The organism is Pseudarthrobacter sp. CC12 (assembly GCF_039907755.1).
GTDB lineage: Bacteria > Actinomycetota > Actinomycetes > Actinomycetales > Micrococcaceae > Arthrobacter > Arthrobacter niigatensis.
In genome coordinates, this window is record NZ_JARDJH010000002.1 from 229,410 (window position 1) to 287,080 (window position 57,671).

General features: G+C 67.2%; 52 protein-coding genes (2 of these 52 cut by a window edge). 12 read left to right on the forward strand and 40 right to left on the reverse strand.

The annotated features are described in order from the left end of the window. A protein-coding gene (locus tag PV772_RS02670; RefSeq protein WP_347885267.1) for a type II toxin-antitoxin system PemK/MazF family toxin crosses the window boundary here: on the forward strand, positions 1 to 290 show its 3' portion. 262 nt of this gene lie to the left of the window's left edge; only the last 290 of its 552 coding nucleotides appear in the window; its start codon lies off the left edge, out of view; the stop codon is at positions 288 to 290. Positions 291 to 460: 170 nt separating this feature from the next. Beyond that, positions 461 to 721 carry a 30S ribosomal protein S20 gene (gene rpsT, locus PV772_RS02675; RefSeq protein WP_018761400.1) on the forward strand — a complete coding sequence of 87 codons (261 nt, stop codon included), beginning with the start codon at positions 461 to 463 and terminating at the stop codon, positions 719 to 721. A 155-nt stretch (positions 722 to 876) separates the two neighbouring features. Here the strand turns inward: rpsT and holA are convergent, their stop codons facing one another. The 7 genes from holA to leuS all read right to left on the reverse strand — a co-directional run bounded on the left by holA (position 877) and on the right by leuS (position 9,082). Continuing rightward, positions 877 to 1,893: a DNA polymerase III subunit delta gene (gene holA / locus PV772_RS02680; protein WP_347885268.1), complete on the reverse strand. Its 1,017-nt coding sequence runs from the start codon at positions 1,891 to 1,893 to the stop codon at positions 877 to 879. Beyond that, positions 1,827 to 3,638, reverse strand: a complete 1,812-nt coding sequence (locus PV772_RS02685) for a ComEC/Rec2 family competence protein (RefSeq protein ID WP_347885269.1) — start codon at positions 3,636 to 3,638, stop codon at positions 1,827 to 1,829. The genes holA and PV772_RS02685 overlap by 67 nt, the downstream gene beginning before the upstream one ends. A 311-nt stretch (positions 3,639 to 3,949) precedes the next feature. Then, positions 3,950 to 4,816 (reverse strand): helix-hairpin-helix domain-containing protein, encoded by an 867-nt coding sequence (locus tag PV772_RS02690; protein ID WP_347885270.1) that lies wholly within the window; start codon positions 4,814 to 4,816, stop codon positions 3,950 to 3,952. Between the two features lie 165 nt (positions 4,817 to 4,981). Continuing rightward, positions 4,982 to 5,149, reverse strand: a complete 168-nt coding sequence (locus PV772_RS02695) for a hypothetical protein (protein ID WP_347885271.1) — start codon at positions 5,147 to 5,149, stop codon at positions 4,982 to 4,984. Positions 5,150 to 5,170: 21 nt separating this feature from the next. Beyond that, on the reverse strand, positions 5,171 to 5,371 hold the full coding sequence (locus tag PV772_RS02700; RefSeq protein ID WP_347885272.1) for a hypothetical protein: 201 nt from the start codon (positions 5,369 to 5,371) through the stop codon (positions 5,171 to 5,173). A 96-nt stretch (positions 5,372 to 5,467) separates the two neighbouring features. After that, positions 5,468 to 6,469 (reverse strand): DegV family protein, encoded by a 1,002-nt coding sequence (locus tag PV772_RS02705; protein WP_347885273.1) that lies wholly within the window; start codon positions 6,467 to 6,469, stop codon positions 5,468 to 5,470. A gap of 87 nt (positions 6,470 to 6,556) precedes the next feature. Then, the gene (leuS, locus tag PV772_RS02710) at positions 6,557 to 9,082 is read right to left on the reverse strand and encodes a leucine--tRNA ligase (RefSeq protein WP_347885274.1); all 2,526 of its coding nucleotides are present in this window, start codon (positions 9,080 to 9,082) and stop codon (positions 6,557 to 6,559) included. Positions 9,083 to 9,370: 288 nt separating this feature from the next. Between leuS and PV772_RS02715 the strand changes: the two genes are divergently transcribed. Beyond that, positions 9,371 to 10,882, forward strand: coding sequence for an FAD-dependent oxidoreductase (locus PV772_RS02715; protein WP_347885275.1), 1,512 nt, complete (start codon positions 9,371 to 9,373; stop codon positions 10,880 to 10,882). A gap of 86 nt (positions 10,883 to 10,968) precedes the next feature. Here the strand turns inward: PV772_RS02715 and glpK are convergent, their stop codons facing one another. From glpK to PV772_RS02730, 3 genes are all read right to left on the reverse strand, one after another. After that, the gene (glpK, locus tag PV772_RS02720) at positions 10,969 to 12,483 is read right to left on the reverse strand and encodes a glycerol kinase GlpK (protein WP_141160369.1); all 1,515 of its coding nucleotides are present in this window, start codon (positions 12,481 to 12,483) and stop codon (positions 10,969 to 10,971) included. Positions 12,484 to 12,525: 42 nt separating this feature from the next. Continuing rightward, a complete protein-coding gene (locus PV772_RS02725; RefSeq protein ID WP_141160368.1) occupies positions 12,526 to 13,275 on the reverse strand; it encodes an MIP/aquaporin family protein in 750 nt (249 codons plus the stop codon). Between the two features lie 91 nt (positions 13,276 to 13,366). Next, positions 13,367 to 15,181: a glycerol-3-phosphate dehydrogenase/oxidase gene (locus tag PV772_RS02730; protein WP_347885276.1), complete on the reverse strand. Its 1,815-nt coding sequence runs from the start codon at positions 15,179 to 15,181 to the stop codon at positions 13,367 to 13,369. Positions 15,182 to 15,306: 125 nt separating this feature from the next. Here PV772_RS02730 and PV772_RS02735 point away from each other — a divergent pair, with 125 nt between their 5' ends. From PV772_RS02735 to PV772_RS02750, 4 genes are read left to right on the forward strand one after another with little or no spacing between them, the layout of a single operon-like run. Continuing rightward, positions 15,307 to 16,272: a sugar-binding domain-containing protein gene (locus tag PV772_RS02735; RefSeq protein ID WP_141160366.1), complete on the forward strand. Its 966-nt coding sequence runs from the start codon at positions 15,307 to 15,309 to the stop codon at positions 16,270 to 16,272. 19 nt (positions 16,273 to 16,291) lie between these two features. Continuing rightward, positions 16,292 to 17,161: an aldo/keto reductase gene (locus PV772_RS02740; protein WP_141181639.1), complete on the forward strand. Its 870-nt coding sequence runs from the start codon at positions 16,292 to 16,294 to the stop codon at positions 17,159 to 17,161. 8 nt (positions 17,162 to 17,169) lie between these two features. Continuing rightward, entirely contained in the window at positions 17,170 to 18,099 is a 930-nt protein-coding gene (locus PV772_RS02745) for an alpha/beta hydrolase (RefSeq protein ID WP_347885277.1), read from the forward strand. Then, entirely contained in the window at positions 18,096 to 19,175 is a 1,080-nt protein-coding gene (locus tag PV772_RS02750; RefSeq protein ID WP_307356445.1) for a glycosyltransferase family 1 protein, read from the forward strand. Before PV772_RS02745 ends, PV772_RS02750 begins: the two co-directional genes overlap by 4 nt. A 24-nt stretch (positions 19,176 to 19,199) precedes the next feature. On the opposite strand, the gene PV772_RS02755 is transcribed toward PV772_RS02750, so the two are convergent. From PV772_RS02755 to pyrR, 13 genes are all read right to left on the reverse strand, one after another. Next, the gene (locus PV772_RS02755) at positions 19,200 to 21,335 is read right to left on the reverse strand and encodes a primosomal protein N' (RefSeq protein ID WP_347885278.1); all 2,136 of its coding nucleotides are present in this window, start codon (positions 21,333 to 21,335) and stop codon (positions 19,200 to 19,202) included. 111 nt (positions 21,336 to 21,446) lie between these two features. Further along, entirely contained in the window at positions 21,447 to 22,682 is a 1,236-nt protein-coding gene (gene metK, locus PV772_RS02760; protein ID WP_141160360.1) for a methionine adenosyltransferase, read from the reverse strand. Positions 22,683 to 22,766: 84 nt separating this feature from the next. Next, positions 22,767 to 24,005: a bifunctional phosphopantothenoylcysteine decarboxylase/phosphopantothenate--cysteine ligase CoaBC gene (gene coaBC, locus PV772_RS02765; protein ID WP_141181643.1), complete on the reverse strand. Its 1,239-nt coding sequence runs from the start codon at positions 24,003 to 24,005 to the stop codon at positions 22,767 to 22,769. A gap of 33 nt (positions 24,006 to 24,038) precedes the next feature. Beyond that, entirely contained in the window at positions 24,039 to 24,299 is a 261-nt protein-coding gene (rpoZ, locus tag PV772_RS02770) for a DNA-directed RNA polymerase subunit omega (RefSeq protein ID WP_026264487.1), read from the reverse strand. Positions 24,300 to 24,315: 16 nt separating this feature from the next. Beyond that, a complete protein-coding gene (gene gmk, locus PV772_RS02775; protein WP_141160358.1) occupies positions 24,316 to 24,909 on the reverse strand; it encodes a guanylate kinase in 594 nt (197 codons plus the stop codon). 47 nt (positions 24,910 to 24,956) lie between these two features. Continuing rightward, the gene (gene mihF, locus PV772_RS02780; protein ID WP_210411227.1) at positions 24,957 to 25,274 is read right to left on the reverse strand and encodes an integration host factor, actinobacterial type; all 318 of its coding nucleotides are present in this window, start codon (positions 25,272 to 25,274) and stop codon (positions 24,957 to 24,959) included. A gap of 111 nt (positions 25,275 to 25,385) precedes the next feature. Further along, a complete protein-coding gene (pyrF, locus tag PV772_RS02785) occupies positions 25,386 to 26,264 on the reverse strand; it encodes an orotidine-5'-phosphate decarboxylase (RefSeq protein ID WP_347885279.1) in 879 nt (292 codons plus the stop codon). Then, positions 26,257 to 29,571: a carbamoyl-phosphate synthase large subunit gene (carB, locus tag PV772_RS02790; RefSeq protein ID WP_141160355.1), complete on the reverse strand. Its 3,315-nt coding sequence runs from the start codon at positions 29,569 to 29,571 to the stop codon at positions 26,257 to 26,259. The genes pyrF and carB overlap by 8 nt, the downstream gene beginning before the upstream one ends. Continuing rightward, a complete protein-coding gene (gene carA, locus PV772_RS02795; RefSeq protein WP_347885280.1) occupies positions 29,571 to 30,758 on the reverse strand; it encodes a glutamine-hydrolyzing carbamoyl-phosphate synthase small subunit in 1,188 nt (395 codons plus the stop codon). Before carA ends, carB begins: the two co-directional genes overlap by 1 nt. A gap of 19 nt (positions 30,759 to 30,777) precedes the next feature. Continuing rightward, positions 30,778 to 31,296 (reverse strand): hypothetical protein, encoded by a 519-nt coding sequence (locus tag PV772_RS02800; protein ID WP_141181646.1) that lies wholly within the window; start codon positions 31,294 to 31,296, stop codon positions 30,778 to 30,780. After that, the gene (locus PV772_RS02805; protein ID WP_347885281.1) at positions 31,296 to 32,636 is read right to left on the reverse strand and encodes a dihydroorotase; all 1,341 of its coding nucleotides are present in this window, start codon (positions 32,634 to 32,636) and stop codon (positions 31,296 to 31,298) included. The genes PV772_RS02800 and PV772_RS02805 overlap by 1 nt, the downstream gene beginning before the upstream one ends. Next, positions 32,636 to 33,661 carry an aspartate carbamoyltransferase catalytic subunit gene (locus PV772_RS02810; protein WP_347885282.1) on the reverse strand — a complete coding sequence of 342 codons (1,026 nt, stop codon included), beginning with the start codon at positions 33,659 to 33,661 and terminating at the stop codon, positions 32,636 to 32,638. The genes PV772_RS02805 and PV772_RS02810 overlap by 1 nt, the downstream gene beginning before the upstream one ends. Further along, the gene (gene pyrR / locus PV772_RS02815) at positions 33,658 to 34,245 is read right to left on the reverse strand and encodes a bifunctional pyr operon transcriptional regulator/uracil phosphoribosyltransferase PyrR (RefSeq protein WP_141160350.1); all 588 of its coding nucleotides are present in this window, start codon (positions 34,243 to 34,245) and stop codon (positions 33,658 to 33,660) included. Before pyrR ends, PV772_RS02810 begins: the two co-directional genes overlap by 4 nt. A gap of 178 nt (positions 34,246 to 34,423) precedes the next feature. On the opposite strand from pyrR, the gene PV772_RS02820 reads away from it, so the two are divergent. After that, on the forward strand, positions 34,424 to 35,686 hold the full coding sequence (locus PV772_RS02820) for a PrsW family intramembrane metalloprotease (RefSeq protein WP_347885283.1): 1,263 nt from the start codon (positions 34,424 to 34,426) through the stop codon (positions 35,684 to 35,686). A 71-nt stretch (positions 35,687 to 35,757) separates the two neighbouring features. Here the strand turns inward: PV772_RS02820 and nusB are convergent, their stop codons facing one another. The 14 genes from nusB to PV772_RS02890 form a co-directional block, all read right to left on the reverse strand. Beyond that, positions 35,758 to 36,168 (reverse strand): transcription antitermination factor NusB, encoded by a 411-nt coding sequence (gene nusB, locus PV772_RS02825; protein WP_347885284.1) that lies wholly within the window; start codon positions 36,166 to 36,168, stop codon positions 35,758 to 35,760. Beyond that, positions 36,168 to 36,731 carry an elongation factor P gene (efp, locus tag PV772_RS02830; protein WP_141160347.1) on the reverse strand — a complete coding sequence of 188 codons (564 nt, stop codon included), beginning with the start codon at positions 36,729 to 36,731 and terminating at the stop codon, positions 36,168 to 36,170. Before efp ends, nusB begins: the two co-directional genes overlap by 1 nt. A gap of 171 nt (positions 36,732 to 36,902) precedes the next feature. Continuing rightward, positions 36,903 to 37,421 carry a tetratricopeptide repeat protein gene (locus PV772_RS02835; protein ID WP_141160346.1) on the reverse strand — a complete coding sequence of 173 codons (519 nt, stop codon included), beginning with the start codon at positions 37,419 to 37,421 and terminating at the stop codon, positions 36,903 to 36,905. Next, positions 37,421 to 38,512, reverse strand: a complete 1,092-nt coding sequence (gene aroB, locus PV772_RS02840) for a 3-dehydroquinate synthase (protein WP_347885285.1) — start codon at positions 38,510 to 38,512, stop codon at positions 37,421 to 37,423. The genes PV772_RS02835 and aroB overlap by 1 nt, the downstream gene beginning before the upstream one ends. Beyond that, positions 38,509 to 39,018 (reverse strand): shikimate kinase, encoded by a 510-nt coding sequence (locus tag PV772_RS02845; RefSeq protein WP_246839679.1) that lies wholly within the window; start codon positions 39,016 to 39,018, stop codon positions 38,509 to 38,511. Before PV772_RS02845 ends, aroB begins: the two co-directional genes overlap by 4 nt. Positions 39,019 to 39,077: 59 nt before the next feature. After that, positions 39,078 to 40,277 carry a chorismate synthase gene (gene aroC / locus PV772_RS02850; protein ID WP_347885303.1) on the reverse strand — a complete coding sequence of 400 codons (1,200 nt, stop codon included), beginning with the start codon at positions 40,275 to 40,277 and terminating at the stop codon, positions 39,078 to 39,080. A 23-nt stretch (positions 40,278 to 40,300) separates the two neighbouring features. Then, the gene (locus tag PV772_RS02855) at positions 40,301 to 41,161 is read right to left on the reverse strand and encodes a shikimate dehydrogenase (RefSeq protein WP_141160343.1); all 861 of its coding nucleotides are present in this window, start codon (positions 41,159 to 41,161) and stop codon (positions 40,301 to 40,303) included. After that, positions 41,158 to 42,816 carry an endolytic transglycosylase MltG gene (mltG, locus tag PV772_RS02860; RefSeq protein WP_347885286.1) on the reverse strand — a complete coding sequence of 553 codons (1,659 nt, stop codon included), beginning with the start codon at positions 42,814 to 42,816 and terminating at the stop codon, positions 41,158 to 41,160. Before mltG ends, PV772_RS02855 begins: the two co-directional genes overlap by 4 nt. Then, positions 42,813 to 43,412: a Holliday junction resolvase RuvX gene (gene ruvX, locus PV772_RS02865; protein ID WP_141160341.1), complete on the reverse strand. Its 600-nt coding sequence runs from the start codon at positions 43,410 to 43,412 to the stop codon at positions 42,813 to 42,815. Before ruvX ends, mltG begins: the two co-directional genes overlap by 4 nt. 7 nt (positions 43,413 to 43,419) lie before the next feature. Then, positions 43,420 to 46,098, reverse strand: a complete 2,679-nt coding sequence (gene alaS / locus PV772_RS02870; RefSeq protein ID WP_347885287.1) for an alanine--tRNA ligase — start codon at positions 46,096 to 46,098, stop codon at positions 43,420 to 43,422. A gap of 125 nt (positions 46,099 to 46,223) precedes the next feature. After that, positions 46,224 to 46,454, reverse strand: a complete 231-nt coding sequence (locus PV772_RS02875) for a DUF6167 family protein (protein WP_246839678.1) — start codon at positions 46,452 to 46,454, stop codon at positions 46,224 to 46,226. Between the two features lie 17 nt (positions 46,455 to 46,471). After that, the gene (locus PV772_RS02880; protein WP_141160339.1) at positions 46,472 to 46,846 is read right to left on the reverse strand and encodes a DUF948 domain-containing protein; all 375 of its coding nucleotides are present in this window, start codon (positions 46,844 to 46,846) and stop codon (positions 46,472 to 46,474) included. Between the two features lie 146 nt (positions 46,847 to 46,992). Then, complete coding sequence (rpsD, locus tag PV772_RS02885) at positions 46,993 to 47,619, reverse strand: 30S ribosomal protein S4 (RefSeq protein WP_009357431.1); 627 nt, start codon at positions 47,617 to 47,619, stop codon at positions 46,993 to 46,995. A 169-nt stretch (positions 47,620 to 47,788) separates the two neighbouring features. Continuing rightward, a complete protein-coding gene (locus tag PV772_RS02890; protein ID WP_347885288.1) occupies positions 47,789 to 49,243 on the reverse strand; it encodes a replication-associated recombination protein A in 1,455 nt (484 codons plus the stop codon). Between the two features lie 63 nt (positions 49,244 to 49,306). On the opposite strand from PV772_RS02890, the gene PV772_RS02895 reads away from it, so the two are divergent. Then, positions 49,307 to 49,972 (forward strand): acVLRF1 family peptidyl-tRNA hydrolase, encoded by a 666-nt coding sequence (locus tag PV772_RS02895; protein ID WP_141160337.1) that lies wholly within the window; start codon positions 49,307 to 49,309, stop codon positions 49,970 to 49,972. A 17-nt stretch (positions 49,973 to 49,989) separates the two neighbouring features. On the opposite strand, the gene PV772_RS02900 is transcribed toward PV772_RS02895, so the two are convergent. Further along, the gene (locus tag PV772_RS02900) at positions 49,990 to 50,754 is read right to left on the reverse strand and encodes a GNAT family N-acetyltransferase (protein ID WP_347885304.1); all 765 of its coding nucleotides are present in this window, start codon (positions 50,752 to 50,754) and stop codon (positions 49,990 to 49,992) included. A 138-nt stretch (positions 50,755 to 50,892) separates the two neighbouring features. Next, entirely contained in the window at positions 50,893 to 52,689 is a 1,797-nt protein-coding gene (aspS, locus tag PV772_RS02905; protein WP_347885289.1) for an aspartate--tRNA ligase, read from the reverse strand. A gap of 97 nt (positions 52,690 to 52,786) precedes the next feature. Between aspS and PV772_RS02910 the strand changes: the two genes are divergently transcribed. Then, positions 52,787 to 54,049 carry an APC family permease gene (locus PV772_RS02910; protein WP_347885290.1) on the forward strand — a complete coding sequence of 421 codons (1,263 nt, stop codon included), beginning with the start codon at positions 52,787 to 52,789 and terminating at the stop codon, positions 54,047 to 54,049. A gap of 8 nt (positions 54,050 to 54,057) precedes the next feature. Here PV772_RS02910 and hisS read toward each other — a convergent pair whose 3' ends face one another. Next, a complete protein-coding gene (hisS, locus tag PV772_RS02915) occupies positions 54,058 to 55,428 on the reverse strand; it encodes a histidine--tRNA ligase (RefSeq protein WP_141160334.1) in 1,371 nt (456 codons plus the stop codon). A 228-nt stretch (positions 55,429 to 55,656) separates the two neighbouring features. Here hisS and PV772_RS02920 point away from each other — a divergent pair, with 228 nt between their 5' ends. Further along, positions 55,657 to 56,475 (forward strand): peptidylprolyl isomerase, encoded by an 819-nt coding sequence (locus PV772_RS02920; protein WP_141160333.1) that lies wholly within the window; start codon positions 55,657 to 55,659, stop codon positions 56,473 to 56,475. Between the two features lie 64 nt (positions 56,476 to 56,539). Beyond that, positions 56,540 to 57,671 carry the 5' portion of a DUF349 domain-containing protein gene (locus PV772_RS02925; RefSeq protein ID WP_347885291.1) on the forward strand. It continues 458 nt past the right edge of the window, so the window shows 1,132 of its 1,590 coding nt (coding positions 1–1,132); its start codon is at positions 56,540 to 56,542; the stop codon falls past the right edge of the window.

Sequence of the window (57,671 nt, forward strand, 5' to 3'; positions counted from 1 at the left end):
ATCACGGTAAGGGGAAGGACCGGCCGGTGCTGCTGGTGGGCCACAATGGCCCGTTTCTTTTGGGGCTGATGCTGACCAGCAAGGATAGGGTTCCCGCCGGTTCGTCGTCCATGGAGTATGTGGATTTGGGCGCCGGCGGCTGGGACAAGCAAGGCAGGCCCAGCGAAGTACGGCTGGACCGTATCCTGCAGATCCGCGCGGAATCCATCCGGCGCGAGGGTGCGGTGCTGGACAGGGCCCGCTTTGAAAAGGTTGCGTCCGGCCTCCGGCGGCGACACGGCTGGGAGTGACCGTCCGGAAATGGCCAGAGCGGCCGCTGACCTGCTAGTCTTTATTGCTGTGTGTCCGTGCAGGTCGACGGTCACTGATGGTTGGCCGCCATAGGTATCCCCACGCCGCTCAGTCAAGGCCAGCCTGAAAGCCCTCTAGACCATTTCCGCATTACAAAGAGAGTTCACACGTGGCGAATATCAAGTCCCAGAAGAAGCGCATCCTGACCAACGAGAAGGCCCGCCTGCGCAACAACGCAGTCAAGTCTGAGCTGAAGACGGCCATCCGCGCCGTCAACACTGCTGTTGAGTCCGCTGACAAGGAAGCTGCTACTACTGCGCTCGTTTCTGCCAGCCGTAAGCTGGACAAGGCTGTCAGCAAGGGTGTTCTGCACAAGAACAACGCAGCGAACCGCAAGTCGGCGATCTCCAAGAAGGTCAACGCACTCTAAGGTTTCCAGTTCCCACGAACTGATGGTGTGGCCGGTACCCGAGGGTACCGGCCACACGCTTTTAAGCTGTCCCGCCTGACCGCGGCAGCACGCCGTCGGACGTCGCCGGGACATCGCGGGGCGGGACGCCTAAGAAGGGTTAGGCGCGTCAGGCGCTATCTTCCCTGGACGGACATGGCAATTACCGTGACGGCATGCTCGACGGCGTAGACGGGGTCCCGGGACAAACCCTTGACCTGCGCGTCCGCCTCAGCCGTGGCCTGGATGGACCGCACCAGGCCCTCGGGGGTCCAGCGCCGGACGTCCCGCTGCGCCTGCTCCACCAGCCAGGGCTGCATGCCCAACTCCGCCGCTATCTGCGCAGACGAGCCGGAGGCGCCAGCCACCCGCGCGACCGTCCGCAACTTCGAGGCAAGTGCGGCCACCAGCGGAACCGGGTCGGCGCCGGTGGCCAGGGCGTGCCGCAGTGTGGAGAGGGCAACGGGGGCGTTTCCTGCCATGGCTGCGTCCGCCACCTTGAAGGCAGTAGCTTCGACCCGGCCGCCGTAATACTTGTCCACGGTGTCGGTGGTGACCGTGCTGCCGGCATCGGCGATCAACTGGGCGCACGCGGCAGCAAGTTCTGACAGGTCCGCCCCCACGGCATTCACCAGCGCCTGCACGGCGTCCTGGTTGATGCGGCGTCCGGCTGCCTTGAACTCCGCGGCAACGAACTGGACCTTGTCCGTGTCCTTCTTCAGCGGTTGGCAGTCAACCACCGGCCAGCCGGCCTTCCTGACGGCGTCAAGGAGCTTTTTCCCGCGGATACCGCCGGCATGGCGAAGAACGACGACAGCGTCCTCCTCCGGATGCTGAAGATACTGGAGCGCGTCGGCGAGGAAGGCGTCATTCATGCCCTCCACGGCTTCCACCTCGATCAGCTTGCTTTCGCCGAACAGCGACGGGCTCACCTGCATGCTGAGGGTCCCGGGCTCATACCCGGCCGCATTGATGCGGCTGACTTCCACGTCCGGTGCTGCCGCCCTGACCTGGGCGCGGATCGTGTCCATGGCCCTGATGCCCAGGTACTCTTCGGGCCCGCTCACCAGGACGATCCGGGCCGGGGCTATTTCCCGCCAGGAAGCTGTGTTCGATGCCGGGGAGCGGGATGCTCGCTTTTGCGCAGCGGCCATCGAATGTTCCTTCCGGAGGTTTTATTGCAATAACCAAGCCTGCCACGTCTGTGCCCGCGGTCCAAGCTGCCCGGGTCCCGGAGACCGGTCAGCCGCCGCCCGGCACCGTCCAGCAACACTACGGTTGCGGCGTGAGCCTTCCGGATCAGCCGCACAACCCTGCGGGGCCGGGCCACCGCCCAGAGCGCAGCCAGCGACAGGACTGACAGCAGCACCATGGACAGCATGCCGGGCACCCCTTCCGGCCATGGCAGCGCCGAGCCCGGCAACTGGGCAGCGAGCCTGGCCGTGGCGGCAACGCCGGCACTGAAGGTTCCGGCCACGGCTATCAACGCCGTGGCGGCCCAGGGCAGCACCACCACCAGGGGCACCGCGGCAGTTCCCAACAGGGTGACCGGAGCCACCAAGGGCGACGCGACGACATTTGCCGCCAGCGAATAGGTTGAAAACTGGGGCTGCAGGAGCACGATGACGGGTCCGCACAGCAGCTGGGCGGATAAGGGGACCGCTAGTGCCGCGGCTGCCCACCGTGGGACTGCCGCGGGAATCCAGCCGATGATCCGCCGGCCCAGGATGATGATGCCGAGCGTGGCCAGTACGGAGAGGAGGAACCCGAAACTCGAGCCCAGCGCCGGGTCGGCCAGCAGGAGCCCCATAACGGCGAGGCAAAGAAAACTCAGCCCGCGTCCTGACCGTCCACCGGCCAGGGAGGCCACCCCGATGGCCCCCATCAGGGCTGCCCGCAGGACACTGGCATCGGGCCCAACCAGGACGACGAAAAGGGCCAGGCCCCCAAGGGCAGCGGCCGCAGCCAGTACTCGCGGCAGCCGGAGCCGGCGGCAGAGGAGCAGCAGTGCCCCAAGCACCAGGCTGCAGTTTGCCCCGCTGACAGCGGTAAGGTGGGTCATGCCCACGGCCTTCATGGCGTTGTTCAATCCCTCGTCCAGTGCACTGGTGTCCCCGGTAACCATTCCCGGAAGGAGTCCGCTGGCATCGGGCGGCAGGAAGGCCGCGGCGGCGACGAAACGCTCCCGAAGTTTCCTGGCGGACCCTTCCAGCAGTGATCCGCCCACCGCGGGGCCGGGCGGGGTGGACGCTGCCAGGTTTCCGGCTTCCGGACCTCCGGGGTCCGCCGCCCGCAGCTTGCCCGCTGCACGCAGCGTCTGCCCCGGCACAACGCCGCCCCATCCCTGCCCGCCCATCACCACCAACCGGGCGCGGGTCCGCACATGGATTCCTCCCGTCGTCACTTCCTGTGTCCACACCGGCACGGACCAACGTCCGTCCGACCCGCCAGGACCGGCGACAGCCCGGGGAGTTCCTGCTACCTCGACGACGGCGACAGCGGACTTTCCGGCTGCGACCGCCTCGGCAAGCGGTCCGGTGAACCGCTGGCTGGAGGCTGTGGCAGAGTGGGCCGCGGCCGCGCCCGCCAGCAGCAGGGCCACGCCCGCAGCGGCCGGGAAGCTTCGAACCCGCGGGCGGGACACGGGATTACGGCCCCCACCGACGGCGTTGGAGATCCGACGCGCCCCGCCGCCCCTGGCCGCCCGGGCGAGCACGAGGCCGCCGACTGCAGCCAGGGTGCAGCACAATACGGCAAGCTCGGCGGGCGGGAGCCACAGCCCTGCCAGCGATGCCGCCCACACCAGGGCCGCCGGGAGGGCGAGCCGGAGGTCGATGCGGCGGCGAGGTTGCCCGGAACCTGCTTCCTTTTCCGCCTCGGCCCCGCTGGGATCGCCCATCTGCTTGCGTACGTGGGCCGCGCCCTGCGCCAGGAGCCCTTGCAGTACCTTGCGGTGCCGTCCGGGCAGGCCACGTGACTTCAGGCGTCCCCGAGTTGATGGCGGCCGCACTCCCCCGGAATGGGAATGTGGTGTGGCAGCCTGCACTGTACCTGCGGGGGTCCCGCCCTGCTGTCCGGGTCCGGCGCCCTGAACGGCAGATTCAACGAACCGGCTCCAAGGACTTCCAGGCCCTTCTCCGCCGGTGGCCGCGCCCCGCCCCGTCTGCCCGGCCCCTCCCGTCCTGCCCGTGGTCGCAGACATAGAGCGCCCTAGACCGTTACCAGGGGCAACAGGGCTTCAAGCATCTTCGGCCCGACGCCATCCACCGCATCCAGTTCTTCGATGCTCTTGAAAGGTCCGTGGTCCTTCCGCCAGTCCACAATCCGCTGGGCGAGCACCGGCCCGACTTTTGGCAGCGTGTCCAGCTCCGCAGCGTCCGCTGTGTTGAGGTTGACCTTCCCGCCGTGTGCCCCGGATTGCCCGCCGGCAGGACCGGCGCTGCCTGGACCAGGATCCTCCGCACCCGCACCATCCGGTCCTGCCGGCAGTGGCTCCCCTCGCTGCGGCACGTAGATCTTCTGCCCGTCCTCCACTACGAGGGCAAGGTTGAGCCGGTTCACGTCGGCGTCCTGGGCGGCGCCGCCGGCGGCAGCAATGGCGTCATCAACCCGGCTGCCCTGCTGGAGCCTAATGACGCCGGGCGTTGCCACGGACCCTGCAACATGCACCACCACAAGTCCGCCGGCAGGATCCGCAGGTGGCGTACGGTCGGGATCAGCTCCAGCCTCTCCTGCACGTCTGCCGTCAGAACTGGCGCCGCTGAGCGGCAGGACTTCCGGGGATGCCGAACCTGCCTGCCACCAGAACCAGGCTCCACCCGCCACCGCCAAGGCACCCAGCAGCAGGGCAACCCGCAGTCCTATCCGCCACCGGAGAGACGGCGCTTCGGCTGAACCGGCCTGGGTATTGCTGCCGGTTTCGGTTCCGGCTGCCCCGCCGGCGCCGCGGTACTCGAAGCCACCGGGGCCGCCTCCATCCTCCAGGAGCCCGGCGGGGGCCTCTCCCAGTGCCGCCTGCAACCGGTCCCTCGCATGCCTTGCCTGCTGACGTGCTGCTCCAGCATCCCGGCGTGACATGGGTCCCACCCTAGGAACCCGCCCTCCAACAACGCGATGAGCCAACGGCCCTATGTGGAAAAGGTGTGCCGGCGGGTGCACCCAGTCGCCCTTTGCGGCTGGACGTGCCGTCTCCCGCGGGACGAACCTGGCACCTGCAGCCATGCCGTGTGGGGCGGCGCCCGGCTAGGTGCGCTGCCGGTGGCCCCGCGCCCAGACCACTTCGGCGACGCCGCCCAGGGCAAGCGGGAACGCCACCACGGCTGCCAGGTGGCGCAGCAGGCTTTGGGGATAGGACCACGCCGCCCAGCCCACGAGGACTCCGGGCAGCCCCACACAGACCGTTACCCACACGGGGTTTCCACGCACATGGGATCACACCGCAGCCGCAAGGGAGAGCGCGCACCCGGCGTCGACGTAGAGGCCGCCGGTCCTGGCGGCTTCAAACATGGCCGGTTCCGGTGACCAGACGAAGAACAGGGTCCGCTCCAAGCCGATGCCGATCAGGATCATCGACGCCAGGACAAGCAGGATCCAGCCAGTGGTTCCAGCCCAGCGGCGGCTTGCTTCAGACACGACCCTCCCCCTCCGGGGCTCCTACTGGTCCACTGCCGGCATTTTGTCCCCGCATCCTAACCCGGACCCGGGCGTCTGCGGCATCAGCCGGACGCCTTACAGCGACGAGTGCGCGCCGTCGTTGGGCACGCTGGCCGACCTGCCGACAATCACCGCAAGGACCCCGAGGCCGGCGTGCGCTGCCAGGACCGCGGGAAGGGAGCTGATCTGCGCGGGCAGACAACCGGGAAGCGCCGCTTCAAGCCTGGCAGCCAGGCCTGCAGCCTCCTCCTGGTTGCCGAAGTGGTGCACGGCGAGGACGACGGAATCGTCCGGCTGCGGTGCAGCGGCGGCCACGACGATTTCCTCGAGGCGTGCCACGGCCCTGGCCGCTGAGCGCACCTTTTCCAGCGGGACGATCCTTCCGCCGTCGACTGCCAGGATCGGTTTGATGGCGAGCATGGTGCCCAGCAGCGACGCCGCTGCCCCGACGCGTCCGCCGCGTCGCAACTGCTCAAGGCTGGGCACGTAGAAGAAGACATGGGTGTTTTCCGCCTGGGCCGCTGCAGCCGCGGCCACCTCAGACCGGCCTGCACCGGCTGAGGCGGCTTCAACGGCAGCCTGCACCGCCAGTCCCTGCGCCATGCCCACGGTGCGGGTGTCCACCACATCCACGGGAATACCCACCCTGCCGGCGGCCAGCCGCGCCGCGTCAGCCGTGCCGGAAAGTTCGCCCGAGATATGCACCGAGACAATTCCATCGAAGCCCCGAAGTTCCGCGGCCCGGTAGGCCTGCTCGAACTGTCCCGGCGAAGGCCGTGACGTTTTGACCGGAGTCCCGGCAGCCAGGGCAACGGCAATGGTCTCGAGGATGTCGTCTTCGCCCTCGCCGTAGATTTCGGCGCCCACCATGACGGGCATCGGAGTCACGGTGAGGATCCCATCCGGGGGAAGTCCGCTGACATAGGCCGCCGGCAGGGCAGCGGCTGAGTCGGTGACGACGGCGGTCCGCACCACAGCGCCTGGGCCCGGACGCCTGGACCCCGGCCGGACGGCCGGACGCAGGCCCGACAGCCGAGCACGGACCCACGGCCAGGCTGCGGCATTACTGTCGGGCAAGGTGCCTCCTGGAATCGGCGTCCGGCTCAACCGGCACCGGCCGCCGGAAAGCTTCCGACGGCCGGTAAATCACTGCGGGTACAGCAACTAGGCCGGAACGATGTTCACCAGCTTAGGGGCACGGACGATCACTGTCCGGATGCCCCGGCCGTCCATGGCCCGCTGGACGTTCTCCGACGCCAGGGCCAGCTCGCGCAGCTGGTCCTCCGAGACGTCCGGGGACACTTCCAGCCGGTCGCGGACCTTGCCCTGCACCTGGACGACGGCGGTCACCGTGTCCTGGACCAGGAGGGCGGGATCGTGGGCCGGCCAGCCCGCGTTGGCAACCGATGCAGGGTGCCCCAGCAGGTTCCACATGTCCTCGGCAGTGTACGGCGCGAACAGGCTGAGGATCACGGCCACTGCTTCCGCGGCTTCGCGGACCGCGGGGTCCCCGGCACCCGCCCCGGAGTCGATTGCCTTGCGGGTGGCGTTGACCAGCTCCATGAGCTTGGCCACCACCACATTGAACTTGTTGGCGTCCAGCAGTTCGGCGGCATCGGCGATGGTGCGGTGGGTGACGGACCGCAGCCCACGGTCGCCGGCGGCGGCGTCCGCACCCGGGGCACTCGCCACATCCTGTGCCAGGCGCCAGGCCCGGGCCAGGAACTTGGCTGAGCCGGACGGCGACACGTCGGCCCAGTCCACGTCGTCCTCGGGCGGGGAGGCGAACACCATGGTCAGGCGGACGGCGTCCACGCCGAACTTGTCCAGCTGTTCGCCGAGGTCAACGCCGTTGCCCAGGGATTTGCTCATGGCCTTGCCGCCGTTGAGGACCTGGCCCTGGTTCAGCAATGCACTGAAAGGTTCGTCGGCATCGATCATGCCCAGGTCGTGGATGACCTTGGTGAAGAAGCGGGCGTACAGCAGGTGGAGGATGGCGTGCTCCACGCCGCCCACGTACTGGCCCACCGGCATCCAGTCATTGATCTTCTGCGGATCGAAGGGGCCGTCGGTGTAGTGCGGCGAAACGAAGCGCAGGAAGTACCAGGACGAGTCAACGAACGTGTCCATTGTGTCGGTGTCCCGTTTGGCCGGCCCGTTGCAGGTGGGGCATTCCACGTTGACCCAGGACTCGGCTGCCGCAAGCGGCGAGGTGCCCTTGGGTGCCAGGTCCTCACCGCGGAGGTCCGCGGGCAGCGTGACCGGCAGCTGCTCGTCCGGGACGGGAACTTCGCCGCAGGACGGGCAGTGGATGATGGGGATGGGCGTGCCCCAGAAGCGCTGGCGGCTCAGCAGCCAGTCCCGGAGCCGGAAGTTCACGAACTTCTCGCCGGTCCCCTGCTTCTCCAGCATGGCGATGGCGGCGGGGATGGCCTCACCCTTGGGCATGCCGTCCAGCTCGCCGGAGTTGATCAGGGTCCCCTCCCCCGCCGTTGCGGTGCCGGACACGGCCGGATCCTCCTCGCCGGTGTCCAGGACCGCCCGGACAGGCAGGTCGAAGGCCCTGGCAAAGTCGAGGTCGCGCTGGTCGTGGGCCGGCACGGCCATGATGGCGCCGGTTCCGTAATCCGCCAGGACATAGTCGGCAGCCCACACGGGCAGCTTCTCCCCGTTCAGCGGGTTGATGGCGTAGCGGCCGGTGAAGACGCCGGTCTTCTCGCGTTCGGTGGACTGGCGTTCGATCTCCGAGAGTGCCTTGACCCGTTCGCGGTATTCGTCCAGGGCTGCGGCGTGTTCGTCAGTGACAAGTTCGACGGCGAGGGGCGCGTCCGCAGCGACCACGAAGAAAGTTGCCCCGTACAGGGTGTCCGGGCGGGTGGTGAAGACCGTGACGTCCCTGGCGGGCTTGCCGCCGTCGGCCTCGATCACGAAGTTCACGTGCGCACCCTCGGACCGGCCGATCCAGTTCTTCTGCATGGCCAGGACACGCTCGGGCCAGTGGCCGCGGAGCTCGTCCATGTCATCCAGCAGGCGGTCGGCGTAGTCGGTGATCTTGAAGTACCACTGGTTCAGGGACTTCTTGGTGACGGTGGTGCCGCAGCGCTCGCAGGCGCCGTTGACTACCTGCTCGTTGGCCAGGACGGTCTGGTCCTTGGGGCACCAGTTGACCGGGGAATCTTTCCGGTAGGCCAGCCCGCGCTCGTAGAAGCGCTTGAACAGCCACTGGGTCCAGCGGTAGTACTCGGGGTCTGAGGTGTGCAGGCGGCGCGACCAGTCGGCGGAGATGGCGTACCGCTTGAAGGACGCTGCCTGGGTATCGATGTTGGCGTAGGTCCACTCGCTGGGGTGGGCGTTGCGCTTGATCGCGGCGTTCTCCGCGGGCAGGCCAAAGGAGTCCCAGCCGATGGGGTGCAGGACGTCGTAGCCCTTCTGCCGCAGGTAGCGGGCCACGACGTCACCCATGGCGAACGCCTCGGCGTGGCCCATGTGCAGGTCGCCGGACGGGTACGGGAACATGTCAAGCACGTAGCGGCGCTCCCGCGACCCGTCGTCCACCGGGGTGAAAACCTTGAGGTCTTCCCACACCTGGGGCCACTTGGCCTCCATGGCGGCGAAACTGTAGGTGCCCTCTTCAGGCTCCGCCGATACTGTTGTTGCTGTTCCGGTCTCTGTCTCCGGCTGAACGCCCACTGCTGCCCTCTTCTGTTCTGTTACGGCATCTGTGCTGCCATAACGGCCTGATCCTCCTGCTGCCGGCCCGGTGCCATGCCCCGGACACACAAAAGCCCCTCTCCATGGAGGGGCTGCCGCTCAGCTGTCCGATAATCGGAGCCGGCGGCTAACTAAGCAGAAGGATCGCACGCATGGATATACTTTAGCGCACCGGCCCGGCCCCCGCCTCAGCCGGGCCTAACGGCCCGTTGCATTGGCCGGGGCAAGCGCGCATGATCATCCCACAACGTTGGGAGGCGGCACACCATGTCAGAGGCAACCACCGCCGGTCCTGCTGAAGGACAGCCACTCTCCCTCTGGCTGGCAACAACCGGAGCCACCGACTTTCCGGTCCTGCACGGCACCGTGGAAGTGGACGTGGCAGTCATCGGTGGAGGCATCGCCGGGCTGACCGCAGCGCTGGCCCTGAAACGCTCGGGGCGCTCGGTGGCCGTCCTCGAAGCCGGCCGGATCGGCACGGGCGTCACTGGCCACACCACCGGCAAGGTGACCTCCCTGCACCGCCTCGCCTACACGGATCTGCAGCGCAGCCACGGCTCGTCGGCTGCCCGCGTTTACGGAGCAGCGAACCAGGCCGCCCTGGAACATATCGGCCGCACAGTGGCGGCCGAAGACCTTTCCTGCGGATTCCGCCGCGTTGCCAACTACACCTTTGCGGCAGGTCCCGAGGCGCTGCCGGAGGTACGGGCGGAAGCCGGACTTGCGGCCACCCTCGGCCTTCCGTTGACCTTCACTACCGACGTCCCCCTGCCGTTTCCGGTGGCCGGCGCCGTCCGGTTTGACGGCCAGGCCCAGATCCACGCGGTCCAGTACCTTCAGGGGCTGGCCGGAAAGGTGGACGGCGGCGGCAGCTTTGTCTTCGAACGGACACGCGCGGTGGATCTTCGCGAGGGCACGCCCGTCACCGTTGCGGCCGCGACAGGAACAGTGCTGGCCGGGGACGCAATCGTGGCCACGAACGTCCCCTTCGGAGACCATGGCCGATTTGAGTCACTTTGCCGGCCGCACCGCTCATACATCGTCGCCGCGCCGGTTGATACGCCTCCCCTGGACGCCACCTTCATCAGCGCCGATGAACCCATGCACTCGCTGCTGACCGTGCGGCTGGACGGGACTACATACCTGCTGGTTGGCGGCGGAGGCCATCCCGCCGACGAGCAGGTTGATCCGGCACCGCGCCACGCCGCGCTCGCCCGCTACGCGCGCAGCCACTTCGGGGCCGGCAGCGTGTCCTACCGCTGGTCCACCCAGGATGCCCTGCCCCAGGACGGGCTGCCCTACGCCGGGCCGCTGAACCCTGACAGCCGGCACGCGTTCGTGATCACCGGCCTGCGCAAGTGGGGCCTGACCAACGGTACGGCCGCAGCATTGGCACTGGCTGACCTCCTCAATGGCACTCCCAACGCGTGGGCCGCCCTGTTTGACAGCAACCGAGCGCCGCGGCGGCCCACAGCGCAGGCACCCCCACGGGCCGGGGACAGCGTTTCCCACACTGACTCCGCAGCGCGGGCAGCTGACCTCGCGCCGGGCGATGGAACGGTGCTTGACGCGGACGGAACCAGCACGGCCTGCTACCGGGACGAGGCCGGACACGTCCACGCAGTGTCGGCTGTCTGCACCCACCTGGGCTGCACGGTGGGCTTCAACCGGGCAGACCGGACGTGGGACTGCCCCTGCCATGGCTCCCGGTTCGATGTGGACGGCAAAGTCATCCAGGGTCCGGCCACTGAAGATCTGCCACCGCGGCCCGTTCCCTGACATCCCCACGCTTAGGCGAATTTAATCCCGGACACGGCAAGGGGCCGCCCCGCCGGAAAGGCAGGACGGCCCCTGGGTTGAAGAACCTACTTGACGTCCTCGTCCACCCAATCCATGGACTTGGTGACCGCCTTCTTCCAGAGCCGCATCTGGCGTTCCTGCTCGGCCTTGTCCATCTGCGGTTCCCAGCGCTTGTCCTCGGACCAGTTGGCCGAGCACTCGCCCAGGTCCTTCCAGAAACCGACGGCCAGGCCTGCCGCGTAGGCAGCACCCAGTGCGGTGGTCTCAATGACCTTCGGACGGATGACCGGCACGCCCAGGATGTCCGCCTGGAACTGCATCAGGGCGTCATTGGCCACCATGCCGCCGTCGACCTTCAGCTCGCTCAGCGGCACGCCGGAGTCCGCGTTGACCGCATCCAGCACCTCGCGGGTCTGGAATGCGGTGGCTTCCAGCGCTGCCCGGGCGATGTGGTTCTTGTTGACGAACCGGGTCAGGCCCACAATCGCGCCGCGGGCATCCGAACGCCAGTACGGGGCGAACAGGCCGGAGAACGCCGGAACGATGTAAACACCGCCGTTGTCCTTGACTGATGCAGCGAGGGTTTCCACCTCAGGGGCGCTGCCGATCATGCCCAGGTTGTCCCGCAGCCACTGGACCAGCGAACCGGTCACCGCGATGGATCCTTCCAGCGCGTAGTGGGGTTTGGCATCGCCCAGCTTGTAGCCCACCGTGGTCAGCAAGCCGTTCTTCGAGTGGACGATTTCCTCGCCGGTGTTGAAGATCAGGAAGCATCCTGTGCCGTAGGTGTTCTTAGCCTCGCCCGCATCAAAGGCTGCCTGGCCGAAGGTCGCTGCCTGCTGGTCGCCCAGGATCCCGGCAACCGGTGTTTCGCGGAGCAGCTGCGAACTGTGGACGCTGCCGTAAACCTCGGACGAGGACTTGATCTCCGGCATCATGCTGCGCGGCACGCCAAAAATGCCCAGGATCCCGTCGTCCCACTGCAGCGTCTCCAGATCCATGAACAGGGTGCGGGAGGCGTTGGTGACATCGGTGACGTGGACACCGCCGTCGACGCCGCCCGTCAGGTTCCACAGCACCCAGGCGTCCGTGTTGCCGAACACCAGGTCGCCGGCCTCTGCCTTTTCCCGGGCGCCGTCAACGTTGTCCAGGATCCACTTGATCTTCGTGCCGGAGAAGTAGGTGGCCAGCGGAAGGCCCACCTTCTGTTTGAAGCGGTCCGCTCCGCCATCCTTGGCCAGTTCATCGACGATGTCCTGGGTCCGGGTGTCCTGCCACACGATGGCGTTGTAGACCGGCTTTCCCGTGGTCTTGTCCCACACCACCGCGGTTTCGCGCTGGTTGGTGATGCCGACGGCGGCAATATCGTGCCGCGTCAGGTTTGCCTTCGAGAGGGCCGAACCGATCACCTCGCGGGTGTTGTTCCAAATCTCCGAGGCGTCATGCTCCACCCAGCCTGCCTGCGGGAAGATCTGCTCGTGCTCCATCTGGCCGGAGGAGACAATGGCGCCGCTGTGGTCAAAGATGATGGCGCGGGTGCTGGTGGTGCCCTGGTCGATGGCGATTACGTACTGGTTCATAATGACGTCCTTGTCTTGTTGATCGAGCTGTTTGCCGGGGGCTTAGGAGGCGGCGGTGATGATGATCGGAACGATCCTTGCCACAATGCCGGCGAGGGCGCCGCCGACGAGCGGGCCAACCACCGGAATCCAGGCATAGCTCCAGTCACTGGAGCCCTTGCCTTTGATGGGAAGCAGTGCGTGGGCAATGCGGGGTCCGAGGTCACGGGCCGGGTTGATGGCGTAGCCGGTGGGGCCGCCGAGGGAAACACCGATGCCGACAACGAGCAGCGCCACAGCCAGGGGGCCAAGCCCCGAGGGGGTACCGCCGAGAGTCAGGATCACGAAGACCAGGACGAACGTGCCGATGATCTCGGTGATCAGGTTCCATGGGGTGGAACGGATGGCAGGGCCGGTGGAAAACGTACCCAGCTTGCCTGCGGGCTCTGGCTCGTCATCAAAATGCTGCTTGTAAGCCAGCCAGCAAACCACTGCACCGAGGAAGGCCCCCACCATCTCGCCACCAAAGTAGGTCAGCGTGGTGCCGAAATCAACAGCGACTCCCGGGGCGTACTCGGCCTTGCCGTTGAGCAGCAGGCCCAAGGTCACGGCCGGATTCAGGTGGGCACCGGACTTGGCGGCGACGAAGACACCACAGAAGACAGCGATACCCCACCCCCATGTGACCATCAGGAATCCGCCGTTGTTGCCTTTTGTCCCCCGCAAAGCCACGTTGGCAACGACGCCGCAACCCAACAGGGTCAGCATGCCCGTGCCAAAGACTTCGGAGAGGAAGACTATTCCTAGAGACATCTTTGACTCCTTCTTTGTTTAGTTGTCGGTCTTTCGCTGGTGAAGGACCGTTGGGCCGGGACGCTGGCGCGCCCCGGCCGGCCGCCCGGCCTCAGGAGACCAGGCTGTGCGTTTCCACGCGGTGGAATCTCTGCAGCACGTCCTGTGCGTGCTTGATCTCAGCGGCGCGGGCTGCAGCGTCCCACTTCAGCGGCACTGACAACACCTCCGCCACTTCGTTGAGGAGTTCCCCGGTGACCAGCCCCCGGAAGGCCAGGGACGTACGGCGGATGAGGACATCCACCAGGTGCCCCACCTGTTCGTTGGCCGCCATGAACTCCAGCTCCCGTACGCTGAGCTCGCGGGTGGACCGCAGCGGCTGGTCAGGGGCAGCGTCGAGGTATGCGATCACGTCGTCCGCCCGGGTACCGTACCGGGTCAGCAGCCCTGCTGTGCGGTCCGCGTCGCGGCCGGCACCCATGTGCGCCTTGATCCATTTCTGCACGCCTGCCTCGTCGGCCGGGAAGCCTGCGCCGCCGCCGATGGGGAGCTGCGCCGTCGACACCTTGCGCTGAACCCCGAGCTCGGAGAGGACGTCATTGGTCAGGTGCTCGGCGAGGGCCCGGAACGTGGTCCACTTGCCGCCCACCAGGCTCAGTACGACGGCGCCGGTTCCGTCTGTGCCCGTGGCGCGCCGTTCAATGCGGTAGTCGCGGGAGACGAAGCCGGGCTGGGTTGCGTCGTGGCTCGGCAGGGGGCGCACTCCCGAGAATGTGTAGACGATGTCTTCGGGGGTCACGTCGATGGACGGGAAGACGTGGCCGATCAGGTCGAAGAAGTACTGGATCTCCTCATCGGTGCAGACGGCGTCTTCCGCCATGTCCGCGTCGACGTCCGTGGTGCCCACCAGCACCCGGTCGCCCATGGGGTAGATGAGGACAATCCGGCCGTCGGTGTGTTCGAAGAAGATTTCCCGGCCGCGGCAGGCGGCGAGCAGGCCCGGGTGGTCCAGCACGATGTGCGAACCCTTGGTGCCGCCCATGAAGGCAGAGGCTGCACCCATGGCCTCATTGGTCAGGTCCACCCACGCGCCTGTGGTGTTCACGATGATGTCCGCGGTGAAGTCGAATTCCTCTCCGCTGAGTTCGTCGCGCAGGCGGACGGTGCTGCCCCGGCCGGTCCCTGGGTTGGGCTCCGGGGACATGGATGTCAACGAGAGGTAGTTGCTGGCCCGGGCGGTGTCACCCTGCGCGGCAGCGCCCTGGGAACGGCCGGCCTTTTCGCCGTCCTGCAGGACGTCAAGGGTCAGCCGCTCCGGGTTGTGCACCGAGGCGTCGAAGTAGGTGGCCGTGTATTTGACGTCGGACCGGAGCGCGGGGAGTTCCTGCAGGGCTGCCTTGTGGGTCCGGAACTGGTGCCGGGGCACGGTGCCGCCATCGCGGGAGAATGAGTCGTAAAGGCTAAGGCCCACTTTGATGAGGAATGCGCCGCGCTCCTTGGGCTTGCCCTGCTGCTTGTGGGTAAGGAAGCGCAGGGGCGCGGAGAGGATCCCGGAGAAGGTGCTGAAGATGGGGATGGTGGTCTGCAGCGGCTTGACATAGTGCGGGGCGATTTTCAGCAGGCGGTTCCGCTCCACCACTGATTCGCGGACCAGGCGGAACTCGCCGTTTTCCAGGTACCGGATGCCGCCGTGGATCATGTGCGACGATGCACCGCTTGCGCCCTGGCAGTAGTCACCGCGTTCCACCAGCGCCACATCGACGCCCTGCAGGGCCAGGTCACGAAACGTTCCCACTCCGTTGATGCCGCCGCCAACCACCAGCACCTTCGCGTGCGGACGGCGCCGGAGGCTGTGGACCGACGCGCGTTCGCCTCCCGGACGGGGCGTGTTAACAGTTGGTTGGACAGTTGAATCCTTGGGTCCCAAAACAACTCCCTTGGGGCTTTGTGTGTTGCGGTCGCCACTGTGCGGCACCGCCGTTCTGCTCTATTGTTTGGAGAAATGGAAAATGGAGTCAAGCACTATGCACAAACGTGCAGAACGGAAGTGAGATGGCACTTTCCCGCGACCAGGATGCCCTCCGAGCTGCACAAATGTATTACCTGCAGGACCTCACCATGGACGCGATCGCACGCGAACTGCGCACGTCACGGTCCACGGTTTCCCGGCTGTTGTCATCGGCGCGGGAGTCCGGCCTGGTGCAGATCCAGATCCGCAACCCCCTGGATACCGGACCGGAACTGGAGGGCATGATCCGGCGCCGGTACAACCTGGACGTCCATGTGGTCCCCATCCTCGGGACGCTCAATGAAGCCGAGACCCTGGACCGGGTGGCCATGCAGGCCGCCCGCACCATCGGACCCCTGGTGGACTCGAACGCGATCATCGGCGTGGCCTGGGGATCCACGCTCAGCGCGGTGAGCAGGCACCTCACCAGGAAGATCACCCACGACAGCGTGATCGTCCAGCTCAACGGCGCCGGAAACATGCACACCACCGGCATCACCTACGCAAGCGACATTATGCGCCGGTTTGGCAGCGCCTATGGAGCACGGGTGGAACAGTTCCCCGTCCCGGCCTTCTTCGACCACGCTGCCACCAAGACGGCCATGTGGAACGAGCGCAGCGTGCAGCGCGTCCTGGAACTGCAGGCGAAGATGAGCATCGCCATCTTCGGTGTCGGTTCCGTCCACGCCGACTACCCAAGCCACGTCTACGCCGGCGGCTATCTCGACGAGGAAGACCTCAACGCCCTTGCCAACTCCGACGTCGTCGGAGACGTTGCCACCGTGTTCTTCCGGGATGACGGGTCTTCTGACGGGATCGTCCTCAACGAACGCTCCACCGGCCCGTCACTGGCCCAGCTCCGGCAGGTACGCCGCAGGATCTGCGTGGTATCCGGGGTCTCCAAGATCAACGGCCTGCGCGGAGCACTGGCGGCCAGGCTTGCGACCGACCTGATCCTGGACGAAGCCACCGCACGCCGCCTCGTCGATTACGAGGGCCTGACCAGCTGAAGTAGGTAGAGTCGTTGCCATGAGAACCTCACCCCGGCTCAGCCTGAACAACGGCGTGCTGATCGACCAGCTCGGCTTTGGGCTGTACAAGGTGCCGGCAGCCGAAGCCGAAGGCCTGGTCGCCACTGCGCTCGCCGCCGGCTACCGGCACTTCGACACCGCCGCCATGTACGGGAACGAGACCGGCGTGGCGCGCGGTATCAGTTCCCAGCTGGACGCGGGGTCCGGCAGTGGCGGCTCAGGCGAACTGTTCCCGCCCTTGTCCCGTGAAGATGTGTTCGTCACCACGAAGGTGTGGAACGACCACCATGGCTTCGACGCCACCCTGCGCGCCTTTGACGATTCCATGGTCAACCTGGGCCTGGACTATGTGGACATGTACCTCATCCACTGGCCATGCCCCCGCCGCGGGCTCTTCACCGAGACCTACCGCGCCCTGGAAACCTTGTACCGGGAGGGAAGGGTTCGTGCCATCGGCGTCAGCAACTTCCAACCGGCCCATCTTGACCGCCTGCTCGCAGGCGCCGAGGTGGTTCCCGCTGTCAACCAGATCGAACTCCATCCCTGGCTGCAACAGGAGGAACTGCGCAGCAAGCACGCGGACCTGGGCATCCGCACCGAAGCCTGGAGCCCGCTGGGCCGCGGCCAGGTGCTGGCAGACCCGGTCATCCAGGCCTGTGCCGCCGAGCACGGCCGGACGCCCGCGCAAGTGATCCTCCGCTGGCACATGCAACTGGGCAACATCGCCATTCCCAAGGCGAGTTCGGAGGCGCGCATCCGGGAGAACCTCGATGTCTTCAACTTCGAACTCTCAGCGCGCGACATGGCGGCGATCAACGCTCTGGACCGCGGGCAGCGGACCGGGTCCCACCCGGACAACGTCAACTAGGGCAGGCCATGGATACCGTGAACCCGGGGCCCTCCCCTATGCCCGCCTACGTCAGCGCCGGCCTTTCAGGCCGTACCCTGGCCTCCGCCGTCACCCTCGACGGCGGCACCGTGGCTTTCTGGACCTATGAGCCGTTGGAGGTCACCCCGGATACCCGCACCATCCTGGTGGTCCATGGATTCCGCGGCGACCACCACGGGCTCCTGCGCGTGGCGGACCAGCTTCCGGACATGCGCATCATCATGCCGGATCTGCCCGGCTTCGGCAGCTCGGACGCTTTTACCCACGGCCCGCACTCCGTGGAACGCTACGGGCGGTTCATCTCCGACTTCATGGCGGCGCTGGGCCTGGGGAGGGACACGGTACTGCTGGGGCACTCGTTCGGATCCATCGTGGCGGCCCACTTCGTGGCCAGCAACCCGGACGCAGTTCGTCCCCTCATCCTCATCAACCCCATTGCAGCGCCGGCGCTGGAGGGGCCCAAGGGGGTAATGACCCGGCTTGCGGTGCTGTACTACAAGCTTGCTGCGCGCCTTCCGCGCAGGCCCGGACTGGCCTTGCTGCGCAATCCCGTGATTGTCAGGGTTATGAGTGAGACCATGGCCAAGACCCGCGATCCCGGCCTGAGGGCCTATATCCACGGCCAGCACCATGCCTACTTCAGTTCCTTCGCCGACAGGGACAGCCTCCTGGAATCCTTTACCGCCTCCGTCAGCCACCACGTGGCCGAGGTAGCCGGCCTGCTGCAGCTGCCCGTGCTGCTGGTCGCCGGCGAGAAGGATGAAATCGCCACCCTCCCCAGCCAGCACCGGCTCCTGGGCATGCTTCCGGACGGTGAGCTGAAGGTGATTCCCGGCGTCGGGCACCTGATCCACTACGAAACACCTGAACCGGCCGCCCGCTACATCCGCAGCTTCCTTAAGGACCATCCCGCGTGAAGATCGTCATCGATGCACGTTTCACCCGTACCGACCACCACGATGGCATCAGCCGCTACGGGGCAAGCCTGATCGCCGCAACGGCAAAGATCGCGGACGTCTCGATGCTGGTGTCCGACGAGCGGCAGCTGGCGCTGCTCCCTGACGTGCCCTACACGCTCATCAGCAGCCCGCTTTCGCCCCTGGAACTGTTCGTTGCCCGGAAGGTCAACGCCCTTGGCGCGGATGTGGTTGTCTGCCCCATGCAGACCATGGGCACCTGGGGACGGAAGTACGGACTGATCCTGACCCTGCATGACTTGATCTACTACGAACACCCCACTCCCCCTGGTTTCCTGCCGGCCCCCGTCCGCCTCCTGTGGCGGCTGTACCACAAGGCGTTCTGGCCACAGCGCCTGCTCCTGGACCGGGCCGATATTGTTGCCACCATCAGCCGGACCACCGAGGCGCTGATGGCTAAGTACCGGCTGACACGCCGGCCCGTGCGCATCATTGCCAATGCCCCGCAGCCGGCCCAGGAACCGCGCGAGCCCGCCGCCGGGGCGGACAAGACAATCATCTACATGGGTTCGTTCATGCCGTACAAGAACGTGGAAACCATGGTGGCCGGTATGGCCGGACTCCCGGGCTACACGCTGCACCTGCTCAGCCGGATCACCCCGCAGCGGCGGGCAGAGCTGGAGCGTATTGTCCCCCAAGGCGCCTCCGTGGTGTTCCACAACGGCGTGACGGATGCTGAGTATGACCGGCTCCTGCGCCGGGCCACGGCACTGGTGAGCCTGTCCCGGGCCGAGGGGTATGGTCTTCCGCTCGTGGAGGCGATGGCGGTTGGTACGCCCGTCATCGCCAGCGACATTCCCATCTTCAGGGAGGTGGGGTCGGATGCCGCGATTTACGTGGATCCAGAGTCACCCGCACAGTTCGCTGACGCGGTGGGCCAGCTGCGGGACGACGGGCACTGGCAGGACCTGTCCCGCCGCTCCCTGGCCCGCGCGGCCGGGTTCAGTTGGGACGAATCGGCGCGCCAGCTGGTGGACGCGGCCCACGAGGTAGTTGCAAAGAGGCGACGGGCCTGACGTACGTCCTCCCGCAGGACGGACCTAGAGCACGTCGACGCCGTCCAGCCGCAGCTGCACGGGGTCCATGGTCCGTTTAGCGGCCACGGCGGCGCGGGTGACCCGGAGGACGCGGACGACGGCGGCGGCGTGGCCGTACGGGAAGAACAGCAGGGTCCGGACGTCCTCGGCCGAGCGCCTGCCGGTGGGCGGCGCGGTGAGCAGCAGCGGCGCCGGGCCCGCCGTTCGCACGGCGATGCCCGCGCCGGCCAGGTCCGCTTCCACCGCACCCGTGTAGTGTTCAACGGCGGCGCGCGGCCCCGTCACGGAGGCGATGCGTACCGCCGGTGGAAGCTGGAGTTCCATTCGCAGCGACAGCTCGCGCCGGGCATAGCCGGCCGGGTCCCACCGCAGCAGCGCCCCGGTGGCGGCGGTGTCCGTGGCAGTGACCACCACCAGGCCTTCCGCTGCCCCGGGCCGGACCAGGGCGGCTGCGTTGAACCAGCGGCGCAGGGTGTCTTCGCCTGCGCGGAGGCTTTCCCGGCGCAGCAGCGAATCTCCATCCAGCAGCAGGGCGGCCGCATAACCCCCGTCTGCGACGGGTTCGGCCCCAACTGTTGCCACCACCAGCGCCTTGCCCGCGCCCACTGTGGCCTTCACTTGGTCGCCCGATGACGTGACGACCGTGGTACCCGGAAAAGCGCGGCCCAGCTCTTCAGCGGTGCGCAGGACTCCCGTGGCCCCTTTACGGAGCCGCCGCCCGCCGCAGTGGGAGCACTTCCATTCCGGAGCCGGTGAGGAACACCAGCGGCACTGGGGCAAGGCGGCTGTTCCGGCCAGGGCCAGGGGCCCCTGGCAGTGCCCACACCGGGCGGGTTCACGGCAGGTTTCGCACACGAGGGAGGGCGCGTAGCCGGCCCTGGCCACCTGGACCAGGACGGGGCCACGATCCAGCCCCTTCTTTGCCGCCTGCCAGGCGGCATGGGGCAGCCGCGCGACAGTGGCCAGGGGATCACGTTCCTGCTCGAAGCTGTCCGCCGTGTTGACCACGCGCGGAACGGTCCTGCGGACCGTGGAACGCTCGGCTTCAACGGGGACGGCCCACCCGGCCTCAACCAGCCGCTGGACTTCGGTGCTGCGGGCGTGCCCCGCCAGGAGGCAGGCTGTGCCCTCCTGTTCTGCCCGCAGGAGGAGGACCTCCCGGGCGTGCGCGTAGGGTGCGCGCTGCTCGATGTGGAGGTCGTCGCCGTCGTCCCAGCAGGCAACCAGGCCCAAGTCCTGCACCGGCGCAAAAGCGGCGGACCTGGTGCCAATGGCGATCCTTGCCCGGCCCGCAAGGAGTCGCAGGAAGTTCCGGTACCGCGGCGTGGGGCCGTCGTCCGCCGTGAGCCTGGCCACGGCCTCCTCCGGCAGCAGTTCCATCAGCGCCTGCTCCAGCCGGTCCAGGTCGCGGTAGTCGGGCACTACCAGCAGCGCGCCCCTGCCTGAGGCGTAAGCAGCGGCGGCAGCCTGGGCCAGGAGGGCCGGCCACCCGGCGGCCCCATAGCCCTGGAGCGGATTGATGACCGCACGCGGGGATCCCCCGGCAGCCAGGTGCCTCAGGAAAGCAGCTCCGGTGCGGTACGCGGTCCACGCTGAAACGCCGGGGACAGCCGGGATGCCCAGGGCGCCTTCGGCTTCAGGAGCCTGCGGTCCTGCCGTGCCATCCAGGCCTGCAGTCCCACCCGGATCTGCAGGGTCCAGTGATGCGGGGTAGTCCTTTTCGAGCCGTGCGACGCGGGGCGGTATGGCCAGGCGGAGGACGTCGCTGACCGTGCCGGCGTACCGCGCCGCCACGGCCCCGGCAAGGTCCTGGGCTGCGGGCGTGAGGACCGGAACCGGGGACACGACCTTCGACAAGGGCACCAGGATGTGTCCGGCATCGGATTCCGCCAGGCGCTCCAAAAGGAAGCCGTTCAGATCCTGGCCATTGAACTTGACCTTGACCCTGACTCCCGGCTGGGCGTCGTGGTCCAGCGCAACCGGGACCGCGTAGTCGAAGGGGCGGTCCAGGTGCGGCAGCGACGATTCCACGAGGATCCGCGCCACGGGAAACGGCTTGGCCAGGTCGACGCCGACAGGCAGTGCGCGGGCCGGAAACCCCTGCAACAGGGATGGCTGGACGGAACTGTCAGCAACCACCGTGGCTCCCTCCGTTCAGCTGCCGGGTTGGACATGAACAGCCAAGCATAGGCCACTGACAGTGCACTTCCTGTCCGGGCCCGCTGCTTCCGGGTCCGGACCGGAATTCACCTATGCGTTGAAGAACGCCTTCAAATCATCTACCCGGTCAAGTCGTTCCCACGTGAACTCGGGCTCATCGCGGCCGAAGTGCCCGTGGGCGGCAGTCTTGGCGTAGATCGGGCGCTTCAGGTCGAGGGCGTCGATGATGGCGCGGGGACGGAGGTCGAAGATTTCCGCAATGGCGTCGCTGATCCGGGCGGGATCCACAGTCTCGGTACCAAAGGTCTCAACATAGGTTCCTACGGGGCGGGCCTGGCCGATGGCATATGCGATCTGGATCTCTGCGCGCTTGGCCAGCCCCGCGGCCACCACGTTCTTGGCAACCCACCGCATGGCGTAGGCGGCAGAGCGGTCCACCTTGGATGGATCCTTGCCGGAGAAGGCACCGCCGCCATGGCGCGCCATGCCGCCGTAGGTATCGACGATGATCTTGCGGCCGGTGAGGCCTGCGTCGCCCACCGGGCCGCCGATGACGAATTCGCCGGCCGGATTGAGGATGTTCGCGGCACGGGAAATGTCCAGGTTGGCCGCGGCCAGGACGGGTTCAATGACGATGGCGGCAAGGTCCGCGCGCAACTGCTGCAGGCTTGCACCCTCGGCGTGCTGGCTCGAAATCACCACGGTTTCGATCGAAACGGGAACATCCTTGTCGTACCCCACCGTGACCTGGGTCTTGCCGTCCGGCCGAAGGTAGGCCAGCTGGCCTGTCTTGCGGACATCGGTGAGGCGCTCGGAGAGCCGGTGGGCCAGCCAGATGGGCGTGGGCATGTAGGAAGGGGTCTCGTCGCTGGCGTAGCCGAACATCAGGCCTTGGTCGCCTGCGCCCTGGAGGTCGTAGTCGTCCTCCTGGCGGCCCTCGCGGGCTTCCAGCGAGTTGAACACACCGCCGGCGATGTCGTTGGACTGCTGGCCAATGGAAACAGACACGCCGCAGCGGGCACCGTCAAAACCGTTCGCTGAGGAGTCGTAGCCGATGCCAAGAATGGTTTCGCGGACGATCTGCGGGATCTCGACGTACGCGTCGGTGGTAACTTCGCCCGCAACGTGCACCAGCCCAGTGGTCGCCATTGTCTCCACGGCCACGCGTGACTCGGGGTCCGCGGCCAGCAGGGCGTCCAGGATGGCGTCGCTGATCTGGTCGCAGATCTTGTCCGGATGGCCTTCGGTGACCGACTCGGACGTGAAGAGCCGGAGCGCGGAGGGCGTGGCCCCATGGGTCTGGGGAAGGTGCAGCGGTAAAGTCACTCAACTACCTTACTGGTTGGAAGGCGCCGGCCCCGCGGGAGATGTCCTCCCGAGAAGCAAACGTGGTGCGGAACACTCAGGTACTCAGGTACGGGGTGAAACCCTGGTCAGTTCAAAGCCGATGCGGGCAATGATGGCTTCCGAAACCTCAGTCTTGGTTCCGGCCGCTTCCTGTGGTTCGTCGCCGGCGCGCGAAAGGATGACCACCGAGTTGGAGTCCTGCCCGAAGACTTTGTCCGCGCCCACATGGTTGACCACCAGCAGGTCGCAGCCTTTTCGCTGCAGTTTCGCTTCGGCGTATGCGAGGACGTCGCCCTGGCTGTCACCGGTTTCCGCCGCGAAGCCGACGATGAGCTGGCCGGTCCCGGAAGGTCCGGCTTTGCGTTGCTCCACGAGTTCCTGCAGGATGTCCGGGTTGCGGACCAGGGTAATGACGGGGTCTGCGGTGTCGTCGCGTTTCTTGATCTTGGTGTCGGAGACATCGGCGGGGCGGAAGTCTGCCACGGCGGCGGACATGATGATGACGTCGGACCCGGCAGCGGCATCCAGCGCAGCCGCCCGGAGCTGCAGTGCAGTCTCCACGCGGACCACCTCCACCCCGGCGGGCGGCTGGACCTCCATGTGTGCCGCCAGCAGCCGGACGGTGGCACCGGCGTTCCGGGCGGCGACGGCCAGCGCGACGCCCTGCTTGCCGGAGGACCGGTTGCCGAGGAAACGGACGGGGTCCAGCGGCTCACGGGTGCCCCCTGCACTGATGGTTACGGTGCGGCCGGCAAGGGGCAACTGGAAATCGGACTGTCCCTGGACCAGTGCCATGGCGGCGTCAAAGATCGCCTGCGGTTCCGGAAGCCTTCCCGGTCCGGAATCAGCGCCGGTCAGCCTGCCGGAGGCGGGTTCGAGGACTGCGGCGCCCCGGCCGCGGAGCGTTTCAACGTTGGCGCGGGTGGCGGCGTGCTGCCACATTTCCGTGTGCATCGCGGGCGCGAACAGCACTGGGCCGTGCGCCATCAGCAGCGTGTTGGTCAGCAGGTCACCGGCCTGGCCGGTGGCGGCTTTGGCCAGGAGGTCAGCGGTTGCGGGTGCAACAACCACCAGGTCAGCTTCGTGGCCAAGCCGGACGTGGTTCACCAGGTGGACGTCGTCAAAGACGCTGTTGCTGACGGGGTTTCCGGACAGCGCCTCCCAGGTGGCGGTGCCGATGAAGCGGGTGGACGCCTCCGTGGGGATCACCGTGACGTCATGTCCGGCTTCAGTAAAAAGCCGGAGGAGCGATGCCACCTTGTAGGCGGCAATCCCTCCCCCGACTCCGAGGACTATGCGCACGTGATCTCCGTCAGCAAGTCAGTTGGCGGCAGGTTACTCAGCGGCTTCGATCGGCGTGGAGACCAGCTTGCCTTCGTTGATCTCGCGCAGGGCGATCGAAAGCGACTTCTCGTTCAGCTTGGTGTCAACCAGGGGCCCGACGTACTCGAAGAGGCCCTCGTGCAGCTGGGCGTAGTAGGCGTTGATCTGACGAGCACGCTTGGCACCGAAGATCACCAGGCCGTACTTGGAATCCGCTACCTTCAGCAGATCGTCGATCGGCGGGTTGATGATGCCTTCAAGGTTCGTAGACACGAATTTCTCCAAATTCCTAGCGGGCTGACGGTTCCGGCAGGTGTGGATGCGGTGTCAGCCCCATGAGTGAAACAAGCTCGTCCGCTGCCCGGCGGACGTCATCGTTGATGACGGTGTGGTCGAACTCCGGTTCAGCAGCAAGTTCCAGTTTAGCGGTTTCCAGCCGGCGCTGCTGTTCCTCCGGGGTTTCGGTCCCCCGGCCCACCAGCCGGCGGACCATCTCGTCCCACGTGGGCGGGGCCAGGAAAACGAACTGAGCGTCCGGGACTGCCGCCTTGACCTGGCGGGCGCCCTGGAGGTCAATCTCCAGCAGCACCGAACGGCCTTCTGCGATGGCCCCGTTCACGGTGCTCTTCAGGGTGCCGTAGGTGTTCTGTCCGTGGACCACTGCCCACTCCAGGAGTTCACCATCGGCGATGAGCTGCTCGAACTCCTCCTTGGTCTTGAAGAAGTAGTGGACGCCGTCCACTTCGCCGGGCCGGGGCGCCCGGGTGGTGGCTGAAACGGAAAGCCAGACCTCGGGGTAGTTGTCCCGGATGTAGGTGGACACGGTGCCTTTGCCAACAGCCGTCGGACCTGCGAGGACTGTCAGTCCCGGTTTCTTGCTCACGTATTCCTTTTGCCACGGTTGGGGGAAGGACAGGCGCGGCCTGTGCCTCAGTGCTCGTCTATAAAATCTACCAGCGCCCGGCGCTGGTGGACGCCCAGCCCACGGACCCTGCGGGACGCCGCAATGCCCAGCTGCTGCATGATGGCGGCGGCCCGGACCTTTCCGATGCCGGGAAGGGCCTCAAGCAGCTCCGAAACCCGCATGCGGGCCAGCGCATCATCCTCCAGCGCGGAACTGATGATATCCGCGGCCGACCTGTCACCGTTCCGTAGGCTCTCCTTGGCAGCAGCCCGGGTAGCCCTGGCCGCGGCCGCCTTGCCCAGGGCCTCGGCCCGTTCAGAAGCGGATAAAGGTCGCAGGACCATCACGGACACCCCCGGAGTCGGCGGATTTCATCCAAGGGCGGCCGCCCTTGGACCTGTCCTGAAACTACCCTTTGGTGCAGCCCGAATCAATGCATCCGGACAATTGGCGGCCTATTCGCCCCGCAGTCCCGCCAGCGTCCGCAGGGCGGCCTCACGCAGTCCGCGGATTTCCGGTCCCGCCGCGAGGATGTCGCGGCTCGATGTTCCCAGGACGAGCGGGTAGGCGTCGCCGAACGTGGTCCTCAGCCCGGCCGGGGTAGCCCCCTGGGCACCGAGCCCGGGTGCCAGGATGGGTCCACGGACGGCGGCGAGGTCCAGTTCCAGGTCTGCCAGGGCGCTCCCCACGGTGGCGCCGACCACCAGGCCGACGGAGCCGAGGCTTCCGGCGTACCGTGAGTTCTCCGCGGCCGCGGCCTCCGTGATCCGGCGGGCCACGGAATCCTTTCCGCCGACGTGCTGGACCGAGGCGCCTTCGGGGTTGGACGTCAGTGCCAGCACGAATACGCCGCGCCCGGTTTCCGCCGCGAGGTCCAGCGCGGGGCGCAGTGACTCGAAGCCGAGGTAGGGGCTGAGCGTGACGGAATCGGCGGCGAGCGGGGAGCCGTCCCGGAGCCAGGCGTCGGCGTAGGCGGCCATGGTGGAGCCGATGTCGCCGCGCTTGGCGTCGGCGACGGTGAGTACCGACTGGTTGCGGGCTTCAGCCAGGATCTCTTCCAGGACGGCCAGGCCGGCCGATCCGTGGCGCTCGTAAAGTGCCACCTGCGGCTTCACCGCGGCAGCGAGGGAAGCCACTGCCTCCAAAGCCGTCAGCGAAAACCGGCGCAGTCCGGCGGCGTCATCGTCCAGCCCCCATGCCTTCAGCAGGGAGGGGTGTGGGTCGATGCCGACGCAGAGCGGGCCGCGGGCGGCCATGGCTGCGCCGAGCCGGGAGCCGAAGGACTCCCGGCCGGTGCCTGGCCCCGGGGTGGTGCCGGATACCTGCTCAGGCATGCTGCAGGGCCGCCTTCTGCGATTCCGCGAGGGCTGCCGCGTGTTCCTGCAGGCTGGTAACGGACCACTGGTAGGTGCGCATGGCTTCGATGGCCTGGACCGCGGCGTTGAATTCGGCCACGGTGGTGATGCACGGGATGCCGATGGAGGTTGCCGCGGCGCGGATCTCGTAGCCGTCGCTGCGCGCCTCCCCACCGGAGGGCGTGTTGAAGACCATATCGATTTCCCCCGCCACGATCAGGTCGGCGATGGTGCCCTCACCTTCGGCGCTGCTGCCCTCGGCAACCTTGCGGACTGGAGTGGCCTGGATGCCGTTGCGGCGCAGAACGTCCGCCGTGCCGCCGGTGGAGACGATCTCGAAGCCAAGGTCCGAGAGGCGCTTGACCGCCATGATCACCGAGCGCTTGTCCCGGTTGGCCACGGAGACAAAGACCTTGCCCTCGGTGGGCAGGGCGTTGTTGGCACCGGCCTGGCTCTTGGCGAAGGCGGTGTCGAAGTGCTTGTCGATGCCCATGACTTCGCCGGTGGAGCGCATCTCGGGTCCGAGCAGGGAGTCCACCACCTTGCCTTCGAGGGTGCGGAACCGGCTGAACGGGAGCACCGCTTCCTTGACGGCCACGGGGGCGTCAAGGGGCAGGGTTGAACCGTCGCCGGACTCCGGCAGCATCTTGTAGGCGCTGCGGAGCTGGTTGATGGTCACGCCGGTGCCGATCAGGGCCGCGGCCTTGGCCATCTGGACGCCGGTGGCCTTGGACACGAACGGCACGGTCCGCGAGGCGCGGGGGTTGGCTTCCAGGACGTACAGCACGTCCGAGGCCAGCGCGAACTGGATGTTGATCAGGCCCCGGACGCCCACGCCTTCGGCGATGGCGCGGGTGGCCACGCGGACACGCTCGATGACGTTGCCGCCCAGGGTGATCGGAGGCAGGACACAGGCGGAGTCGCCGGAGTGGATGCCGGCTTCCTCGATGTGTTCCATGATGCCGCCCAGGTACATGTCGGTGCCGTCGTAGAGGGCGTCGACGTCGATTTCGACGGCGTCCTCGAGGAACCGGTCGATCAGCACGGGGTGGTCCGGGGTGATTTCGGTGGCGTTGGCGATGTAGCGGGAGAGGTTGGGCTCGTCGTAGACGATTTCCATGCCGCGGCCGCCCAGCACGTAGGACGGGCGGACCAGGACGGGGTAGCCGATCTCGTCCGCGATCTTTTTGGCGTCCTCGAAGGAGACGGCGGTGCCGTTCTTGGGCGACACCAGGCCGGCCTTGTCCAGCACGCGGGAGAAGGCGCCGCGGTGCTCCGCGAGGTCGATGGCCTCCGGGGAGGTGCCCAGGATCGGCACGCCGGCGTCAGCCAGCTGCTGCGCCAACTTCAGCGGGGTCTGGCCGCCGAGCTGGACGAAGACGCCCATGACGCCGCCGGTACGTTCCTCTGCCGCGATGACCTCCAGCACGTCCTCGAGCGTGAGCGGCTCGAAGTACAGGCGGGTGGAGACGTCGTAATCGGTGGAGACGGTTTCCGGGTTGCAGTTGACCATGACGGTCTCGTAGCCGGCCTTGCGCAGCGCCATGGAGGCGTGGACGCAGGAGTAGTCGAATTCGATGCCCTGGCCGATGCGGTTGGGGCCGGAACCGAGGATCAGGATGGACGGCTTGGAGTGCAGCGCAACCTCGTCCTCCTCGTCGTAGGCCGAGTAGTGGTACGGGGTGTACGCGGCGAACTCGGCGGCGCAGGTGTCAACGGTCTTGTAGACGGGGCGGATGCCCAGGGCCTGCCGGACACCGCGGACGACGGCCTCGGAGTTGTGGGTCAGGGCGCCGATCTGCTCGTCGGAGAAGCCGTGGCGCTTGGCACGCTGCAGCATCTCCTTGGTGAGGGCTCCGGCCTGCCGGATTTCGTGGGAGATCTCGTTGAGCAGCTGGAGCTGGTCCAGGAACCAGGGGTCGATCTTGGTCGCTTCGAAGAGCTGTTCCACGGTGGCGCCGCCCAGGAGGGCGCGCTGGACCTGGTGCAGGCGTTCGGTGGTGGGACGCTTGGCCTTCTCGATAAGCTCTGCCACTTCGTATTCCGGGACGCTGCTGAAGTCCAGCTGCGAACCCTTCTGTTCGAGGGAGCGGAGCGCCTTCTGCAGGGCTTCGGTGAAGTTGCGGCCCATGGCCATGGCTTCGCCCACGGACTTCATGGTGGTGGTCAGGGTGTCGTCCGCGGCCGGGAACTTCTCGAAGGCGAACCGCGGGACCTTGACCACCACGTAGTCAAGGGTGGGTTCGAAGGACGCCGGGGTCTTCTGGGTGATGTCGTTGGGGATCTCATCCAGGGTGTAGCCGAGCGAGAGCTTGGTGGCGATCTTGGCGATGGCGAAGCCGGTTGCCTTGGATGCCAGCGCAGAGGAGCGGGAGACGCGGGGGTTCATTTCGATGACCACCACGCGGCCGGTGGCGGGGTCGATGGCGAACTGGATGTTGCAGCCGCCGGTGTCAACGCCCACTTCACGGATCACGGCGATGGCTACGTCGCGGAGTTTCTGGTACTCCCGGTCGGTGAGGGTCAGGGCCGGCGCCACGGTGATGGAGTCGCCGGTGTGAACGCCTACGGGGTCGAAGTTTTCGATGGAGCAGACGACAACCACGTTGTCGTTCTTGTCCCGCATCATCTCGAGCTCGTATTCCTTCCAGCCCAGGATGCTCTCTTCGAGCAGCACCTCGCTGGTTGGGCTGTACTGCAGGCCCTGGCCGACGATGCGGCGCAGGTCATCCTCGTTGTAGGCCAGGCCGGAGCCCAGGCCGCCCATCGTGAAGGAGGGGCGGACGACCATCGGGTAGCCGAGGTCACCGGCGGCGTTGAGGGCCTCGTCCATGGTGTGGATGATGTGGCTGCGGGCGGATTCGGCGCCGCAGCGCTCCACGACGCCCTTGAACTTTTCGCGGTCCTCGCCGAGTTCGATCGCGGCGATGTTCGCGCCGATCAGCTCCACGTTGTACTTCTCCAGCACACCGTTCTTGTCCAGGGCGATGGCGGTGTTCAGCGCGGTCTGGCCACCCAGGGTGGGAAGCACGGCGTCGGGGCGCTCCTTGGCGATGATCTTCTCCACCACCTCGGGAGTGATGGGTTCAACGTAGGTGGCGTCGGCGAACTCGGGGTCGGTCATGATGGTGGCCGGGTTGGAGTTCACGAGGATGACGCGCAGGCCCTCCTCCTTGAGGACCCGCAGGGCCTGCGTGCCGGAGTAGTCGAATTCGGCGGCCTGGCCGATGACGATCGGGCCGGAACCAATGACGAGGACGCTTTTGAGATCTGTACGTTTCGGCATTACTTCTTGTCCTCAGTCTTGTTGTGGTTGGCGGTCTTGGTGTCCGCCATCAGGTCGATGAACCGGTCGAACAGGTAGGCGGCGTCGTGCGGGCCGGCCGCAGCCTCGGGGTGGTACTGGACGGAGAAGGCCGGGATGTCCAGGCAGGCGAGGCCTTCCACGACGTCGTCGTTCAGGCTGATGTGGGTGACTTCCACCCGGCCGTAGCGTGCCTCCGGAGCCTGGGTGGCGCCGTCGAGCGGTGCGTCCACGGCGAAACCGTGGTTCTGGGAGGTGATTTCCACCTTGCCGGTGCGGCGGTCCATCACGGGCTGGTTGATGCCGCGGTGGCCGTAGCGGAGCTTGTAGGTGCCAAAGCCCAGTGCGCGGCCCAGGATCTGGTTGCCGAAGCAGATGCCAAAGTAGGGCAGCTTCTCGTCCAGGACAGAGCGCAGGAGCTTGACCTGGGCGTCGGCGGTGGCGGGGTCGCCCGGGCCGTTGGACATGAAGAAGCCGTCCGGGTTGACGGCCTTGACGTCCTCGAGGGTGGCGGTGGCCGGAAGTACGTGGACCCGGACGCCGCGCTCGGCGAACCGGACCGGCGTCATGGCCTTAATGCCGAGGTCGATCGCCGCGATGCTGAAGCGGGGTTCACCCTCCCAGCCGTGGTCCTTGGGTTCCACCACATAGGCTTCGTCGACGCTGACTTCCTCGGCCAGGCGCGAACCCTCCATGGGGGCACTGGCCAGGACGGCGTCGAGCAGTTCCTTGTCGGTGCCCTGCGCCGCCTCGCCGGAGAAGATGCCGGCGCGCATGGTCTTATGCTCACGCAGGTGCCGGGTGATGGCGCGGGTGTCTACACCCTGGATTCCGACGATGCCCTGGGCCACCAGCTCCTCGTCCAGCGACCGCTCGGAGCGCCAGTTGGAGGGACGGCGGGCGGCGTCGCGGACAATGTAGCCGGCCACCCAGATGCGCCGGGACTCGGCGTCGTCATCATTCACGCCGGTGTTGCCGATGTGCGGCGCCGTCTGCACCACCAGCTGGCGGGCGTAAGAGGGATCGGTAATGGTTTCCTGGTAGCCGGTCATGCCGGTGGCAAAGACGGCCTCGCCCAGGGCGGTGCCGGTGGCACCGTAGCTGGTGCCGCGGAAAATGCGTCCGTCTTCGAGGACCAGGGCTGCCGGAGCGGAGGTGGTTGCTGTCAATGTATTCGCTTTCACTGTCTTACTTTCCACTGGTGGCACCAGCCGCTGGGGCTGACGAAATCAATTCCTGAAGGGCCTGGTACAGCACGTCCTTGTCCGCGGCGCGGCGGGTTCGGAAGCCGGTATCCAGTTCATGCGTGCCGTGCGTCCATCCGAGCACCAGGAGGCCGTCCTTTTCCACGAACTTCCCTGCCATGCCGCTGTCCTGGCGGACTTCGGTGAGGGAGGCTGCGGGGATGTACAGCGCAGGTGCGCCGGACCGCCCGTAGAGGACGCCGTGCGGGTACACCTCGAGGGTGGAGTTGGTGCGGATGCCCAGCCCGTGCACGGCGATCCGGTCAAGCCAGTCACCGGCCGTCGTGGTGGCCACGTACTGCCCTTCGGCGGCGGCGGTGGGCTCGCCCGGGGCGGAGGGCGCCGGGGGCAGTTGTTCGACGTCGGACTGGCGCTTAAGGCGGTTGCGCCAGCCCACTGCGAGGAGGACAAACACGACGGCGACCACCGCCAGCATGGCAAGGCCGGGAAGGATCTTATCCATCAGGCAGCGCCTGCGGGGGTTGCGGCGGAGTCCGGGTGGGGCGTGTTGAGGGCACCGTCGAGGACCGTGGGGTGGCCCCTGAAGAAGGTTGCCACCACCTTGCCCGGGAGTTCCCTGCCCTTGAAGGGCGAGTTGCGGCCCATGGTGGCCATCTTGAAGGGGTCCACCGTCCAGCGCGCGGCCGGATCCACCAGGATGAGGTTGGCTGGTTCCCCCGCTTCGATGGGCCTGCCCTGGTCGGCCAGCCGCCCGATCTTCGCTGCCGCGCTGGAGGTGACCCGGGCGAAGTCGGCCCACGTCATCAGTCCGGTCTCAATCATGGCGTGCTGGACCACGGACAGGGCGGTTTCCAGTCCGGTCATGCCCATGGCAGCCTGCGCCCACTCGCATTCCTTGTGCTCGCTGGGGTGCGGTGCGTGGTCGGTACCCACAACGTCGATCGTGCCGTCTGCCAGGCCGGCGCGCAACGCCTGGACGTCCGCGTCGGTGCGCAGCGGCGGGTTGACCTTGAAGACGGGGTCGTAGCTGCGGACCAGGTCGTCGGTCAGCAGCAGGTGGTGCGGGGTGACCTCCGCCGTGACGTCGATGCCGCGTTCCTTGGCCCAGCGGATGATCTCCACAGATCCTGCCGTGGACACGTGGCAGACGTGCAGGCGCGAGCCGACGTGCTGGGCCAGGAGGACGTCGCGGGCAATGATGCTTTCCTCGGCCACGGCGGGCCAGCCGGTGAGGCCCAGGACGGCCGAGACGTCGCCTTCGTTCATCTGGGCACCGGCGGTCAGGCGCGGTTCCTGGGCGTGCTGGGCCACCACGCCGTCGAACGCCTTGACGTACTCCAGCGCGCGGCGCATCAGCACGGGGTCGTGGACGCAAATGCCGTCGTCGGAGAACATCCGTACCCGGGCGCGGGAATCGGCCATCGCGCCCAGCTCGGCAAGCTGCTCCCCCGCCAGGCCGACGGTGACCGCGCCTACCGGGCGGACGTCCACCCACCCTGCTGCCTGGCCGAGGGTGTAGACCTGCTCCACCACACCCGCGGTGTCGGCCACAGGAGTGCTGTTGGCCATCGCGTGCACGGCGGTGTAGCCGCCCAGCGCCGCTGCGCGCGTTCCGGTCTCGACCGTCTCGGCGTCCTCGCGGCCGGGTTCGCGGAGGTGGGTGTGGACGTCCACCATGCCCGGCAGGGCCACCAGCCCGGCGGCGTCGATGACGGTGGCACCATCAGCGGACAGCCCGTGGCCGATCTCGGCAATGATGCCGTCGCGGACCAGCAGGTCGGTGGGTTCGCCGCCCAGGATGGCGGCGCCCTGGATGAGGTACGTTCCGGTGTTGCCTGCCATCAGTTGCTCTCCTTGGTGGACGGGGCAGCGGCGAACGCCGGTGCCCGGGTTGCGGCTGGTTCCCGGGTGTCCCCGGAGAGCAGCAGGTACAGTGCGGCCATCCGCACGGACACGCCGTTCCGGACCTGGGCCAGGACGGTGGAGCGCGGCGAGTCCGCGGCGGCGGCGCTGATCTCCAGGCCGCGGTTCATGGGGCCCGGGTGCATGATGATGGTGTCCGTCATGCCCAGGTCGTCCAGGGCCCGGAGCCGGTTGTCGTCGAAGCCCCAGCGGCGGGAGTATTCGCGGGTGCTTGGGAAGAACGACGCGTTCATGCGTTCGCCCTGGACGCGGAGCATCATGACGGCGTCCACGCCGTTTGCGAGGGTTTGGTCCAGGTCGTAGCTGACGCTGCAGGGCCACTTGTCGACGCCGACCGGCAGCAGGGTGGGCGGCGCCACGAGCGTGACTTTCGCTCCCAGGGTCCGGAGCAGCCAGACGTTGGAGCGGGCCACGCGGGAGTGCAGGACGTCACCGGCGATGGCCACCCGCATGCCCTTGAGGTCCGTTCCTTCGGAGCCCGTTCCGGCCAGGCGGGCCCAGTGCCGCCGCATGGTGAAGGCGTCCAGGAGGGCCTGGGTGGGGTGCTCGTGGGTGCCGTCACCGGCGTTGATCACGGCTGCATCGATCCAGTCCGTGGCGGCCAGGCGGTGGGGTGCGCCCGACGCCCAGTGACGGATCACGACGGCGTCAGCACCCATGGCGGACAGGGTCTGGGCCGTGTCCTTGAGGGACTCGCCCTTGGAGACGGAGGATCCCTTGGCGGCGAAGTTGATGACGTCGGCAGAGAGCCGCTTGGCCGCGGCTTCGAAGGAAATGCGGGTGCGGGTGGAGTCCTCGAAGAACAGGTTGACCACGGTGCGGCCGCGCAGCGCCGGAAGCTTCTTCACTTCCCGCTCGCCCACGGCCGACATTTCCTCGGCAGTGTCAAGGATGCGGATGGCGTTCGAAAGGCTCAGGTCCCCGGTGGACAGGAGGTGTTTCATGCGCCGCCCTCAATGACGACTTCGTTGACCGGCGCGCCGGCGTCGGAGGTGTCCGTTTCTTCCAGCCGGACCCTGACCTTTTCCGCGGAGGAGGTAGGCAGGTTCTTGCCTACATGGTCGGCGCGGATGGGGAGTTCGCGGTGGCCCCGGTCGATCAGGACCGCGAGCCGGACGATCCGGGGGCGGCCGAGGTCAACGAGGGCGTCCAGCGCGGCGCGGATGGTGCGGCCCGAATAAAGGACGTCGTCGATCAGCACCACGACTTTGTTGTCGATGCCGGTCCGGGGCAGCCTGGTGGGGTACGGCGGCCGCGTGCCCTGGTGGGAGAGGTCGTCCCGGAACATGGTGACGTCGAGCTGGCCCACGATGGCGGCGGCATCGACGGTGTTGTCTGCGGCAGCGATTTTTTCGGCGAGACGCACGGCCAGCGGGTATCCGCGGCGGGGAATGCCCAACAGGACCAGGTCCCGGGACCCCTTGTTGGCTTCGAGGATCTCATGGGCGATACGAGTGAGGGCCCGGTCAATGTCCGCCTGGCTGAGGACAACCCTGGCTGGAACCGGTGCGCTGGTGACAGATGTCAACGCTCGTCTCCCCTTTCCCCGCCTCACAGGACGGAATTAAAAAAGGAATGTTTGCTGTTCAAAATTACCACACGGACTTTCCCGGTCCGGTGCCGTGGGAACGCGGCGCTGATCACATTCCAGCGGTCCGATGCGGGGGTTCTTTGTGGTGCGGAGGTACGCGCCTAGGCTTTCGGATATGGCGATGTACCCGCAGCAACCCCCTTCCGGGCTTCCCGACGACCCCTACCGCGGCACGCCCGGCCCCCTGCCGCAGCAGGCCAATCCCAGCTGGATGGGCCACGTACACCCGGAGCACTACCGGACCGCCCCGGGCCACCAGGGCCAGCCGCTGGCCGTGATGGCCCCTGCCCGGGCAACGGCGCCGCGGCTTCGCGGCGGCCTGGCAGGCCTGTCGGTCGCCGGCGGCATACTGGCGTTCCTCAGCCTGTTCCTGGTGGTGCCGTTCCTGCTGTCCAACACCGGGGCCGCAGGCTTCCTGATCGGCTTCCTGGCGTCCCTGGTCCCCCTGGCCGTGGTCCTGGCCGCCGTCCACATCATCGACAGGTGGGAGCCGGAGCCCAGGCGCCTGCTGTTCTTCGCTTTCACGTGGGGTGCGGCGGTGTCCGTTGCCGTGACGCTGTTGATCCAGCCGTTCTTCGTCTTCGCGTTCCAGTTCACCGGAGAACCGGACCTGCGGACCTACATGGCAACAGTGCAGGCGCCCATCGTTGAGGAATTCGCCAAATCGCTTGGATTGTTGATCCTCCTCCTCGCGGCGCGCCGGCAATTCGACGGCCCCGTGGACGGCGTGGTGTTCGCCTTCACCATCGCCGGCGGATTCGCGTTCACCGAGAACATCCTCTACTTTGGCCGTGCCATTGCAGAGTCCGCATCCCCTGCCGGCGGCCTCGCCCAGGTCTTCTTCCTCCGCGGCGTCATGTCCCCGTTCGCCCATGCGATCTTCACCGGCACCACGGGCCTGGTGATGGGTTTCGCCGCCCGGCGCTGGCATACGGGCGCATCAATAGGTGCATTCTTCGTGGGACTGCTGCCGGCCATGTTCCTGCATAACAGGTGGAACAGCATGGGCCAGGGGTTCCTGCTGGATTACATCGTGGTCCAGGTACCGATCTTCCTGCTCGCGGTGGCCGGCATCATCTTCCTGCGGGTGGCGGAGAAACGCCTGACCCGCCAGCGCCTGCTGGAGTACTCGGCCGCGGGCTGGTTCACCCCGGCCGAAGTCCAGTTGCTGGCTACGGTGGGTGGCCGGCGCACGGCCCTGGCGTGGGCTGCAAGGTCGGGACGGAAACGACAGATGAAGCAATTCCTGAAGGCAGCCACCCAGCTGGCCAACACCCGGCAGCGCATCCTCAGTGGACGCGACGTGCCGCTGCACCAGGCCGAAGAAAGGCAGCAACTCCAGCACATCCTCTCCCTGCGCGCGGCGGTGGCCGGCTGACGACCGGCCGTCAACGCAGAAGGCCCCGCCGGTGGCGGGGCCTTCTGCTGTCACGGTGCATTGTCCTTGGGTCAGGCGAGCAGTGACGGCTTCAGCTGCTGCAGCCGGCCCAGCAGGCCGTTGATGAACTGCGGAGACTCGTCGGTGGACAACGTCTTGGCCAGCGCAACTGCCTCGCTGACCGCCACCCCGTCAGGGACGTCGTCGTTGTAAAGGAGCTCCCAGGTGCCAATGCGCAGGATGATTCGGTCCACGGAGGGCATGCGCTCCAGGGTCCAGCCCTGCGAGTAAGTCTCCAGGAACTCGTCGATGGCCGCCTGCTGGGAGACTACGCCTTCAACGATTTCCACGGTGTAGGGGTTGACCACCTGGTCGGTCTTTTCGCGGCGTGCGCGAAGCACGTCGAACGCCGAAATAGAGCGCTGCTCCGCTTCGAAAAGAACATCCAGTGCCCTGCTGCGGGCTTTACCGCGGGCGCTCACTACTCAGAAACCCGGCCCAGGTAGCTGCCGTCGCGGGTGTCCACCTTGACCTTGGTGTTGTTCTCGATGAACAGCGGGACCTGGATTTCGTAGCCGGTCTCCAGGGTGGCCGGCTTGGTGCCTGCGGAGGAGCGGTCGCCCTGCAGGCCCGGCTCCGTGTAGGTGATTTCGAGGACGACGCTCGGCGGCAGTTCGATGTAGAGGGGGTTGCCGTCATGGATGGCAATGTTGACCATCTGGTTTTCGAGCATGAAGTTGGTGGCGTCGCCAACCGTGGCGCCGGAGACGGTGATCTGGTCGTAGTCGGAGGTGTCCATGAAGACGAAATCCGCACCGTCCTGGTACAGGTACTGGTAGTCACGGCGGTCTACGGTGGCCGTCTCGATCTTGAGCCCGGCGTTGAACGTCTTGTCAACAACCTTGCCGGACATCACGTTGCGCATCTTGGTCCGCACAAAGGCGCCGCCCTTGCCGGGCTTGACGTGCTGGAATTCGATGACGTTCCAGAGCTGGCCCTCGAGCTTCAGGACCGTTCCGTTCTTAATGTCGTTAGTGGTTGCCACTGGTTTCCTCTGGTTTCTTTGTCTGGCCGCGTGGTCAGATGCTGTATGCCGGGCGGGCACGCCGCAACGGCCCGCCTGCACGTGTTTGTCAAAAATCGCGTGGATGCAAAAATTCCACAACCATTCTACCGGTAAATACCGGGAAGCCTTTCCGGTGCTGCGGGACGGGGCTCAGCAGGCCAGGTCCAGGACGTCCCGGGCGCGCTGCAAGGCCACGGTGGAGGAGTAGATCTGGGCCGCATCCGCTGACTGTGCCACCCGGAGGTCCAGGGCCTTGGAGAAGGACTCAACGGCGGCCGACGTCTGGCCGGCCGCGTATTGGGTGCGTCCCAGGTATTGCAATGCGGGCGCTTCGCGGGGTGTCCCGTGCACCTCGGCGACGAGCTGGCGGAACAACTCGATGGCGCGGTCCATCCGGTGCGAGACGCTCAGCACCTCGGCCTCGAAAAGGCGCAGCCGGAATGATTCCGGGTCCTTGAACCGGGCTTCGGCAAGCAGTTCGGCGGCGTCGGAGGCATGGCCCTCCACGAGCAGCACGAAGATCGGGTCGGCAGGGTCGGTGGAGGCAGCCAGGGCCTCCCTGACCGCGTCCTCGTTGATGATCTGCGCGCGCAGGGTATCCGGGTTGATCCTGATCCCCGGGAAGCCGGCCTCTGGCCAGTCAGCGGTCCCACTCATATCGCCCTGCATCAGGAAGCAATCTCCTGGTAGGCGGCAAACAGCAGCGACGTGTCCGGGACGTCGAGGATTCCGGGCTTGGCGATGCCGTCCAGGACGACGAAGCGCAGCAGGTCCCCCCGGGATTTCTTGTCACGGCGCATACCGTCGAGCAGGCCCCGCCACCGGTCCCGCCGGTAGGTGACCGGAAGCCCAAGCCCGTCAAGGATGCTCCGATGCCGGTCGGCGTCGGCATCGCTGAGCCGCCCGACGCTGCGGGCGAGTTCCGCGGCGAACATCATCCCGACGGACACGGCGGCCCCGTGCCGCCAGGAGTAGCGTTCCACCAGTTCGATGGCGTGGCCCAGGGTGTGGCCGTAGTTCAAGATCTCCCGGAGGCCGGATTCCTTGAGGTCCTCGGAGACCACCTTCGCCTTGACCGCAATGGCCCGTTCAACGAGTTCGCGGAGCGCTTCGGAGCGGGGGTCCACCACCGCGGCGGGGTCCGTTTCGACCAGGTCAAGGATGGCGGGATCGGCGATGAAGCCGCACTTGATGACCTCGGCCAGGCCGGAAATGATCTCGTTCCTGGGCAGCGTGTCCAGGGTGTCCAGGTCCGCCAGGACGGCAGCGGGCGGGTGGAAGGCACCCACCAGGTTCTTCCCCTCAGCGGTGTTGATGCCGGTCTTGCCGCCCACGGACGCGTCCACCATGCCCAGCAGGCTGGTGGGCATGTGGATGACCTTGACCCCGCGCAGCCAGGTGGCGGCGACGAAGCCGGCAAGGTCGGTCACCGCGCCCCCGCCCACGGCAACAATGGCATCGGAGCGGGTGAAATCGTTCTGGCCGAGCACCTGCCAGCAGAAAGCGGCCACCTGGATGTGCTTGCCTTCTTCCGCGTCCGGGATTTCGGCGGTGAGGGAGGTGAAGCCGGCAGCGGCGAGCTCGTCCCGGACAGTGTCTCCGGTGAGGCGCAGGGCACGGGGGTGGATCACCAGGACCCGCCGGACGCGCTCCCCAAGCAGCCCGGGAAGGTCACCAAGGAGGCCGCGCCCGACGACGACGCCGTAGTTGTTGCCGGCACCTTCGCCGGTGACGTTGATGACTGTTGATTGCGTGTTCACTTTTCAACTTCCTGTTTGGCAGCTGCGTGGTTCCGCAGTGCTGCTTCCAGCCGGCCGCCGAGCTCAGGTATTGAGCCGTGGCGGACGTCCAGGGTGATGTCGGCCAGCCTCTCGTAGACCGGCCTGCGGGTGGCGAACATTGCCGTCCAGCGGCCCATGGCATCGCCGGCGAGGAGGGGACGGCCGGAGTTCCGGGCTATCCGGTCCGCCACGGTATCGGCGTCGCACTCCAGGTACACAACGGTGCAGCGGCTGATCAGTTGCTGCGTTCCCGAGTCGAGTACAGCCCCGCCGCCTAGCGAAATTATCGTGGGTGTGCCTTCGGCTTCCTCGACGGCGTCGGCGACGGTCCGGGCCTCGATCTCCCGGAACGCGTGCTCGCCGCGTCCTGCGAAGATGTCCGCGATGGACCCGTGGCCGGCCACGATCACCGCGTCCGTGTCGATGAACCTGGCGCCCACCTGCTGGGCGAGCTGCTGTCCGATGGCCGATTTTCCCACGGCCATCGGGCCGATGAGCACTATCGGCCGGTCGCCGAGAGGTCCGGGACTGCTGCGGTGGAGCACTACTGGCCGATCGAGTCCAGGGATACCGGGATGCTGTCCAGGTAACCCTTGATGTTGCGCGCGGTTTCCGCCACGGAGTCACCGCCGAACTTTTCAATGACGGCTTCAGCGAGGACCAGGGCCACCATGGCCTCGGCCACCACGCCGGCAGCCGGAACTGCGCAGACATCCGAGCGCTGGTGGTGTGCCTTGGCCGGCTCCCCGGTGCTGACGTCGATGGTCCGCAGGGCGCGCGGAACGGTTGCGATGGGCTTCATGGCTGCGCGGACCCGGAGGACATCGCCGATGCTCATGCCGCCTTCGATGCCGCCGGCGCGGTTGCTGGCGCGGACAATGCGGCCGTCGCCGTCCCGGACGATTTCGTCGTGGGCAGCGGAGCCACGGCGTGCAGCGGTCAGGAAGCCGTCGCCGACCTCAACCCCCTTGATGGCCTGGATGCCCATGAGGGCGGCCGCCAGCCTGGCGTCCAGGCGGCGGTCCCAGTGCACGTAGCTGCCCAGTCCGGGCGGTAGCCCGTACGCCAGGACTTCCACCACGCCGCCCAGGGTTTCGCCTTCCTTGTGCGCAGCATCCACTTCGGCCACCATGGCGTCCGAAGTTTCGCGGTCGAAGCAGCGCAGGGGGTCCGTGTCCAGGGCGATGACGTCACCGGGCACGGGCAGCGGGCGGCCTTCGGGTACCGTCACGCTGGCGATGGACACGGTATGGCTGACAAGTTCAATGCCGAGGTGCTTGAGGAACTGGGCCGCCACGGTCCCCAGTGCCACGCGGGTGGCGGTCTCCCGTGCGCTGGCGCGCTCCAGCACCGGGCGGGCTTCGTCGAAGCCGTACTTCTGCATGCCCGTGAAGTCGGCGTGCCCCGGGCGCGGCCGCGTCAGGGGCGCGTTGCGCGCCTGGTCGGCGAGGAGTCCGGGTTCCACCGGGTCGGCGGACATGATCTGCTCCCACTTGGGCCATTCGGTGTTCGCCACCTGGATGGCGACGGGACCGCCCTGGGTCAGGCCGTGCCGGACACCGCCGAGGATAGTGACCACGTCCTGCTCGAACTTCATCCGGGCCCCCCGCCCGTAGCCAAGCCGGCGGCGGGCCAGGGAGTCTGCGATGTGGCCGCCGGTGATTTCCACACCGGCGGGGACGCCTTCAATAATTCCCATCAGAGCCGGGCCATGGGATTCACCGGCAGTCAACCAACGCATAATTTCCATCCTGCCACGTAGGGCGGTCAGAACGCCCGCCGGGCAAGGCCGACTGCGTCACACATCACATCTATGACAGCTGCATTAACGTCTTCCCCGCGCCGGGTGAAGAGCCGCACCTGTTCCACGGCCTGGTACAGCAGCATTTCCAGGCCGGGCACTACGGCACCCCCGCCGGCCTGCCACACGGAAGCAATCAGGCTGGGCCACGGATCGTAGGCAACGTCCAGCAGGACGCCGGGGGTCCTGGTCTTCAGCGCCGCAATTTCCGCGGCGAGTCCATCTGCCGCGCGGGGCGGCAGGGTGGAAATGACGACGTCGGCCTCCGCAGTGGGACGGGCGGCCGCAGCCAGCGGACGGATTTCGAGGGCCACGTCCAGGCTGTCAGCGGCGGAGCGGACCTCCGACGTCCGGGACGCATCACGGACAAAGACCTGCACGGTGCCGGTGCCCAGCTCCTGCAGGGCAGCGATGGCCGATGCCGCTGTTCCGCCGCCGCCGAGGATGACGGCCGACGGGGCCGCCTTGGTGCCGGCGTGCCGCAGGGCGTTGACGATGCCTGTGACGTCCGTATTCGAGCCCACAGTCTTCACGCTGCCCGCCGATTCCTCGAACGTTACGGTGTTGACCACGCCGAGGGTCCCCGCCACCCCACGTACCTCGTCCACCTCGTCCAGCATGGCCGTCTTCAGGGGCATGGTCACCGAGAGGCCCCGCCAGCCCGGCTGGTCCCGGATCTGTCGCATGAACGCTGGCAGCAGCGCCTCCGTGACGTCGATGGCCGTGTAACTGATGCCCGCCCCGAGCTGCCCGTAGGCGGAGAGGTGCAGCGCCGGGGACTTCGAGTGGCTGATCGGGTGGCCAAGGACGGCAGCCCGCAGGCTCATGTGCAGCGGCCCGCGTTGGCCTGGCACCACGCGTTGTACTGCTCAACGTAGGTGTTGTGTTCGGCCAGCGTCTTGGCGAACTTGGTCTCCTTGGTGTCCAGGTTCACGGTCACCCAGTACAGGTAGTCGTTGGCCTTGGGCCGGGCGGCAGCGTCGATGGCGGTCTTGCCCGGTGAGCCGATGGGCCCGGGCGGCAGTCCCGGATTGGCGTAGGTGTTGTACGGGTTGGACTTGTCCTTCCGCTGCTCATCAGTGAAGTTGAAGCTCCGGGTGCCCAGGCCGTACGTGACGGCCGAGTCAACCTGCAGGAACCCGCCGGTCTGGTCGTTGGGCTTGAGCCGGTTGTAGATGGCACCGGCCACATCGCCGTAGTCGGCCTGCCCGCCTTCGGCCTGGACGATGCTTGCCACAATGACGGCCTCGTACTGTTTGGCCGGATCGGTGATGCCCTGGGATACCAGTTCGTCGGTGGTGGACTTCACCAAGGCCTGCAGGATGTCCTTGACAGGGGTGCCCAGCGGAAAGCGGTACTCGCCGGGAGCGAGGTAGCCTTCGAGGTTCTTGGCGTTGGCCGGCAGGCCGAACTGGGCCGGTTGGTTGCTGAGCGCCTGAAGTTGCTGCATGGACGCTCCGGAGCCCTCGGAGATCGCCTGCAGGGACTCGCTGATCCGCAGGCCCGCACTCAGCGCAAAGTAGATGACTTTGGTCTTGTCCTTGCCGGCCAGGACATTGACGGCATCGGCGTTCTTCATTTCGTTCTTGAAGACGTAGTCGCCGGGCGACAAGGTTGCCCCGGAGGCACGGAACGCCTGCATGAAAGTGTCCGCGTTGGCTACGACACGCTGGTTTTCCAGCTCGGTGGCGACGGAGCGCGTCCCCTCGCCGCTGGCAACGGTCACGTGCACCTCGCCGGTTCCGGGACCGGGAAAGTCCGATGGCTTCCCGTCGCCCAGCAAAGGTTTGAGGAACTGGGCGCCTACGGCGACCGCCGTCACAAAGACAGCAAGGGTCAGGAACAGGGCCAGCAGCCTGCGGCGGCGCCGGACCTTCTTGGACGGCCGCTTCACCACTTCAGCGGACGCTGCCGGGAGGATTCCGGCCACCGGGTCCACATGCGCCGACTCCGGGTGGGTGTCGCTGTGGTGGTAATCCGTCGACCCGTAGTGGCCGTGCACGTCCTCCTCATGGTGGAGGTGGGTGTCCTGGTGCGGGACGTCGTCGTGATGCGCCGCTTCCCCATGGTGCGCGTCGGCGTAGTGCACCTCGTCCTGGTGGGCGGCGTCGTCATGGTGCGCCGCTTCCCCATGGTGCGGTACGTCGTCGGGGTGGCCGAGGGGCGGCGGCGCGCCGGCGGCACCTTCTTCGGAGGTGCCGTGCACGGCGTGGTCGTCCTGGATGGACGGTGGCGTTTGCGGTGCTGCCGGGACATCTCCAGTAACGGGATGCGGGGCAAAGGTGGGCGCGGCCGCCGCGGCGGCAGGAGGTGCCGCCGGTGGCGGCGGGACGTCACCGGTTTCGTAGGCCTGCTCGGGCACGGCGTCGTGGCCACCGGTGTTGAGGCTTTTCTCCCGGGCCCGCAGTTCCTTGCGGGTCAGTGGCCTCCCGGCCCCGGGGTCCAGCGGACCGGAGGTGTCGTCAATGTTGGCAGGGCTCACTGTTGCCTTCCATTATCTGAAGATTGGTTCGTGTCCGCGGGGATGGCGCGGACGGGCTGGTCCGCCCCACCGGCCCCCAGGTCCACGGACGGGGATGGCGCTGTCACGCGTGAGCCGACATCCGCTCCCCTGGCTTTCTGCATGTCGATGGCGTGCTGAAGAATACCCGCCGCCGCGACCTGATCAACTACTTTACGGTGGTCCCTGCTGCTCATGCCAGCTTCGTGCAGGTTCCGGTGGGCCGAGACACTGCTGAGGCGTTCGTCCACGAGGTTAACCGGAACTGCCAGGCCGCGGCCGGCAAGCTCGGTTGCCAAAAGCAGTGCATAGTCGGCCGCCATCCGGGCAGACGCGTGTTCCTCGCCCTTCATGGTTTTGGGGAGGCCGACGATGACCTGAACGGCGCCAAGCTCTTCCGCGAGCTTGGCGATGACGCGCACGTCCGAATTCTTTTTAGCGTTCCGGTCGAGGGTCTTATAGGGCGTGGCAAGGATCGAATCGCGGTCGCAGATGGCCACCCCTACGCGGACGGTGCCGACGTCCACCCCCAGCTTCACGCCCTGGGGGTAGCCGCCGTCAGCAACAGCACTGGTCATGGCCCGGTTATCGCCTTGAGATGGCGTCGACGACGGCTGCCAGGGCAGCGCCGACCTTTCCGGCGTCGGTTCCGCCGCCCTGGGCGACGTCGTCCTTGCCGCCGCCGCCACCACCGAGGACACCGGCGGCGACCCGGACCAGGGCACCGGCCTTCACGCCTGCCTCCCTGGCGGCCTCGTTGGTGGCCACCAGGATCAGGGGACGGTCATTGGCGACGCCGGCGACGGCAACGGCCGCCGCACCGGAACCCAGGCGGTTGCGGAGGTCGAGGGCCAGCCCGCGGAGGTCGTCCGCGCCGCTGACGGTGCCGGCGTCATGGGCCAGCACCTGCACTCCACCGGCGTCGCGGGCGGTGTTGACCAGCTGGGCGGCCGATGCAGCAAGCTGTTCCTTGCGGAGCCGGTCCAATTCCTTCTCCGTGGCCTTGAGCTTGGCCAGGGTTGCGGAAATCCTGTCGGCAAGCTGGCCGGACGGAACCTTGAGCAGATCAGTCAGCTCAGTCACCAGCGCCCGTTCGGCCGCAAGGTGGCGGAACGCCTCCATGCCGACAAACGCCTCCACGCGGCGATTGCCTGAACCCACAGACTGTTCGCCCAGCAGGGACAGGCTGCCAATCAGCGAGGTGTTGGCGACGTGGGTGCCGCCGCAGAGCTCGCGGGACCAGGCGCCGTCGATCTCCACCACCCGCACTTCGCTGCCATAGTTCTCGCCGAAGAGCGCCATGGCACCCAGGGCCTTGGCCTCGGCCAGCCCCATGATCTTCGTTTCCACCGCGTAGTTGTTGCGGATGGCAAGGTTGGAGACCTCTTCGATCTCGGACCGCGTAGCAGTGCTCAGCCCCTCGCCCCAGGCAAAATCGAAGCGCAGGTAGCCGGCCTTGTTGAAGGATCCGCGCTGGGTGGCTTCCGGGCCCAGGATCTGGTGCAGGGCGGCGTGCACGATGTGCGTGCCGGTGTGCGCCTGCTCGGCGGCATGGCGGCGTTCACGGTCGACGGCGGCGCGCACCAGGGAGTCTGCGCCGATTTCACCTTCGCGGACAACCGCCTTGTGTACGCTCAGTCCCTTCACAGGGCGCTGGACGTCCAGGACCTCGACGACGAACCCGTCACCGGTGATCAGGCCCGTGTCTGCTGCCTGGCCGCCGGCTTCGGCGTAGAACGGCGTCTCGGCAAGCACGAGTTCGATCTCGTCACCGGTGGACGCCTGCTGGACCTGCCGGCCCGCGCTGAGCAGTCCGCGGACGCGGGATTCGCCTTCGAGTTCGGAGTACCCGGTGAAGACTGTCTCGCCCTGGCCCAGGATTTCCTGGAAGACGCTGACGTCGGCGTGGCCGCCCTTCTTGCCCTTGGCGTCGGCCTGGGCGCGCTGGCGCTGTTCCTGCATGAGGCTGCGGAACGCCGCCTCATCAACCTTCAGGCCGGCCTCTTCGGCCATCTCAAGGGTGAGGTCGATCGGGAAGCCGTAGGTGTCGTGCAGGGTGAAGGCATCCTCGCCTGACAGGGGCTTGTTGGCCGCCTTCGACTCCTTGACCGCGTCCTCGAGCCGGGCGGTGCCGGAGGCGATGGTGCGCAGGAATGCCTTCTCCTCGGCGTAGGCGATGCGGCTGATCCGGTCGAAATCGGTCGCCACCACCGGGTAGACGCCCTTCATGGCGTCGCGTGAAGCCGGCAGCAGGTCGGGCAGGCAGGCCTGCTCGACGCCGAGGAGGCGCATGGAGCGCACGGCGCGGCGGATGAGGCGGCGCAAAACGTAGCCACGTCCTTCGTTGGACGGCGTGACCCCGTCGGAGATCAGCATGAGGGCCGACCGGACGTGGTCTGCCACCACGCGCATGCGGACGTCGTCGGTGTGGTGCGGATCGTCCTCGGTTTCCGCGGAGGTGTACTCCTTGCCGGAGAGTTCGGCGGCCTTGTCGATCACGGGGCGGACCTGGTCGGTCTCGTACATGTTCTCGACGCCCTGCAGGATCATCGCGAGGCGTTCCATGCCCAGGCCGGTATCGATGTTCTTCTTCGGCAGCTCTCCAACGATGTCAAAGTCGACCTTGGAGCGGACGTTCTCGATCTGGTACTGCATGAACACGAGGTTCCAGATCTCGATGTAGCGGGTCTCGTCAGCCAGCGGTCCGCCTTCGATGCCGTAGGCCGGTCCGCGGTCGTAGTAGATCTCGGAGCAGGGTCCTGCCGGGCCGGGCTGGCCAGTTGACCAGTAGTTGTCCGACTTGCCCATGCGCTGGATGCGTTCGGCGGGGACGCCGGTGTTCTTCAGCCACAGCTCCTCGGCCTCGTCGTCCTCCTCATAGACGGTCACCCACAGCTTCTCGGGCGGAAGGCCGTAGCCGCCGTCGTCAACGCCCGTGGTGAGCAGCTCCCAGGCGAACTTGATGGCGTCTTCCTTGAAGTAGTCGCCAAAGGAGAAGTTGCCGCACATCTGGAAGAAGGTGCCGTGCCGGGCGGTCTTGCCCACTTCCTCGATGTCGCCGGTGCGGATGCACTTCTGGACACTGGTGGCGCGGGAGTATGGTGCTTCCTCGCGCGCGGTGAGGTAGGGAATGAACGGGACCATGCCGGCCACCGTGAACAGCAGCGAGGGGTCGCTGGAGACCAGCGATGCGGAGGGAACCGCGGTGTGGCCCTTGCTGACAAAAAAGTCCACCCAGCGCTTTGTGATCTCCTGCGACTTCATGAGCTGTTTTCTTACCCTTCTTGGTCCGCGCCGATGGGGCACGGGTCTTTCGTTCAGGTGGCCTGGCCCCGGATAGGGGGTCCTGCCGGTTGTTGGCTGGCTGCCGGTGTTGAGCCCTGCCGGGCCTAGCGGCGGACCACTTCAGCGGACTCGATGCCCAGGGCGGACCTCAGGTCTGTTTCCCGTTCCCGCATCCCGGCGCGGACGGCGTCGGCGAAGTCGTAGACCCCGTCGGCCAGCCGGCCCACAGAGCGGTTCAGCCCTTCCGGCCCCAGGCTGGCCTGGGCTTGGCTCACTTTTCGGAAGGCAATGACGCCGATGGCCACGCCGATTCCCATCCAGACAATTCTCTTCATGTTTATTCTTTTCGGATCTAGCGGCTGCGGCGCCCGGCGGCGGGCTTCCGTCGGTTGGCGAAGGCGCTGCGGACGCCGTAGCTGAAGGCGGCAACCTTGATCAGCGGGGAGCCGACCGTTGCGGCGACCAGCGAGGACAGCGCGGAAATGTTGGCCGAGGCATCCGAGACGTTGGACGAGATGCCGTCCACCTTCTTCAGCTGCTGGTTGGTCGTGGAGACGGTGGCCGTGACCTCGTCCATGAGGGGCGTGGCGCCGTCGCTCAGGGACCTGATGGTGGTCCGCACCTCATCGAAGACTTTTCCCAGCTTCAGGATGGGGACCGCAAGCAGCAGGACCAGGAGCGCGAACACCCCGGCAGCGATCAGGCCGGCAATATCGCCACCAGACATAGACGTTCATCTCCTCGAAATTCCGTGGTTGGGTTCCAGCCTGCCCGCGACCGCAAAGGGGCGCCGCGCAGATGTCTCCCAAGTACCTTACATACAAAGAAGCCCGCGGCGCTTGCCACGGGCTTCTTTGGGTACGCTGCTGGGATTTAGCGTGCGTAGAATTCGACGACGAGCTGCTCTTCGCAGGTCACCGGGATCTCGGAACGCTTGGGGCGGCGGACCAGGCGGGCCTGCAGGGCTTCCAGCTTGACGTCCAGGTAGGCCGGAACGGCAGGCAGGACGTCGCGGTGGGCGCCGGCTGCGGCAACCTGGAGCGGAACCATGGTTTCGCTGCGGCTGTGGACGTGGACCAGCTGGCCCTCGCCGACGCGGAACGACGGACGGTCAACGCGGACGCCGTCAACCATGATGTGGCGGTGCACAACCAGCTGGCGGGCCTGGGCGATGGTGCGGGCAAAACCGGCACGCAGCACCAGGGCGTCAAGGCGCATTTCGAGCAGTTCGATGAGGTTCTCACCGGTCAGGCCCTTGGTGCGGCGGGCTTCTTCGAAGGCACGGGTCATCTGTGCTTCGCGGATGCCGTACTGTGCACGCAGGCGCTGCTTTTCGCGCAGACGTACGGCGTAGTCGGAGTCCTGCTTCTTGCGGGCGCGGCCATGCTCACCGGGGCCGTACGGACGGCGCTCCATGTACTTGGCGGCCTTGGGGGTCAGGGCAATGCCGAGGGACCGCGAGAGGCGGGCCTGACGGCGAGCACGAGTGTTGTTAGCCACTTGTGTCCTTCCAATATCTGCGGTGTGTCAGTGTTACTGGCCTCCACGATGGAGAGCATCGGCCAACCGCTGCCTTTTGCTACTGGGCACAGGGCATAACCTTGCCAAACTGAATTGGGGAGATTGTGCGTCCGCGCCTTGCCAGACAAAGATTCAGCTTACCACGCCATCACGTGCCCCGGACAATCCTCCGCAGGCGCTCCAGCCGTTGGGCGATGTCCCGTTCAGCACCGTTGCCGGTGGGCTGGTAGTAGTCGCGGCCCACCAGGTCATCGGGCGGATACTGCTGGGTGGCCACTGCGTGCGGCGCGTCGTGGGCGTACTTATAGCCAACACCGTGGCCCAGCTGCTTGGAGCCCGGGTAATGGGCATCGCGCAGGTGGGCGGGAATTCCGACGCCGAGGCCGGCCCGGACATCTGCGATGGCTTTGTTGATGCCCATGTAGGCGGCGTTCGACTTGGGGGCGGTGGCGAGGTGGACCACAGCCTCCGCCAGGATGATCCGGCCCTCGGGCATGCCAATGAGCTGCACGGCATGTGCTGCTGCGACGGCGGTCTGCAGCGCGGTGGGATCTGCCATGCCCACGTCCTCGGCCGCGGAGATGACGATCCGCCGGGCCACGAACCGGGGGTCCTCCCCCGCCTCGAGCATCCGGGCAAGGTAGTGCAGGGCCGCGTCCACGTCGGATCCCCTGATGGACTTAATGAACGCGCTGGCCACGTCGTAGTGCTGGTCCCCGGCACGGTCGTAGCGGACGGCGGCCGCATCCAGGGCGCGCTCGGTGTGGCGCAGCTCCACGGTGACCGGCTCTTCGGCGGCAGGTTCGGAAGGTGCGCCGTCCTCCCCCACTGGACGTTCGACGTCGTCCGCGTCACCGAAAGCGACGCCCGCAGCGGCTTCCAGGGCGGTAAGCGCCCTGCGGGCGTCGCCGCCGGACAGCCGGACCAGGTGCTCCAGGGCTTCCTCGCTGAGCCGGACCTTGCCGCCCAGCCCGCGCGGATCCTCCACGGCCCGCACCAGGAGGCCCTCGATGTCCGCATCCGTCAAGGGCTTGAGCGTGAGGAGCAGGGAGCGGGAGAGCAACGGCGAGACCACCGAGAAAGAGGGGTTTTCCGTGGTGGCAGCCACGAGGACCACCCACCGGTTTTCGACGCCGGGGAGCAGGGCGTCCTGCTGGGCCTTGTTGAAGCGGTGGATCTCGTCCAGGAACAGCACCGTGGTGGTCTTGTAGAGGTCGCGGGCGGTCAGGGCGTCGTCCATGACCCGCCTGACATCCTTGACGCCGGCAGTGATGGCGGACAGCTCGACGAACTTCCGGCCCGGCCCCCGCGCAATGACGTGCGCCAGCGTGGTCTTGCCGGTACCTGGAGGGCCCCACAGGATCAGGGAGCTGGGTCCGGCCGGACCGGCGGCGTCCGCGCCTGCCCCGGCCGCCAGCTGGCGCAGCGGCGAGCCCTGGCCGAGCAGGTGCTGCTGGCCCACCACCTCGTCCAGGGTGCGGGGCCGCATGCGAACGGCAAGCGGGCTGCGCGGCGAACCGTTGCCCCGGGAACCGGCGCTCTCCCTGGCGGCGGGACGGTCGTCGTCGTCGTTTTCTGGCCCGTTCCCGAAGAGATCATCCACATAGATAGGCTACTTGCAGTCCGGCACCTGCTTTTCCCCTCCCCCTGACCGCAAGGAACCGCCATGCACGCCCCCGGCCACTCCGGCGCCCAGTCTTCCGTGAGGACAGCATTCGTGTCCGGCCCGCGGCTGCCGGGCTGGGCGGAACGCTTCGGCACCTCCCACGGCGGTTACCGGTTGCAGGACGGCGACGACGGCCTGCTCCTTGTGGCGGCCGACGGCGCGGAGGCGCTCCTGCAGGCTCCGTGGCCGGCCGATGGTCGTCCGGGCCGCGGCACCGGACCGCTGGAGCGGCTCGCTGCACTTGCTTCCCAGCCGCGCCGGCTGGGACTGCTGCTGGTGAGGCGGGGCGGATACGGCATCGGGGTGGCAAGTGAGGGCGTCCTGCTCGCATCAAAGGCGGGCACGCGGTACGTCCAGTCCCGCACCGCGGCGGGCGGCCAGTCCCAGCAGCGCTTTGCCCGCCGCCGTTCCAACCAGGCCGATGCCCTGGTGGGCGCCGTGGCGCAGCAGGCCGTGGAGGTGTTCCGCGGGGCGGCCTTTGAGTATGTGGTGCCCGGCGGCGACAGGACCCTGGCGGACCTGGTCCTCGCCGAGCCGCTGCTGCGCGGGTACGCACGCTTGCCGCGCCTTGCCTACCTGGACGTTGCCGAGCCCCGGACCGCCGTGTTGAAGAAGGCCGCGGCGGATGCATGCTCGGTGCGGGTCACGGTGACGGATCCGGGTTAGCCGGCCGTCCTTGATTGTCAGCAGCCGGTGGGGGCGCGCCGGGGGCGCTCCTGACGGTACAGGTAGCGGCCGGCTTCGCGGAAGCCTGCCTTCGCGTACAGCTCCTGCGCGCCATGGTTCGCTGCCGTGACCAGCAGCCAGAAACCGTGCACGCCCCGCGCTTTGCCGGCGTGAAGCAGGGCCTGCAGGATGGCGGCGGCGAAACCCTTGCGGCGCGCTTCCGGAAGCGTGGCCATGCAGTACAGGCCGCCCTGCCCACTGCCGTCCGGGAGGGCAAGGCGCCCGACGGCGGCTGGCCGCCCGTCGCCGTCACGCGCCAGCGCATACAAGGAGGGACAGCCCTTGAGGATTTCCGTTGCAGTCACCAGCGCATCGTTGCCACCGCGGCCGTCCACGTCCCACCAGACCCGCAGCCACTCCCCTGACGGCTCTGTGGAGAGTTCCACCGCTGCCGCGGCGCCTGCGGGAATCCGGGCGTCCATTGCGCTGCGGGTCATGACCAGGGTCTCGGACTGGCGGGTGAAGCCCTCCGCGTCCAGCAGCCGGTGAAGCGCGGACGCTGCCGGGGTGTCGAAGAGCTGGAAGATGACCGGGAGGCGGTGGCTGCGGTACCAGGCCCCGGCCTCCCTGAGCAGGCCCGGGAGGTCGTCGCTGCACTGGTCGCCACCGAACTGTTCACTGCGTGGCCAGATGGAGTTGGCCCGCTGGGTGACGCCTGCGGCGGCCCGGAGCATCCAGCCGCCGGCCTCATGGCGGTCCGGTGCTGGCCACGCTGCGTCCATGGCGGCTTCAAGGCCCAGGGGTGCGGGTTGGACCTGGCTCGGTGTGGTCACGGGGCTGTTCCTTCCTTAACGGCAGGAGGTCCCCCGGGCGGACCGGGGAACCTCCAATGATTGCGGCCTGGGGCCGCTAACCGTGCCCTACTGCTTGTCTTCTGGCTTCTTCGCTTCCGGCTTTTTGGCCTCCGGTTTGAAGTCCACGCCCGCTTCCTTGCGCTGCTGCGGCGTGATCGGGGCCGGGGCCTCGGTGAGGGGGTCGTGGCCGCCGCCTGACTTCGGGAAGGCGATGACGTCGCGGATGGACTCCACTCCTGCCAGCAGCGACACCACGCGGTCCCACCCGAAGGCAATGCCACCGTGCGGGGGCGCGCCGTACTTGAAGCCTTCCAGCAGGAACCCGAACTTGGTCTGGGCGTCTTCCTTGTCCAGGCCCATCAGTTCGAAGACGCGTTCCTGCACTTCGCGCTGGTGGATACGAATGGAGCCGCCACCGATTTCGTTGCCATTGCAGACGATGTCGTAGGCGTAGGAGAGCGCCGATTCGGGATCCTTGTCGAACGTGTCAAGGAATTCAGGCTTGGGCGAGGTGAAAGCGTGGTGCACTGCAGTCCACTGGCCTCCACCGACGGCAACATCACCCGACGCGACGGCAGCGGCGGCGGGTTCGAACATGGGTGCATCCACCACCCAGCAGAAGGCCCAGTCAGTGGGATCGATCAGGCCGGTGCGGTGGCCGATTTCCACGCGGGCGGCACCCAGCAGGGCACGCGACGGAGTCTTTTCCCCGGCGGCGAAGAAGATGCAGTCGCCCGGTTTGGCGCCAACGGCGTCGGCGAGTCCCGCGCGTTCGAACTCGGTGAGGTTCTTCGCCACAGGGCCGGCGAGCTCGCCGTCTTCCTTGTACAGGACGTACGCGAGGCCCCTGGCGCCGCGCTGCTTGGCCCATTCCTGCCACGCGTCCAGGGCGCGGCGCGCCTGCGAAGCACCGCCGGGCATGACGACGGCGCCCACGTAGGGAGCCTTGAACACGCCGAAGTTGGTGTCCTTGAAGAATTCGGTGAGCTCGGTCAGCTCCAGCCCGAAGCGAAGGTCCGGCTTGTCGGAGCCGTACCGGGCCATCGCGTCCGCGTACGTGATGCGCTGGATGGGCGTGGGAATCTCCACCCCGATGAGTTGCCACACTGCCTTGACGATGTTCTCGCCCAGCCGGATGATGTCGTCCTGGTCAACGAAGCTCGCCTCGATGTCCAGCTGGGTGAATTCCGGCTGCCGGTCCGCGCGGAAGTCCTCGTCGCGGTAGCAGCGGGCGATTTGGTAGTACTTTTCGAACCCGCCCACCTGCAGCAGCTGCTTGAACAGCTGCGGGGACTGCGGCAGCGCGTACCAGGAACCCGGAGCCAGGCGTGCCGGAACCAGGAAGTCACGGGCGCCCTCCGGCGTCGAACGCGTGAGGGTGGGCGTCTCGATCTCCACGAAGCCCTCCTGGTGGAGCAGGTCGCGCGCCACCCGGTTGGCCTCGGAGCGGAGCCGCAGGTTGCGGCTGGGGCCGGGGCGGCGCAGGTCCAGGTAGCGGTGCTTGAGGCGGGCTTCCTCGCCGACTTCCACGTGTTCGTCAATCTGGAACGGTAGGGGGTCGGAGGTGTTGAGGATGGTGACGTCCTCGGCGATGACCTCGATCCCGCCGGTGGCCAGCGCCGGGTTCTCATTGCCTTCGGGGCGCTTGGACACGGTGCCCGTGACCTGCAGGACGTATTCGTTGCGCAGTCCGTGGAACACTTCCTCCTCGCGGACCACCACCTGGGCCACGCCGGAAGCGTCACGCAGGTCGACGAATGCCACACCACCGTGGTCACGACGGCGGCCCACCCAGCCGGCCAGGGTTACGGTTTGTCCAATGTGCTCGGAACGAAGGGATCCGAGGTCATGTGTGCGCAGCACAGCACGCCTTTCTGCGGGAAAACAGTGGGAAGTTCAATATGATCGTTGCGGGAACGATCCCGTCCGAGTTTACCCGCTGGAAGGGCAATGCCACCGCATGAGCGAACCGCAGCAGCTGCAGCGCAGGCTCGGGACCTTTGACGCCACCGCGATCGGACTCGGGTCCATGCTGGGCGCCGGGGTATTCGTGGTCTTCGCTCCGGCTGCCGCGCTGGCCGGAAACCTGCTGGTCCTCTCCGTGCTCGTCGCGGGTGTGGTGGCGTACTGCAATGCCGTCGCGTCTGCCGCCCTTGCGGCCATTTACCCCGCCAGCGGCGGGACCTACGTGTACGGCAGGAACCAGCTCGGCGAATGGCCGGGCTTCCTGGCCGGCTGGGGTTTCGTCACTGGCAAGACAGCCTCCTGCGCGGCCATGGCTCTGACGTTCGGCAACTACGTGGCACGGGATTACGCGGTCCCGGTGGCGGTGGCCGCTGTCGTGGCGCTCACCGGAGTCAACCTGCTCGGCATAACCCGGACCGCCCTGCTGACGCGCATCCTGCTGTGCATGGTCCTCGCGGCGCTGGTGTTCGTCGGGGTTGCTGCGTGGCTGGGCCCGCACGCCGGGGCCGGACCCGCCGGGGCGCCGTCGGACAATCCGGCGGGGGTGCTGCCGGCGGCAGGCCTGGTGTTTTTCGCTTTTGCCGGCTACGCCCGGATCGCCACGCTGGGCGAAGAAGTCAAGGACCCTGCCCGGGCCATCCCCAGGGCCATCCTGGCAGCCCTGGCAGCCGCCTTCGCCATCTACCTGCTGCTGGCATGGCTCCTGCTTGCCCACCTCGGAGAGCGGCTCGGGACATCCGCGACACCGCTGCTGGACGCCGTACTCGATTCCCGTCTTGCCCCTGCCGCGCCGCTGGTGCAGGCCGGCGCTGCCGCCGCGTGCCTGGGCGCCCTCCTCGCACTGATTACCGGCGTGGGCCGGACCACCCTGGCCATGGCACGGGAACGCGATCTTCCGGGCCCGCTGGCAAAAGTGGGCGGCAGCCATACCGTTCCGTATGTGGCCGAACTCGCCGTGGCCGCCGTCGTGATCCTGCTCCTGGTGACCACCAACGTGATCACCGTGGTGGGCTTTTCAAGCTTCGGCGTGCTGGTCTATTACGCCGTTGCCAACGCCTCCGCCTTCACGCTGGCAACGCACCCCGGGTACGCCCCCCGCTGGCTGAACGTCCTCGGCTTCCTCGGCTGCGCCGTCCTGGCCTTCACCCTGCCCCGGGCTTCGGTCCTGGCTATGGCAGCGGTCCTGGCCGCTGGTGTCGCCGGGCGCGCGCTGGTGCTGCGTTTCCGGCAGCCCCAGCGCCAGCGTCCCGGGCCCTGAGGTCCTGGCTAAACGGAGGCAGCTGCCGGCGAGGTGGTTTCAACCTGCACCGTGAGGTCCCCGACGGGCGGCATCCAGGTTTCGGGAGCGGCCAGCACCTGTTCACCGGTGCGGATGTCCTTGACCTGGTGGGTGCCGTCCTCGTCGGTGAACCAGACGAAGGGGATCCCCCGGCGGTCCGCGAACTTGATCTGCTTGCCGAACTTCTCGGCCCTGGCCGCCACCTCGGTGGGAATTCCGCGGCTGCGCAGCAGGGCGGCGACATCCTGGGCCGCGCCCCAGCTGTCGTCGTGGTTCAGGGCCACCAGCACGGCGGTGGGAACCGACCGGGAGGCTTTGGCCAGGTCCTGGCTGAGGATGCGCGACACCAGGCGGGTCACGCCGATGGACAACCCCACGCCCGGGAACTTGCGGTTGCCCTTGGACGCCAGGGCGTCGTACCGGCCGCCGGAGCAGATGGAACCCAGCTGTTCGTGGCCCACCAGCACGGTTTCCACTACGGTGCCGGTGTAGTAGTCCAGGCCGCGGGCGATGCTGAGGTCTGCCAGTACCTTGCCCGGAGCCCGCTGCACGGCGGCATCGATGACCTGTTCCAGTTCGTCGAGGCCTTCATCCAGGAGCTCGTTGCTGACGCCGAGGGCCCGGACCTGCGCCACGAAGGACGTGTCTTCCGTGCGGATGGCGGCGAGCTGGAGTGCCTTGGCGGCCTGGTCTTCGGTTGCGCCCAGTTCGGCCTTCAGCAGTTCCGCCACCTTGGCGGGACCGATCTTTTCAAGCTTGTCGATGCTGCGCAGCACCCCAGCGGTGTCATCAAGGCCGATGCCGCGGTAGAAGCCTTCGGCCAGCTTGCGGTTGTTGATGCGGAGGCGGAAGTCCGGGATGGGCAGCGCGCTCAGTGCCTCGGCGATGACCAGCGCAATTTCGACGTCGTAACGGAACGGAAGCTCGCCGTCGCCCACCACGTCGATGTCCGCCTGCGTGAATTCACGGGCCCGGCCCTCCTGGGGCCGCTCGCCGCGCCACACCTTCTGGATCTGGTAGCGGCGGAACGGGAAGGCAAGGTAACCGGCGTTTTCGACGACGTAGCGGGCAAACGGCACCGTCAGGTCAAAGTGCAGGGCAAGCGCGTTGGGGTCGGCCTTGCCGCCCTTGACCGGATTGTCGCCCTCGTCCTCCTGGAGCCGGCTCAGTCCATAGACTTCCTTGTCGATCTCCCCCTTGCGCAGGAGCTGGCCCACCGTCTCCACGGCGCGGGTTTCAATTGAGGCAAAACCATGGAGCTCAAAGACCCTGCGCAGGGTATCGAGCACATGCAGCTCCACCAGCCGCTCCTCTGGAAGCCACTCGGGGAATCCGGACAGGGAGGCGGTGCGTGCCATGGGGAAGGTTCTCCTTAGGGATGGAAGGCGCGGCGGCACCGGCGGCCACACCGCCCAGGCGGCGTACGGCGGCAGCACAGCCAGCCATGCATAAACTATGTGCGGCAGCCAGTTTATGCGTCATCCGTGTGCATCTCTAATGCAGCGGGCGCGTACAGCCTGGCCCCTTTACTTCCTGCGCCCCGCGGCTGCCCGCGGAACGCAGGAGCCCGACGATGAGGAGGACCCTTGGCGGCCAGTTCACGCAGTGCCCGCGAAACGAAACGGCGCATCCAGCAAATGGAAGCCAAGCGTGAGCTCCGGCGCGACCAGGAGAAGCGGCGGAAACGGGACAACCTCGTGGCCGCCGGTGCCGGAACCGCCGCCGTGGTGCTCGCCGTCGTCCTTCAACTCACCGCGTTCGCCGGGAACCCCACCGAGGACGAATATGCGGCAGCCAAGGCGGGGCTGACAGAGCCGTCCGCTTCCGCCAGCGCGTCCGCCACTCCGTCGGCTCCGGCAACCAACGGTCCGAACATTCCGGCGGCAGACACGGCGGCCGGAAAGACGTTCACCGGGCAATTGATGCTGAACGGCAGTCCCCTGGGCGTGGAGGTTGACGGAACCAAAGCTCCGCAGGCCGCCGCCGTCTTCAAGTCCCTCAGCGACGAAGGCTACTTCAACGGCAAGACGTGCCACCGGCTCACCACCGCAGACCAGTTCGGCGTGCTGCAGTGCGGTTCGCCCAACGGCGACGGCCAGGGCGATCCCAACTACACGTGGGGCCCACTGGAAAACACCCCCGCGGACAACATGTATCCCGCCGGGACCATTGCCGTTGCCCGTACCGGCAACAACGCCTACGGCAACGGGACGCAGTTCTTCATCGTCTACAAGGACACCGCCATTCCGGCAGATGCCGCGGGCGGCTACACCGTGGTGGGCAAGGTGACGTCGGGCCTGGATGTGGTGTCCGGCATCGCTGCCGCCGGCATCACGCCGGGTGCCAGCGACACGGACGGAGCGCCAAAACAACCAGTCACGATAGACTCGTTTTCTCTGAAGTAGGCCGGGCCCGCAGGGCTACGGTGCAGTACGTGAGTATTTCCCTCCAAGCGAAAGACTTTTAGCGGTGACAGACAGTCAGAAATCCGACGAAACAGCAACAGGCGCAAGCGACACCACGGCACCGGCCGCCGACGACGCTACCCTTCCTGCTGCAGATGCCGAGCAGGCACCCGTGACACCTGAAGCCACAGCTTCGGAGGAAGGCACCGCTGAAGTTGAGGCCGCCGCGGACGGTCCTTCAAAGCCCGAAGACCAGGCCGGCACGGGCACCGTCGCTGGCGCGGCCGCGCCGGCTCCCGGGCCCCGGCCGTCCGCACCGTCACCCGCTGCCTTTGCTTCGCGCCCCAAGCCGGCCGCCGCTGCCCCCGCTGCCGCACCGGCCCCCGCCGCACCCAGCACGTCCGTCGCCGAGGCCTCCAAGTGGGGCCGCGTGGAAGGCGACGGCCACGTTTACCTGACCATCGACGGCGGCGAACACCCCGTGGGCCAGTACCCCGGCGTGAGCGGCGATGAGGCGCTGATCTACTTCGCCCGGAAATACGACGACGTCGTGGCGCAGATTGTGCTCCTGGAACAGCGGGTCAGTTCCAAGGCTCCCAGCACCGACATGCAGAAGACGGTGACGCACCTGCGTGAACAGCTCGCCGAACGCAACATGGTGGGCGACCTGCGGGCCGCCGAGGCCCGCCTGGACCAGCTGGCCGGGCAGATCACCGAGCTGGAGAAAGCGGAGAAGGCCGAACACGATGCCGTCCGCGCCTCCGAGCTCGCAGCCCGCGAAGCCATTGTTGCCGAAGCAGAACAGATTTCCGGCCAGGACCCCGCGCAGACCCAGTGGAAGACCTCCAGCGCCCGGATGAACGAGTTGTTTGAGAACTGGAAAACTGCCCAGAAGAGCGGTGTGCGGCTGGGCCGGAGCAACGAGGATGCGCTGTGGAAGCGGTTCAGGGCTGCACGTACCGTCTTTGACAGGCACCGCCGGGCCTACTTCTCCCAGCTGGACAGCAACAACTCGGCGGCCAAGGCCGCCAAGGAGAAGCTGATCGCCGAGGCTGAGGCGCTGTCCACCTCAACGGACTGGGGCTTCGCCGCCGGCGAATACCGCCGGCTGATGGACCAGTGGAAGGCATCGCCGCGCGCCAGCCGGAAGGACGATGACGCGCTCTGGGCCCGGTTCCGCGCCGCACAGGACGTGT

What these genes read in the sequence shown, in the direction of transcription:
- holA (WP_347885268.1), bottom strand. Translation starts at nt 1,893, where the DNA reads ATGGCCGCTGCGCAAAAGCGAGCATCCCGCTCCCCGGCATCGAACACA.
- PV772_RS02875 (WP_246839678.1), bottom strand. Translation starts at nt 46,454, where the DNA reads ATGAAGAGAATTGTCTGGATGGGAATCGGCGTGGCCATCGGCGTCATT.
- alaS (WP_347885287.1), bottom strand. Translation starts at nt 46,098, where the DNA reads ATGAAGTCGCAGGAGATCACAAAGCGCTGGGTGGACTTTTTTGTCAGC.
- carB (WP_141160355.1), bottom strand. Translation starts at nt 29,571, where the DNA reads ATGCCGAAACGTACAGATCTCAAAAGCGTCCTCGTCATTGGTTCCGGC.
- PV772_RS02810 (WP_347885282.1), bottom strand. Translation starts at nt 33,661, where the DNA reads ATGAAACACCTCCTGTCCACCGGGGACCTGAGCCTTTCGAACGCCATC.
- PV772_RS02800 (WP_141181646.1), bottom strand. Translation starts at nt 31,296, where the DNA reads ATGGATAAGATCCTTCCCGGCCTTGCCATGCTGGCGGTGGTCGCCGTC.
- hisS (WP_141160334.1), bottom strand. Translation starts at nt 55,428, where the DNA reads ATGGCACGCACCGCCTCCCTGTCCGGATTCCCCGAGTGGCTTCCAGAG.
- PV772_RS02690 (WP_347885270.1), bottom strand. Translation starts at nt 4,816, where the DNA reads ATGTCACGCCGGGATGCTGGAGCAGCACGTCAGCAGGCAAGGCATGCG.
- PV772_RS02855 (WP_141160343.1), bottom strand. Translation starts at nt 41,161, where the DNA reads ATGAGCCTGCGGGCTGCCGTCCTTGGCCACCCGATCAGCCACTCGAAG.
- PV772_RS02725 (WP_141160368.1), bottom strand. Translation starts at nt 13,275, where the DNA reads ATGTCTCTAGGAATAGTCTTCCTCTCCGAAGTCTTTGGCACGGGCATG.
- pyrF (WP_347885279.1), bottom strand. Translation starts at nt 26,264, where the DNA reads ATGCCTGAGCAGGTATCCGGCACCACCCCGGGGCCAGGCACCGGCCGG.
- PV772_RS02715 (WP_347885275.1), top strand. Translation starts at nt 9,371, where the DNA reads ATGTCAGAGGCAACCACCGCCGGTCCTGCTGAAGGACAGCCACTCTCC.
- PV772_RS02735 (WP_141160366.1), top strand. Translation starts at nt 15,307, where the DNA reads ATGGCACTTTCCCGCGACCAGGATGCCCTCCGAGCTGCACAAATGTAT.
- glpK (WP_141160369.1), bottom strand. Translation starts at nt 12,483, where the DNA reads ATGAACCAGTACGTAATCGCCATCGACCAGGGCACCACCAGCACCCGC.
- PV772_RS02820 (WP_347885283.1), top strand. Translation starts at nt 34,424, where the DNA reads ATGGCGATGTACCCGCAGCAACCCCCTTCCGGGCTTCCCGACGACCCC.
- PV772_RS02910 (WP_347885290.1), top strand. Translation starts at nt 52,787, where the DNA reads ATGAGCGAACCGCAGCAGCTGCAGCGCAGGCTCGGGACCTTTGACGCC.
- PV772_RS02745 (WP_347885277.1), top strand. Translation starts at nt 17,170, where the DNA reads ATGGATACCGTGAACCCGGGGCCCTCCCCTATGCCCGCCTACGTCAGC.
- PV772_RS02805 (WP_347885281.1), bottom strand. Translation starts at nt 32,636, where the DNA reads ATGGCAGGCAACACCGGAACGTACCTCATCCAGGGCGCCGCCATCCTG.
- PV772_RS02900 (WP_347885304.1), bottom strand. Translation starts at nt 50,754, where the DNA reads ATGGACGCAGCGTGGCCAGCACCGGACCGCCATGAGGCCGGCGGCTGG.
- PV772_RS02740 (WP_141181639.1), top strand. Translation starts at nt 16,292, where the DNA reads ATGAGAACCTCACCCCGGCTCAGCCTGAACAACGGCGTGCTGATCGAC.
- PV772_RS02895 (WP_141160337.1), top strand. Translation starts at nt 49,307, where the DNA reads ATGCACGCCCCCGGCCACTCCGGCGCCCAGTCTTCCGTGAGGACAGCA.
- PV772_RS02845 (WP_246839679.1), bottom strand. Translation starts at nt 39,018, where the DNA reads ATGGCCGTGGGAAAATCGGCCATCGGACAGCAGCTCGCCCAGCAGGTG.
- PV772_RS02880 (WP_141160339.1), bottom strand. Translation starts at nt 46,846, where the DNA reads ATGTCTGGTGGCGATATTGCCGGCCTGATCGCTGCCGGGGTGTTCGCG.
- PV772_RS02835 (WP_141160346.1), bottom strand. Translation starts at nt 37,421, where the DNA reads ATGCAGGGCGATATGAGTGGGACCGCTGACTGGCCAGAGGCCGGCTTC.
- mihF (WP_210411227.1), bottom strand. Translation starts at nt 25,274, where the DNA reads ATGGTCCTGCGACCTTTATCCGCTTCTGAACGGGCCGAGGCCCTGGGC.
- PV772_RS02685 (WP_347885269.1), bottom strand. Translation starts at nt 3,638, where the DNA reads ATGGGCGATCCCAGCGGGGCCGAGGCGGAAAAGGAAGCAGGTTCCGGG.
- ruvX (WP_141160341.1), bottom strand. Translation starts at nt 43,412, where the DNA reads ATGACCAGTGCTGTTGCTGACGGCGGCTACCCCCAGGGCGTGAAGCTG.